The sequence below is a fragment of the Microbacterium kunmingense genome (genome assembly GCF_023155745.1).
Taxonomy (GTDB): Bacteria; Actinomycetota; Actinomycetes; order Actinomycetales; family Microbacteriaceae; genus Microbacterium; species Microbacterium kunmingense.
In genome coordinates, this window is the sequence record NZ_JAKNUS010000010.1 from 1 (window position 1) to 56,909 (window position 56,909).

Annotated in this window: 53 protein-coding genes (1 of these 53 running past the window's edge); 20 read left to right on the forward strand and 33 right to left on the reverse strand. The window is 69.6% G+C overall.

Features of this window, described 5'->3' with window-relative positions; translation table 11 throughout:
- Window positions 1-157: 157 nt before the first annotated feature.
- Window positions 158-880 carry an alpha/beta fold hydrolase gene (locus MA875_RS13675; protein WP_248242819.1) on the forward strand — a complete coding sequence of 241 codons (723 nt, stop codon included), beginning with the start codon at window positions 158-160 and terminating at the stop codon, window positions 878-880.
- Between the two features lie 38 nt (window positions 881-918).
- Here MA875_RS13675 and MA875_RS13680 read toward each other — a convergent pair whose 3' ends face one another.
- Complete coding sequence (locus MA875_RS13680) at window positions 919-1,629, reverse strand: beta-ketoacyl-ACP reductase (protein ID WP_248242820.1); 711 nt, start codon at window positions 1,627-1,629, stop codon at window positions 919-921.
- A gap of 79 nt (window positions 1,630-1,708) precedes the next feature.
- Between MA875_RS13680 and MA875_RS13685 the strand changes: the two genes are divergently transcribed.
- The 3 genes from MA875_RS13685 to MA875_RS13700 all read left to right on the forward strand — a co-directional run bounded on the left by MA875_RS13685 (window position 1,709) and on the right by MA875_RS13700 (window position 3,828).
- Window positions 1,709-2,236, forward strand: coding sequence for a DUF4190 domain-containing protein (locus MA875_RS13685; protein ID WP_248242821.1), 528 nt, complete (start codon window positions 1,709-1,711; stop codon window positions 2,234-2,236).
- A 52-nt stretch (window positions 2,237-2,288) separates the two neighbouring features.
- Window positions 2,289-2,699, forward strand: a complete 411-nt coding sequence (locus tag MA875_RS13690; protein ID WP_282449107.1) for a DUF3099 domain-containing protein — start codon at window positions 2,289-2,291, stop codon at window positions 2,697-2,699.
- Window positions 2,700-2,910: 211 nt separating this feature from the next.
- A complete protein-coding gene (locus MA875_RS13700; protein WP_248242824.1) occupies window positions 2,911-3,828 on the forward strand; it encodes an SURF1 family cytochrome oxidase biogenesis protein in 918 nt (305 codons plus the stop codon).
- A 25-nt stretch (window positions 3,829-3,853) separates the two neighbouring features.
- On the opposite strand, the gene MA875_RS13705 is transcribed toward MA875_RS13700, so the two are convergent.
- Window positions 3,854-5,452, reverse strand: coding sequence for an ABC-F family ATP-binding cassette domain-containing protein (locus tag MA875_RS13705; protein ID WP_248242825.1), 1,599 nt, complete (start codon window positions 5,450-5,452; stop codon window positions 3,854-3,856).
- Window positions 5,453-5,559: 107 nt separating this feature from the next.
- On the opposite strand from MA875_RS13705, the gene MA875_RS13710 reads away from it, so the two are divergent.
- The 6 genes from MA875_RS13710 (at window position 5,560) to MA875_RS13735 (ending at window position 11,209) form a co-directional block, all read left to right on the forward strand.
- Window positions 5,560-6,189: a biotin transporter BioY gene (locus tag MA875_RS13710; protein WP_248242826.1), complete on the forward strand. Its 630-nt coding sequence runs from the start codon at window positions 5,560-5,562 to the stop codon at window positions 6,187-6,189.
- Between the two features lie 139 nt (window positions 6,190-6,328).
- The gene (locus tag MA875_RS13715) at window positions 6,329-7,348 is read left to right on the forward strand and encodes an iron-siderophore ABC transporter substrate-binding protein (protein WP_372492589.1); all 1,020 of its coding nucleotides are present in this window, start codon (window positions 6,329-6,331) and stop codon (window positions 7,346-7,348) included.
- A gap of 21 nt (window positions 7,349-7,369) precedes the next feature.
- On the forward strand, window positions 7,370-8,413 hold the full coding sequence (locus MA875_RS13720; RefSeq protein ID WP_248242828.1) for a FecCD family ABC transporter permease: 1,044 nt from the start codon (window positions 7,370-7,372) through the stop codon (window positions 8,411-8,413).
- Window positions 8,410-9,486 (forward strand): FecCD family ABC transporter permease, encoded by a 1,077-nt coding sequence (locus MA875_RS13725; RefSeq protein WP_372492586.1) that lies wholly within the window; start codon window positions 8,410-8,412, stop codon window positions 9,484-9,486. Before MA875_RS13720 ends, MA875_RS13725 begins: the two co-directional genes overlap by 4 nt.
- Window positions 9,483-10,316 (forward strand): ABC transporter ATP-binding protein, encoded by an 834-nt coding sequence (locus tag MA875_RS13730; RefSeq protein WP_248242829.1) that lies wholly within the window; start codon window positions 9,483-9,485, stop codon window positions 10,314-10,316. The genes MA875_RS13725 and MA875_RS13730 overlap by 4 nt, the downstream gene beginning before the upstream one ends.
- Window positions 10,313-11,209 carry a siderophore-interacting protein gene (locus tag MA875_RS13735; RefSeq protein WP_248242830.1) on the forward strand — a complete coding sequence of 299 codons (897 nt, stop codon included), beginning with the start codon at window positions 10,313-10,315 and terminating at the stop codon, window positions 11,207-11,209. Before MA875_RS13730 ends, MA875_RS13735 begins: the two co-directional genes overlap by 4 nt.
- 11 nt (window positions 11,210-11,220) lie before the next feature.
- On the opposite strand, the gene MA875_RS13740 is transcribed toward MA875_RS13735, so the two are convergent.
- The 7 genes from MA875_RS13740 to sufB are packed head-to-tail and all read right to left on the reverse strand — an operon-like array spanning window position 11,221 to window position 17,818.
- Window positions 11,221-12,609: an MFS transporter gene (locus tag MA875_RS13740; protein WP_248242831.1), complete on the reverse strand. Its 1,389-nt coding sequence runs from the start codon at window positions 12,607-12,609 to the stop codon at window positions 11,221-11,223.
- Window positions 12,606-13,757: a MalY/PatB family protein gene (locus MA875_RS13745; RefSeq protein WP_248242832.1), complete on the reverse strand. Its 1,152-nt coding sequence runs from the start codon at window positions 13,755-13,757 to the stop codon at window positions 12,606-12,608. Before MA875_RS13745 ends, MA875_RS13740 begins: the two co-directional genes overlap by 4 nt.
- 7 nt (window positions 13,758-13,764) lie before the next feature.
- The gene (locus tag MA875_RS13750; RefSeq protein ID WP_248242833.1) at window positions 13,765-14,094 is read right to left on the reverse strand and encodes a metal-sulfur cluster assembly factor; all 330 of its coding nucleotides are present in this window, start codon (window positions 14,092-14,094) and stop codon (window positions 13,765-13,767) included.
- 24 nt (window positions 14,095-14,118) lie between these two features.
- On the reverse strand, window positions 14,119-14,889 hold the full coding sequence (gene sufC, locus MA875_RS13755; protein WP_248242834.1) for a Fe-S cluster assembly ATPase SufC: 771 nt from the start codon (window positions 14,887-14,889) through the stop codon (window positions 14,119-14,121).
- Window positions 14,889-15,215, reverse strand: a complete 327-nt coding sequence (locus MA875_RS13760; protein ID WP_248242835.1) for a non-heme iron oxygenase ferredoxin subunit — start codon at window positions 15,213-15,215, stop codon at window positions 14,889-14,891. The genes sufC and MA875_RS13760 overlap by 1 nt, the downstream gene beginning before the upstream one ends.
- Window positions 15,212-16,399, reverse strand: coding sequence for a Fe-S cluster assembly protein SufD (gene sufD, locus MA875_RS13765; protein WP_248242836.1), 1,188 nt, complete (start codon window positions 16,397-16,399; stop codon window positions 15,212-15,214). Before sufD ends, MA875_RS13760 begins: the two co-directional genes overlap by 4 nt.
- Window positions 16,400-17,818, reverse strand: a complete 1,419-nt coding sequence (gene sufB, locus MA875_RS13770) for a Fe-S cluster assembly protein SufB (RefSeq protein WP_248242837.1) — start codon at window positions 17,816-17,818, stop codon at window positions 16,400-16,402.
- A 242-nt stretch (window positions 17,819-18,060) separates the two neighbouring features.
- Here sufB and MA875_RS13775 point away from each other — a divergent pair, with 242 nt between their 5' ends.
- Window positions 18,061-19,209 carry a COX15/CtaA family protein gene (locus tag MA875_RS13775; RefSeq protein ID WP_248242838.1) on the forward strand — a complete coding sequence of 383 codons (1,149 nt, stop codon included), beginning with the start codon at window positions 18,061-18,063 and terminating at the stop codon, window positions 19,207-19,209.
- A 181-nt stretch (window positions 19,210-19,390) separates the two neighbouring features.
- On the opposite strand, the gene MA875_RS13780 is transcribed toward MA875_RS13775, so the two are convergent.
- Entirely contained in the window at window positions 19,391-20,245 is an 855-nt protein-coding gene (locus tag MA875_RS13780; RefSeq protein WP_248242839.1) for a DUF559 domain-containing protein, read from the reverse strand.
- Between the two features lie 328 nt (window positions 20,246-20,573).
- Window positions 20,574-21,500, reverse strand: a complete 927-nt coding sequence (locus MA875_RS13785) for a heme o synthase (protein ID WP_248242840.1) — start codon at window positions 21,498-21,500, stop codon at window positions 20,574-20,576.
- Window positions 21,501-21,756: 256 nt separating this feature from the next.
- Here MA875_RS13785 and tkt point away from each other — a divergent pair, with 256 nt between their 5' ends.
- From tkt to pgl, 6 genes are read left to right on the forward strand one after another with little or no spacing between them, the layout of a single operon-like run.
- The gene (gene tkt, locus MA875_RS13790; RefSeq protein ID WP_248242841.1) at window positions 21,757-23,862 is read left to right on the forward strand and encodes a transketolase; all 2,106 of its coding nucleotides are present in this window, start codon (window positions 21,757-21,759) and stop codon (window positions 23,860-23,862) included.
- A 50-nt stretch (window positions 23,863-23,912) separates the two neighbouring features.
- Entirely contained in the window at window positions 23,913-25,043 is a 1,131-nt protein-coding gene (tal, locus tag MA875_RS13795) for a transaldolase (protein ID WP_248242842.1), read from the forward strand.
- A complete protein-coding gene (locus tag MA875_RS13800) occupies window positions 25,040-26,662 on the forward strand; it encodes a phosphoglucose isomerase-related protein (protein ID WP_248242843.1) in 1,623 nt (540 codons plus the stop codon). Before tal ends, MA875_RS13800 begins: the two co-directional genes overlap by 4 nt.
- A gap of 7 nt (window positions 26,663-26,669) precedes the next feature.
- Window positions 26,670-28,262 carry a glucose-6-phosphate dehydrogenase gene (gene zwf, locus MA875_RS13805; protein ID WP_248242844.1) on the forward strand — a complete coding sequence of 531 codons (1,593 nt, stop codon included), beginning with the start codon at window positions 26,670-26,672 and terminating at the stop codon, window positions 28,260-28,262.
- Entirely contained in the window at window positions 28,259-29,212 is a 954-nt protein-coding gene (locus MA875_RS13810) for a glucose-6-phosphate dehydrogenase assembly protein OpcA (RefSeq protein ID WP_248242845.1), read from the forward strand. Before zwf ends, MA875_RS13810 begins: the two co-directional genes overlap by 4 nt.
- Window positions 29,205-29,978 carry a 6-phosphogluconolactonase gene (gene pgl / locus MA875_RS13815; RefSeq protein ID WP_248242846.1) on the forward strand — a complete coding sequence of 258 codons (774 nt, stop codon included), beginning with the start codon at window positions 29,205-29,207 and terminating at the stop codon, window positions 29,976-29,978. The genes MA875_RS13810 and pgl overlap by 8 nt, the downstream gene beginning before the upstream one ends.
- 31 nt (window positions 29,979-30,009) lie before the next feature.
- Here the strand turns inward: pgl and MA875_RS13820 are convergent, their stop codons facing one another.
- The 14 genes from MA875_RS13820 to coaE all read right to left on the reverse strand — a co-directional run bounded on the left by MA875_RS13820 (window position 30,010) and on the right by coaE (window position 45,301).
- Window positions 30,010-30,363: an RNA polymerase-binding protein RbpA gene (locus MA875_RS13820; RefSeq protein ID WP_141938228.1), complete on the reverse strand. Its 354-nt coding sequence runs from the start codon at window positions 30,361-30,363 to the stop codon at window positions 30,010-30,012.
- 2 nt (window positions 30,364-30,365) lie between these two features.
- Window positions 30,366-30,614, reverse strand: a complete 249-nt coding sequence (secG, locus tag MA875_RS13825) for a preprotein translocase subunit SecG (RefSeq protein WP_124293074.1) — start codon at window positions 30,612-30,614, stop codon at window positions 30,366-30,368.
- Window positions 30,615-30,687: 73 nt separating this feature from the next.
- Window positions 30,688-31,479, reverse strand: coding sequence for a triose-phosphate isomerase (gene tpiA / locus MA875_RS13830; protein ID WP_308221535.1), 792 nt, complete (start codon window positions 31,477-31,479; stop codon window positions 30,688-30,690).
- 14 nt (window positions 31,480-31,493) lie between these two features.
- Window positions 31,494-32,711 carry a phosphoglycerate kinase gene (locus MA875_RS13835; RefSeq protein WP_248242847.1) on the reverse strand — a complete coding sequence of 406 codons (1,218 nt, stop codon included), beginning with the start codon at window positions 32,709-32,711 and terminating at the stop codon, window positions 31,494-31,496.
- Between the two features lie 8 nt (window positions 32,712-32,719).
- Complete coding sequence (gene gap, locus MA875_RS13840; protein ID WP_248242848.1) at window positions 32,720-33,730, reverse strand: type I glyceraldehyde-3-phosphate dehydrogenase; 1,011 nt, start codon at window positions 33,728-33,730, stop codon at window positions 32,720-32,722.
- A 111-nt stretch (window positions 33,731-33,841) separates the two neighbouring features.
- Window positions 33,842-34,468, reverse strand: a complete 627-nt coding sequence (locus tag MA875_RS13845) for a superoxide dismutase (protein WP_248242849.1) — start codon at window positions 34,466-34,468, stop codon at window positions 33,842-33,844.
- A 118-nt stretch (window positions 34,469-34,586) separates the two neighbouring features.
- On the reverse strand, window positions 34,587-35,564 hold the full coding sequence (gene whiA / locus MA875_RS13850; protein WP_248242850.1) for a DNA-binding protein WhiA: 978 nt from the start codon (window positions 35,562-35,564) through the stop codon (window positions 34,587-34,589).
- A gap of 74 nt (window positions 35,565-35,638) precedes the next feature.
- Window positions 35,639-36,550, reverse strand: coding sequence for an RNase adapter RapZ (rapZ, locus tag MA875_RS13855; RefSeq protein ID WP_372492587.1), 912 nt, complete (start codon window positions 36,548-36,550; stop codon window positions 35,639-35,641).
- Complete coding sequence (gene uvrC, locus MA875_RS13860) at window positions 36,543-38,453, reverse strand: excinuclease ABC subunit UvrC (RefSeq protein WP_248242851.1); 1,911 nt, start codon at window positions 38,451-38,453, stop codon at window positions 36,543-36,545. The genes rapZ and uvrC overlap by 8 nt, the downstream gene beginning before the upstream one ends.
- Before the next feature lie 7 nt (window positions 38,454-38,460).
- Window positions 38,461-41,415 carry an excinuclease ABC subunit UvrA gene (gene uvrA / locus MA875_RS13865; protein ID WP_248242852.1) on the reverse strand — a complete coding sequence of 985 codons (2,955 nt, stop codon included), beginning with the start codon at window positions 41,413-41,415 and terminating at the stop codon, window positions 38,461-38,463.
- Window positions 41,416-41,488: 73 nt separating this feature from the next.
- Window positions 41,489-41,926 carry a VOC family protein gene (locus tag MA875_RS13870; protein WP_248242853.1) on the reverse strand — a complete coding sequence of 146 codons (438 nt, stop codon included), beginning with the start codon at window positions 41,924-41,926 and terminating at the stop codon, window positions 41,489-41,491.
- On the reverse strand, window positions 41,919-43,997 hold the full coding sequence (uvrB, locus tag MA875_RS13875) for an excinuclease ABC subunit UvrB (protein WP_248242854.1): 2,079 nt from the start codon (window positions 43,995-43,997) through the stop codon (window positions 41,919-41,921). The genes MA875_RS13870 and uvrB overlap by 8 nt, the downstream gene beginning before the upstream one ends.
- Window positions 43,998-44,034: 37 nt before the next feature.
- Window positions 44,035-44,634 (reverse strand): hypothetical protein, encoded by a 600-nt coding sequence (locus MA875_RS13880; RefSeq protein ID WP_248242855.1) that lies wholly within the window; start codon window positions 44,632-44,634, stop codon window positions 44,035-44,037.
- 40 nt (window positions 44,635-44,674) lie between these two features.
- Window positions 44,675-45,301: a dephospho-CoA kinase gene (gene coaE, locus MA875_RS13885; RefSeq protein ID WP_248242856.1), complete on the reverse strand. Its 627-nt coding sequence runs from the start codon at window positions 45,299-45,301 to the stop codon at window positions 44,675-44,677.
- 127 nt (window positions 45,302-45,428) lie between these two features.
- Here coaE and MA875_RS13890 point away from each other — a divergent pair, with 127 nt between their 5' ends.
- A complete protein-coding gene (locus tag MA875_RS13890) occupies window positions 45,429-45,782 on the forward strand; it encodes a response regulator transcription factor (RefSeq protein ID WP_248242857.1) in 354 nt (117 codons plus the stop codon).
- Window positions 45,783-45,787: 5 nt separating this feature from the next.
- On the opposite strand, the gene MA875_RS13895 is transcribed toward MA875_RS13890, so the two are convergent.
- The 8 genes from MA875_RS13895 to MA875_RS13930 all read right to left on the reverse strand — a co-directional run bounded on the left by MA875_RS13895 (window position 45,788) and on the right by MA875_RS13930 (window position 54,866).
- A complete protein-coding gene (locus tag MA875_RS13895; protein WP_248242858.1) occupies window positions 45,788-46,966 on the reverse strand; it encodes a hypothetical protein in 1,179 nt (392 codons plus the stop codon).
- Window positions 46,966-48,648: a sensor histidine kinase gene (locus MA875_RS13900; RefSeq protein WP_248242859.1), complete on the reverse strand. Its 1,683-nt coding sequence runs from the start codon at window positions 48,646-48,648 to the stop codon at window positions 46,966-46,968. Before MA875_RS13900 ends, MA875_RS13895 begins: the two co-directional genes overlap by 1 nt.
- Before the next feature lie 4 nt (window positions 48,649-48,652).
- Window positions 48,653-50,254: an MFS transporter gene (locus MA875_RS13905; protein ID WP_248242860.1), complete on the reverse strand. Its 1,602-nt coding sequence runs from the start codon at window positions 50,252-50,254 to the stop codon at window positions 48,653-48,655.
- 9 nt (window positions 50,255-50,263) lie between these two features.
- The gene (locus MA875_RS13910) at window positions 50,264-51,472 is read right to left on the reverse strand and encodes an MFS transporter (RefSeq protein ID WP_248242861.1); all 1,209 of its coding nucleotides are present in this window, start codon (window positions 51,470-51,472) and stop codon (window positions 50,264-50,266) included.
- A gap of 97 nt (window positions 51,473-51,569) precedes the next feature.
- The gene (rpsA, locus tag MA875_RS13915) at window positions 51,570-53,024 is read right to left on the reverse strand and encodes a 30S ribosomal protein S1 (RefSeq protein WP_248242862.1); all 1,455 of its coding nucleotides are present in this window, start codon (window positions 53,022-53,024) and stop codon (window positions 51,570-51,572) included.
- Between the two features lie 205 nt (window positions 53,025-53,229).
- Entirely contained in the window at window positions 53,230-53,619 is a 390-nt protein-coding gene (locus MA875_RS13920; RefSeq protein ID WP_248242863.1) for a hypothetical protein, read from the reverse strand.
- Window positions 53,620-53,660: 41 nt separating this feature from the next.
- A complete protein-coding gene (locus tag MA875_RS13925) occupies window positions 53,661-54,158 on the reverse strand; it encodes a MarR family winged helix-turn-helix transcriptional regulator (RefSeq protein WP_248242864.1) in 498 nt (165 codons plus the stop codon).
- Between the two features lie 48 nt (window positions 54,159-54,206).
- Window positions 54,207-54,866 carry an SDR family oxidoreductase gene (locus tag MA875_RS13930; protein WP_248242865.1) on the reverse strand — a complete coding sequence of 220 codons (660 nt, stop codon included), beginning with the start codon at window positions 54,864-54,866 and terminating at the stop codon, window positions 54,207-54,209.
- An 85-nt stretch (window positions 54,867-54,951) separates the two neighbouring features.
- Here MA875_RS13930 and MA875_RS13935 point away from each other — a divergent pair, with 85 nt between their 5' ends.
- Complete coding sequence (locus tag MA875_RS13935) at window positions 54,952-55,998, forward strand: FUSC family protein (protein WP_248242866.1); 1,047 nt, start codon at window positions 54,952-54,954, stop codon at window positions 55,996-55,998.
- A gap of 88 nt (window positions 55,999-56,086) precedes the next feature.
- Window positions 56,087-56,909, forward strand: the 5' portion of a protein-coding gene (locus MA875_RS13940; protein WP_248242867.1) for a sodium-dependent transporter. Its footprint extends 770 nt past the window's final position; 823 of the gene's 1,593 nt are visible here — the first part of the coding sequence; the start codon lies at window positions 56,087-56,089; the stop codon falls past the right edge of the window.

Below are 56,909 nucleotides of genomic sequence, written 5' to 3' on the forward strand. Positions count from 1 at the left end.
AGCGTTACGGTGGGACACGAGAACCTCCGAGTTCGTGAAGACGTCAGATATCTCCACTAAGCCCGGAGGTTCTCCCCATTCACAATGCCCAAACCCGAACCAACCTCATGGCCCGGTACACCTAGAGGGTGTCGGAGGCCACGAGTACGGTTGCGCCATGGACGTCCTCCTGATTCCCGGACTCTGGCTGACCGCGTCTTCGTGGGACGAGGTGGTGCCGGGGCTGCGCACGGCCGGGCTCGAACCGGTCGCGCTGACCATGCCGGGCGTCCGGCGCGGCGACACGCCCCCCGACCCGGCGATGGCCGAGATCGGCATCGGCGAATGGGTCGACGCCGTCGTCGCCGAGATCGACCGGCGTGAGGAGCCCGTGGCCCTCGTCGGCCACAGCGGAGGCGGGAACGTCGTCTACGGCGCCGCCGACCGGCGACCGGCGAAGGTGTCGCACCTGGTGTTCCTCGACACCTTCCCTCCGGCCCATCGCGGCGCGATCTCCGAGTTCCCCGTCGACGGCGACACGGTGCCCTTCCCGGGGTGGGACTTCTTCGATGACGACGACGTCGCCGATCTCGACGCCGAGACACGGGAGAGGGCGATGGCGCACATCGGCGTCGTGCCCCGCCGCGTCCCCACCGATCCGATCTCGCTCACCGACGACCGACGTCGCGAGATCCCCGCCACGATCCTCACCAACACCGTCTTTCCGGAGCAGATCGAACAGATCCGCCGCGAGCCGCCCGAATGGGCGTCGGGACTCGCCTCGCACGGGCCCCTGCGCACCGTGTCACTGCGCGCGGACGGCGAGGCGAGCGGCCATTGGCCGCAGTTCTCCAAGCCCGACGTGGTCGCACGCGCGATCGCCGACGCCCTCGGCCGGTGACGCGCCCGAGGTCCCACCGGCGACGGTGACGTCGACGCTCAGTGCCCCATTCCGAGGCCCCCGTCGACGGGGATCACGGCGCCGGAGATGTACGCCGCGTCGTCGGATGCGAGCCAGGCGACGACGCCCGCGACCTCCGCGGGATCGCCGAAGCGACCGGCGGGGATGTTCTTCTTGTACTCGGCCTGGGTGTCGGCGGGCAGCTCGGCGGTCATGTCCGTCTCGATGAACCCCGGGGCGACGACGTTGGCCGTGATGCCCCGTCCTCCGAGCTCACGGGTGAGCGACCGGGCGAATCCCACCAGGCCGCTCTTGGAGGCGGCGTAGTTGACCTGTCCGGCGGATCCGTACAGTCCGACGACGCTGGAGATGAGGATGATGCGCCCGAAGCGCGCGCGGATCATGCCCTTGGACGCCCGCTTGACCACCCGGAACGCCCCGCCCAGATTCGTGGCGACGACGCTGTCGAAGTCGTCCTCACTCATCCGCAGCACGAGCATGTCGCGTGTGATGCCGGCGTTGGCCACGACGATCGTCACCGGGCCGAGTGCGTCCTCGACCTCCGTCATGGCGGCGTCCAGCGAGGCCGCGTCGGTGACGTCGGCGCGAACGGTGAGGGCGCCGTCGGGACCCTCGCCCGAACGGGCGGTGACGGCCACGCGGTAGCCGTCCGACACGAAGCGCTCGGCGATGGCCCGCCCGATACCGCGGTTTCCGCCGGTGACCAGGACGACACGTTCGTTGCTCATCCCCCCAGCCTATCCAGGCGGGTTTGACACCCGGGACGACGGCCTGGAACCCTGGAGCCAGACGAGAAAGGGCACACCCGTGAGCACTCCCGACAACCCGCAGGGAACCGATCCGACGACCCCTTCCGTTCCGCCCGCTCCCGCGGCACCACAGGGATCCCCCGCCTACGGCCAGCCCCCGGCGTACGCACAGCCGCCCTCCTACGGACAGGCGCCGTACGGGCAGGCCCCGACCTACGGCCAGCAGCAGCCCGCGCCCGACCCGTACTCCGGACAGGCGCCGTACGGTGCACAGGCCCCCTACGCCCCCGGCCCCTACGGCGCGTATGCGGCTCCGAAGACGAACGTGCTGGCCATCGTGTCGCTGATCGCGTCGCTGGTCGGAATCATCTTCATCCTCCCGTTCGTCGGGTCGCTCGTGGGCGTCATCACGGGCCACATGAGTCTTTCCCAGATCAAGCGCACCGGCGAACAGGGCCGCGGTCTCGCCCTGGCCGGCACGATCGTCGGATACGTCGGTCTCGGGATCATCCTTCTCGTGACGATCTTCTTCCTGTCGTTCCTGCCGCTGATCATCGGCAGCGCGAGTTCGGGCACGCTCTCCTGAGACCCGGTCTCGTGCGTCGCCCGCGAGATCTCTTGCGATCGAGAAAGTGTTGATGCCGGCCGGAGCCGCCCCTCTCCACGCGGCGTACCCTGGACCCATCGTGAACCGCTCGTCGAGGCCCCCGTCCGCCACGTCGCTGCCCCGTGCACCTCGTGACGACTCAGGCGCGCGATCAGCGCGATACCTCGCGATGATGGCCGTCCGCGTCCTGTGCTTCATCCTCATGGTGCTCATCACCCCCTACGGCTGGTACACGTGGGTGTTCGCGCTCGGAGCCGTCTTCCTCCCCTATGTCGCCGTCGTGTTCGCCAACGTGGGTGCGACCGACCGGGTGGCTCGGCCCGAGAACCCCGAGCGTCAGATCGCCGCTTCGGTCGCGACGACTCCTCCTCCCGCTCCCGCGGAGCAGGTCCTCCGCATCCAGGAGTCCGCTCCGCCGCCGTGGCGCGGAGAGGGCGAGTGAACGACGAGGACTCGCGGGCGCAGTGCTCACGCGCGGGATGCCGCGTAGCGGCGTCATGGGTGATCCGCTGGCGCAATCCCCGCATCCACAGCGCCGATCGGTGGAAATCGTGGGCGGCGTGCGATGACCACCGCGAGTATCTGCGCGAGTTCCTCGCGGCACGTTCGTTCCCCCTCGACGTGACCCCCCTGAACCAGGCGGCGTCCGGACCATGAGGGATGCACGCTCCCGTCCCCTCGTCCGCTGGACCGGTTACGCCCTCGTCGCCGTCCTCTTCGCGATCGCGTGCGCTTTCCTGTCGAACTGGCAGTTCTCCCGCAACGCCGAGCGCTCCGAGGAGCTGCGCGTCGTCGAGCAGAACTACGACGCCACGCCCGTTCCGCTGGCTGAGGTCGTGCCGGTCGGGTCGGTTCTCGATCCCGACGACGAGTGGCTCCCTGTGGAAATCGTCGGGACGTATCTTCCCGATCAGCAGCTGCTCGTGCGCAACCGGCCCCACGGCGGCACCGCGGCTTTCGAGGTGCTGGTTCCCTTCCTCACCGACGAGGGCCGGGTCGTCCTGATCAATCGCGGCTGGGTGCCCCCCGGCGCCGATCAGGCCGAGCCCGACGCGGTGCCGGCACCACCGGCCGGCACGGTCACCGTCCAGGCGCGGCTGCGGCCGGAAGAGGCGGCGCCGCGGTCGGGCCGCTCAGCCCCGGACGGCCAGGTGCCCACCATCAACATCGGGCTGGTCGCCGAGCGCCTCCCCGCCGAGACCGCCGACGCCCTGCAGCCGTCTCTCTACGCGTTGATGGCGCAGGAGGACCCGGCCGCCTCTCCGACGCCGTCGGCTCTCGAGGTGCCCTCCGAGGACCCCGGGCCCCACCTGTCCTACGCCATCCAGTGGATCCTGTTCGCCATCATGGGATTCGTCTTCATCGGGTACATCATCCGCACCGAGCGTCGTCACCGGCGGGAGGATCGAGAGGATGACGACGCCGAGGCCGCGTCGCAGGGAAGCGGTGCACCGTCGACCGCTCCCGAGACCCCGCCCGGGAAGGCGCGCCGCAGCGGGCGGCGCCGCGATCCCGATGCGAGCGAAGAGGACGCCCTCCTCGACGCTGCCGGCGCCGAGCGCCGATCCTGAGCGGCTCGCACGCCGACCGGCGCCGTCAGGCCAGCGAGATCAATTCGGCGTAGTCGCGTCCCCAGATGTCCTCCACACCGTCCGGGAGGATGAGCACCCGCTCGGGGTTCAGCGCATGGACGGCGCCCTCATCGTGGGAGACGAGCACGACCGCGCCCTCGTAGTGGGCGAGAGCGTCGAGGATCTCCTCGCGCGAGGCGGGGTCGAGGTTGTTCGTCGGCTCGTCGAGCAGCAGCACGTTGGCGCTGGAGACCACGAGGGTCGCCAGCGACAGCCGGGTCTTCTCCCCGCCCGAGAGCACCCCGGCGGGCTTGAGCACGTCGTCACCGGTGAAGAGGAACGAGCCGAGCACCTTCCGCGCCTCGGTCGCGGTGATGTCCGGGGCCGCCGACATCATGTTGTCCAGCACCGACCGTGAGACATCGAGGTTCTCGTGCTCCTGTGCGTAGTACCCGATCTTCAGGCCGTGGCCCGGGTCCACCTGCCCCGTGTCCGGCGCGTCCACACCGGCGAGGATGCGCAGCAGGGTGGTCTTCCCGGCCCCGTTGAGCCCGAGGACGACCACTTTCGAACCGCGGTCGATCGCCAGATCCACGTCGGTGAAGATCTCCAGCGAACCGTAGGACTTCGACAGGCCGGCGGCGGTCAGCGGCGTCTTGCCGCAGGCGGCGGGCTTGGGGAAGCGGAGCTTGGCGACCCGATCCTCCTGGCGGACCTCCTCGAGGCCGGCGAGCATCTTCTCCGCGCGGGCGACCATCTGGTGGGCCGCGGCCGCCTTCGACGCCTTCGCGCCGAAACGCGCCGCCTGCTGCTGCAGCACGCTCGCCTTCTTCTCGACGTTCGCGCGCTCCTTCTTCCGCCGCTCCTCGTCGGCGACCCGCTGACGCAGGTAGTTCTTCCAGTTCACGTTGTAGACATCGATGACCTGGCGGTTGGCATCGAGATAGAACACGCGGTTCACCGTCTCGCCCACGAGCTCGACGTCGTGGGAGATGACGATGAGCCCGCCCTTGTAGCCCTTGAGGAACTCACGGAGCCAGACCACGCTGTCGGCGTCGAGGTGGTTGGTCGGTTCATCCAGGATCATCGTGTCGGCATCGGAGAAGAGGATGCGGGCGAGCTCGATGCGGCGGCGCTGACCGCCGGAGAGGGTCTTCAGCGGCTGATCGAGGATGCGGTCGGGAAGCGAGAGGTTGTGGGCGATCGATGCGGCCTCGGCCTCGGCGGCGTACCCGCCCAGGGCTTCGAAGCGCTCGGTCAGCTGCGCGTACCGCCGCATCGCGCGCGCCGCGACATCCTCGTCATCCGACGCCATCGCCAGCGTCGACTCCTGCATGCCGATCGCGATCGAGCCGAGTCCCCGGGCGTCGAGGATCCGGGTGCGGGCGAGCATCTCCGGATCACCCGAGCGCGGATCCTGGGGAAGGTATCCGATCTCGCCCGAGCGGTCGACGCGGCCCTGCGAGGGGAGCAGATCGCCGGCGAGCACCTTGGTCAGGGTGGTCTTGCCGGCGCCGTTCCGGCCCACGAGGCCCACCTTGTCGCCCCCGGAAACCCGGAACGACACCTCCGACATCAGCACGCGGGCACCCACACGAATCTCGAGGTCGTGTACGGCGAGCACGGCGAACGTCCGATCAGTCAGCGGGGAAGGAAGGCCGAGAGGCCAGCATCCCAGTATACGGCCGGCCCGGCTTCACCTCCGCGGCCGCTGTCTCCTAGGCTGAGCGCATGTCTTCGATCGCCGTCGCCCCCCGCCCGCACCGCGTCCTCGCCGACGTGGTCGCCCGCCCCTCGACCCGCAGTCGCGCCTTCGCCGTCGACGCCGCGCTGGTGACAGCCGGAGCGCTGTTCGTCGCCGTCCTGGCCCAGGTCTCGATCCCCCTGTGGCCCGTCCCGATCACCGGGCAGACCCTCGGTGTCATCGTGGTCGGCGCCGCCCTCGGCGCTCGCCGCGGTGCCGCCAGCCTCACGGTCTACCTGCTCGCGGGGCTTGCGGGCCTGCCCGTCTTCGCCGACTTCACCGGCACGATCGCCGCCGTCGCCAAGCCGAGCTTCGGCTTCATCATCGGCTTCATCGCCGCCGCCGCCGTCGCGGGATGGTTCGCCGAGCGGTCCTGGGACCGCCGCCCGGTCCTGGCCTTTGTGGGGTTCGCCGCCGCCAGCGTCATCCCGTTCCTCTTCGGCATCCCCTACATGGCGCTCATCCTGAACGCCGTCCTCGGGATGGAGCTGTCCTTCTGGCAGATCCTCGAGGCGGGCCTGTTCCCCTTCATCGTGGGCGGCATCATCAAGGCCGCGATCGCCGCCGCGCTCATCCCCGCAGCCTGGGCCCTGGTCCGCAGACTCGACCGCCGCTGACAGGCTCCGATCTCTCGACATCGAGCGAAACCCCGGTCCGGTGGACCGGGGTTTCGTCGTCGGGTCAGGCGGGCAAGATGAGCTCAGGTAAAGTAAGGCTGTCCTAAGAACCCGGGAGGCCCCCTTGACTCACATCCGCATGGCCGCCACGCTCGGCGCCGGCACTATCCTCGCCCTCACCCTCGCCGGATGCGCGGGTGCGGCCGCGCCCGGCAGCGCAGCAGGTGATGCGCCCGCCGTCGAGGACGGTGCGTTCCCTGTCACCATCACCCACGCGTTCGGCGAGACGACGATCGCCGAGGAGCCCGAGCGCGTGGCCGCCGTCGCCTGGGGGAACCACGAAGTTCCGCTGGCGCTGGGGATCGTCCCCGTCGGGATGAGCAAGGCGACCTGGGGCGACGACGACGGCGACGGGGTCCTGCCCTGGGTGGAGGACCAGCTGGAGGAACTCGGAGCCGAGACGCCGGTCCTCTTCGATGAGACGGACGGGATCGATTTCGAGGCTGTGGCCGACACTCAGCCCGACGTGATCCTCGCCGCGTACTCGGGCCTCACGCAGGAGGACTACGACACGCTGTCGAAGATCGCCCCCGTCGTGGCGTACCCCGACGTGGCCTGGGGCACCTCCTACGAGGAGATGATCGAGATGAACGCCGCCGCACTCGGCCGCGCCGACGAAGGGGCAGCGCTCATCGAGGATCTTCACGCCCAGGTGGATGACGCGCTCGCAGCCCACCCCGACCTCGCCGACGCGAAGGTGCTGTTCTCCTACCTCGACCCTGCGGACCTCAGTCAGATCGGGTTCTACACGGCGCTGGACACCCGGCCCGGGTTCCTCGCCTCGCTGGGGATGCCGCTGCCGTCCACCGTCGAGGAGATGTCGGCCGACACCGAGGAGTTCTACCTGAGTGTGAGCGCCGAGGAAGCCGACCGCTTCGATGACGTCGACGTCTTCGTGACCTACGGCGACCCCGACGGAGAGCTCGTCTCGCAGCTTCAGGCAGACCCGCTCCTCTCGCAGATCCCCGCGATCGCGAACGGGAACATCGCCGTCCTGGAGAACAGCACTCCGCTCGCGGCCTCGGCGAACCCGTCGCCCCTGTCGATCGGGTGGGGTATCGAGGAGTACTTCACCCTGCTGTCCGACGCGCTGAACTGATCCTGCGGCGCACCGATCGTGATGACCTCGCTCGCCCCTGCGCCCCGACAGGACGCCGCTCCCCCGCGGCGTCCTGTCGGGGCGCGGTGGGCGTGGGTGGGCGGATCGATCGTGCTCCTCGTCGTCCTCTGCGCGGCATCGATCGCCTTCGGCGCCCGTGACATCTCGCTCGCGGAACTCCTCGCCGCCGTCTCGGGACGCACCGACACCGTCGGCGAAGCCGCGGTGGTCGCGCGCATCCCGAGGACGGTGCTCGCCGTCCTCGTCGGCGCCGCCCTCGCCCTCGCGGGGGCGACCATGCAGGCGGTCACCCGCAACCCCCTCGCCGACCCGGGGATCCTCGGCGTGTCCGGCGGCGCGGCCCTGGCGGTCGTCATCGGACTGGCGTTCTTCGGGCTGAGCGATCCGTGGGCCACGATGGGCCTCGCCATCGCCGGAGCGGGTGCCGCCGCGGTCTTCGTCTACGCCGTCGGCTCGCTCGGTCGCGGCGGCGCGACCCCGCTGAAGCTCGCGCTCGCCGGCGCGGCGGTCTCGGCGGCGTTCGCGTCGCTGGTCAGTGCCATCCTCCTCCCTCGCGTGGACGTCATGGAGGGCTTCCGCTTCTGGCAGATCGGTGGGGTCGGGGGCGCCACATGGGATCGCCTGATGGCCGTTCTCCCCGTTCTCGCCGTGGGCACGCTCATCTGCCTGCTGACTGCGCGCGGAATGAACTCCCTGGCCCTCGGCGACGACCTCGCCGCCGGCCTCGGCGAGCACGTCGCTCGCACCCGTCTGCTGTCCTCGGCAGGAGCGGTCATCCTCTGCGGCGCGGCGACCGCCGTGGCGGGTCCGATCGGCTTCGTCGGCCTCGTCATCCCGCACCTGTGCCGTCTCCTGATCGGCACCGACCACCGATGGCTCCTTCCCCTGTCCGCGGTCATGGGCGCCGACCTCCTGGTGCTCGCCGATGTCCTCGGCCGGGTGATTGCCCGCCCCGAGGAGATCGAGGTCGGCATCCTCACGGCGCTCGTCGGGGCTCCCTTCTTCATCTGGATCGTCCGTCGCCAGAAGGTGCGTGAACTGTGACGGTCTCCCGCAGCATCCTGTCCGCTCCCCCGCCCTCCGCCCGAGGCACGACGGCATCGGCTGTCGCCCGCGGTCGGCGTTCCCGCGCACGGCGACGCGTGATCGTCGTGGGCCTCCTCTTGTCGGCCATCGCCGGCGTGTTCCTCACGTCGCTCATGGTCGGCAACACGTTCTACACCCCCGACGAGGTCGTTCGTGTGGTCCTCGGAGAGCAGGTGGCGGGTGCATCGTTCACGGTCGGGGAACTGCGACTTCCCCGCGCCCTCCTCGGTCTGCTCGCCGGGGTGTCGTTCGGCATGGCGGGGGTCACGTTCCAATCGCTCCTGCGAAACCCGCTCGCATCCCCCGACATCATCGGCATCAGCTCCGGGGCCAGTGCGGCCGCGGTGACCGGCATCGTGATCCTCTCGCTGTCCGAGACGGCGGTCTCGCTCCTGGCCCTCGGCGGAGCGCTCGTCACCGCGTTCGGCATCTGGCTGCTCTCCCATAAGAGCGGCTTCGCCGGGACGCGCCTGATCCTCATCGGCATCGGTGTGGCCGCGATGCTCGACAGCGTCATCACGTACGTCCTCTCCCGCGCGGCAGCGTGGGATCTGCAGGTGGCGATGCGGTGGCTCACCGGCAGCCTCAACGGCGCCGACTGGCAGAGCCTTGCTCCGGTCGTGATCGCCACAGCGATCCTCGTCCCGGTGATGATCGGTCAGTCCCGCACCCTCGGCGTGCTGCGCCTCGGAGACGACACCGCGGCCGGACTCGGCGTCGCCCTGACCCGCAGCCGACTGCTCCTGATCGTCGCGGCGGTGGCACTGCTTGCGTTCGCCACGGCGGCGACCGGGCCGATCGCGTTCGTGGCGTTCATGGCAGGTCCGATCGCGGCCCGCCTCATCGGCCCGGCCGGCTCGCTCCTGGTAGCCGCGGGCCTCGTGGGTGCCCTGCTCGTCCTCAGCGCCGACCTGATCGGCCAGTTCGCGTTCGAGAATCGCCTCCCCGTGGGTGTCATCACGGGAATCCTCGGCGCTCCCTATCTCGTCTACCTCCTCATCAGGACCAACCGCTCCGGAGGCTCACTATGACCGTCGCCCGCCGCCTGTCCGCCGAGGGACTCACCCTCGCCTACGGGGACCGTACGATCGTCTCCGCCCTCGACCTCGTCGTGCCGTCCGGCCGGATCACCGCGATCATCGGCGCGAACGGCTGCGGCAAGTCCACGCTGCTCCGAGCGCTCTCGCGGCTCATCGCCCCGCGCGCGGGGCAGGTGGTGCTCGACGGCAAGACACTGCACAGTCGCGGGTCCAAAGAGGTGGCGAGGATGCTGGGGCTCCTCCCCCAGGGTCCCGTCGCGCCCGAGGGGATCGCGGTGGCCGACCTCGTCGGCCGGGGTCGCCACCCCCATCAGCGCCCCCTGGCGCCATGGAGCACCCGCGATTACGAGGTCGTCGCCGAGGCACTGGAGGCCACCGGCACCAGCGACCTCGCCGATCGCCCGATGGACGAGCTGTCCGGAGGGCAACGGCAGCGGGTCTGGATCGCGATGGCCCTCGCGCAGGAGACCGACATCCTGCTCCTGGACGAGCCGACCACGTTCCTCGACGTCGCGCACCAGATCGAGGTGCTCGACCTGCTCACCGACCTGAACCGAGAACGCGGCACCACGATCGTGATGGTGCTGCACGACATGAACCTCGCCGCGCGCTACGCCGATCATCTTTTCGCTCTGCGCGACGGCCGTATCGTCGCCGACGGTGCGCCCCGCGACATCCTGACCCGGGAGCTGATCGGCGAGGTGTTCGATCTCGACGCCGTCGTCATCGACGACCCCGTCTCGGGCGCGCCCATCGTCCTCCCGCGCGGTCGGCATCACGCCTCCCGCTCCGCCGCCCACCCCTCGGAGGCCTCCCGATGAGCGCGATGCGCTTCTTCCATGCGCGGGTGTCGCGCATCACCGATCTGACGCCGAGCTTCCGCCGGTTCACCTTCACCGGCGACGACCTCGATCGATACGGCGATCCGGGGTACGACCAGCGTGTGAAGGTCGTCTTCCCCGCATCCGATCTTCCTCTCGAGGCGATGCCCACCGGGGAGGACTGGTATGCCCGGTGGCGCGCTCTTCCCGAGGACGAGCGGCTCCCGTTCCGCACGTACACGACCCGCGCCGTGCGTCACGCCGTCCGCGAGGTCGACATCGACATGGTCGCCCACGAGGTCTCGGGTCCGGCGTCGGCGTGGATCGCCACCGCGAAGGAAGGCGACGAGGTGCTCATCCTCGCCCCGACGACCGCGCACGAGGGCGTCAGCCTCGGCGTCGACTTCGTCCCGCCCCGCCACACCGACCATCTCCTTCTGGCGGGCGATGAGACCGCAGCCCCCGCGATCGCCGTCATCCTGGAGCAGCTCCCCGCCGACGCACGCGGCGTCGTCGCCCTCGAGGTGCCGCACGAGGACGACTGCACCTACCTCCCACAGCACCCCGGCTTCGACTACCGCGTCGCCGCACGCGGAACGGGCCCTCGCCACACCCACCTCGTCGCCGCTGTGGAGGACGCCGTGGAGCGACTCGCGCCCGCGGGGCGCGGCGGCGAGATCGAGGAGATCGACATTGACGAGGGGATCCTCTGGGAGGTCCCTCGCACCGCCAAAGGCGGTGCCGCGCTGAAGCGGGCGCCCCTGTACTCCTGGCTCGCCGGGGAAGCGAGCGCCATCAAGGCCCTCCGGCGTCATCTCGTCGCCGAGCAGGGCGTCGACCGTCGCGCCGTGGCCTTCATGGGTTACTGGCGGCTCGGCCGCGCCGAGAACTGAGGGCGGCGGCTTCAGGAAGGGGTCGGAGGACGCGCTTCGTGCGCGTGACCCAGGCGGAGCCCGGGAACCAGCGCGGTGAGCGCCAGCAGCGTGCCGATCGCGAACACGGCCGGGAACCCGGCATCCGTCCCGATCAGCAGGGTGAAAACCAGTCCCATGATCGCGATGGATGCCGCCGAGCCGACGGCATCCGAGATCGACAGCGCCGAGGAGTTGAAGCCCTGGTTCTGCGGATTCGAGTACGCCAGCGTGAGGACGGTCAACCGGGGGTACATCAACCCCATGCCGGCGCCGGCGAAGCTCCACCCGGCGATGAGGACCGCCGGCGCGAGGCCGAGCAGTGCCGTCGCCACGGCGATGAGGAGCGAGCCGACGAGCAGGGACGAGCCGATGAGGGTGATCCGGGTGTTGCCGAGGCGATCGCCGACGCGACCCTGCACCTCCGCAGCCCCCGCCCAGGCCAGCGCCGCGGCCGTGAGGCCCAGCCCCGCCCAGGTCGGCGAGAAGCCGTAGTCGTCGATGAGCAGGTAGGGGATGTAGATCTCCGCACCGAACAGCGCGCCGGCGATGAGTCCGCGCATCAGGACAACGCTGGGAAGCCCTCGTGCCGCGCGGAGCGCGCCCGCGGGGAGCAGCGGGCGAGCGGCGACGGCCACGACGACGACCGAGGCGAGAACGCCGAGCCACGCCCAGCGACCGAGTTCGCCGGCGAGGCTCAGACCGAGCGCTCCGAGAGCGACCACGAACGCGCAGGCCAGGCGCGGGGCCACCTTCCCCGTCGCCGGCTCGTCGGTGTCGAGCGGAAGCCCGCGCAGCCGAGCCACGACGAGAAGGAAGGCCACGACCGTCAGCACGGCGACACCCAGGAACACCCACCGCCAGTGGAGGAACTCCGCCACGGCGCCCGCGAGGAAGGGACCGATGAGGGAGGGGACGACCCACGCGGCGGAGAACGCCGCGAACACCCGTCCGTGCACCACCGCGGGGTACACCCGCGCGACGACGACGTAGAGCGCGACCGTCTGTCCACCGGTTCCGAGGCCCTGCACGAGGCGACCGGCGACCAGCGCCGGCATGCTGGGGGCGAGCCCGGCGATGAGCAGTCCGACCACGAAGAGGCCGACCGCTGTGGAGAGCGGTGCGAGCACACCTCCGCGATCGCACCACGCGCCGACCGCCACCATGCCGACGACGCTCGTCGCGAGCGTTCCGGCGAAGGCGACGGCGTACAGGCGGTCGCCATCGAGGTCGTCGCTGACGACCGGCATCACCGTAGTGACGGCGAGAGCCTGCGTCGCCGCGAGGAAGATCAGTGCGACGGCGCCGACCGTCACCCAGAGGAACGGCCGCTCCCAGACGGACGGGGCACGCAGTTCGACCGAGCCGCGAGGGGCGCTCATCCGCGTGCGAGCGCGCCGACCCGCGCCACGGCCTCGCGGAGCACCTCGGGGTCGCAGCCGAAGTTGATCCGCACATGACCGCGTCCCTCGGCGCCGAACTGCGGGCCGAAGTGGAAGGCGACCCGCGCATCGCGGAGGATGCGACGGCCGGGGTCATCGCCCCAGCCGTAGGCGCTCAGATCAACCCAGCCGAGGAATCCCGCGGGCGGGATGCGGTAGCGAGCGAACGGGAGATGCTCGGCGAGGAGATCGCCCAGCAACCGGCGATTGAGGTCGAGCCGGATGAGGAGCGCATCGAGCCAGTCGTCGCTGTCGGTGAACGCCGCGACGGCGGCGTGCACCCCGAAGATGCCGGTGCGCCACTCGACCTCGACGGGGAGGGAGCGAAGGGTGGCGAACCGGTCCGGCGTGGCTGCGACCATGATGGCGCACTTCAGCCCGGCGAGGTTGAATGCCTTGCTCGCACTGACGAGCGCGAAGCCCACGGCTGCCGCGGTGTCCGAGGCCGCGAGGAACGGCACGAAGTCGGCGTCCGGCTGCGACAGCGGCGCGTGGATCTCGTCGCTGATGACGACGGCGTCGTGCGCCGCAGCGAGGTCGGCGAGGCGCTGGAGGGCCTTCCGCCCGTGGACGGTGCCCGTGGGATTGTGGGGGTGGCAGAGGAGGACGACCCGCGCGCCGGCGCTCAGCGCGGCGTCCACGCCCGCCAGATCCATCTCGGGCCCGTTCTCGCCGTCGATGAGCGGCACGGGGTCGACCACGAGGCCCGCCTCCGCGACCGCATCGAAGAACGGCGGGTACACCGGGGGCATGACGATCACACGGTCGCCGGGCCGCGCGACCTGGCGGAGGATCTCGACGACACCCATCATCACGTCGCAGGTCGTCCGCATGAGACCAGGGTCGGGATGCCACCCGAAGCGGCGGCCTGCGAACCCGGCGTAGGCCTCGCGGACCCCCGCGCCCGGGGCGGTGTAGCCGGTGTCGCCGATCTCGACGGCCCCCCGGAGCCGGTCGGTGATCGCCGGGGCGAGCGGGAAATCGGTCTCTGCCACGAAGAGTGGCAGCACATCCTCGGGGTAGGCGCGCCATTTGGCGCTGGACCGCTCCCTCAGGGCGCTCAGCGGCAGGGCGTCGAGGGCCTGCACCCCCGCGTCAGATCGCGAAGCCGAGAGCGCGCATCATGTCGCGCCCGTCGTCGGTGATCCGTTCGGGGCCCCACGGCGGCATCCACACCCAATTGATGCGGAACCGCTCCACCACCTCGTCCAATGCCTGCGCCGTCTGCTCCTCGAGCACGTCGGTCAGCGGGCAGCCGGCCGAGGTGAGGGTCATGTGGATGACGAGGGCGTCGTTGTCGTCATCCCACGCGAGGTCGTAGATGAGACCCAGGTCGACGACGTTGATCCCGAGTTCGGGGTCCATCACGTCTTTGAGGGCCTCGGTGACCTCGTCGTACTTCTCCGGGGTGAGCGTCGCGGTCATGGCTGCATCCTACGCGGGGTCATTTCAGGCGTCGACCGGCGTCTCGTCGCCGATGAAGCGGTCGTAACCCTCTTCCTCGAGCCGCTCCGCCAGCTCGGGGCCGCCCTCTTCCGCGATGCGGCCGTTGACCATCACGTGGACGAAGTCGGGACGGATGTAGCGGAGGATGCGGGTGTAGTGCGTGATGAGGAGGACACCCAGGTCGGTCTCCTCCTTGGCACGGTTGACACCCTCCGAGACGATCTTCAGCGCGTCGACATCCAGACCGGAGTCGGTCTCGTCGAGCACGGCGATCTGGGGCTTGAGCAGTTCGAGCTGAAGGATCTCGTGGCGCTTCTTCTCGCCGCCCGAGAATCCCTCGTTGACGTTGCGCTGGGCGAACTTGGGATCGATGCGGAGATTCTTCATCGACGCCTTGACGTCCTTGGTCCAGGTCCGGATCGCGGGTGCCTCACCGTCGATCGCGGTCTTGGCGGTGCGCAGGAAGTTGGTCACCGTGACGCCGGGGATCTCCACCGGGTACTGCATGGCGAGGAAGAGCCCGGCGCGGGCGCGCTCGTCGACCGACATCTCCAGCACGTCCTCCCCGTCGAGGGTGATCGAGCCGCTGGTCACGGTGTACTTCGGGTGCCCGGCGATGGTGTACGCCAGCGTCGACTTGCCGGAGCCGTTGGGCCCCATGATCGCGTGGGTCTCGCCGGTGCGCACGGTCAGGGTCACGCCGTTGAGGATCGGGGTCGTCCCGGCGTCGGTCTCGACCGTGACATGGAGGTCGCGGATCTCGAGCACAGTCATCAGATGTCCTTCTTCACATTCGGGTCGATGAGCACGTCGTCGCCGTCGATGGTCACTTCGAAGACCGGGACGGGTTCGTACGCGGGGAGGTTCAGGGGTTTTCCGGTGCGCAGCGAGAAGGCGGAGCCGTGGGCCCAGCACTCCAGCGTGTCACCGTCGACGAACCCCTCGGCGAGCGAGATGTCGCCGTGCGTGCAGGTGTCGCCGATGGCGTGCACCTCGCCGGCGGCGTCGAGGACGACGGCGATCGCGACGCCGTCCACCTCCACGCGCAGGGCGGTGTCCTGCTCGAGGTCGCTGAGGGCACAGACGCGGGTCGCGCTCACGCCGCCGCTCCTTCCTCGAGCTCGCGCTCGATGGCCTGGATGAGTTCGTCCTCCAGCGCGGGGATGCCGATGCGCTGAACGATCTCACCGAGGAATCCGAGCACGACGAGCCGCCGCGCCTCGGCCTCGGGGATGCCCCGGGCCTGGAGGTAGAACAGCTGCTCGTCGTCGAAGCGTCCGGTGGCGCTGGCGTGGCCGGCCCCCGCGATGTCGCCGGTCTCGATCTCGAGGTTCGGGATCGAATCGGCGCGGGCACCGTCGGTGAGGACCAGGTTGCGGTTGGCCTCGTACGAGTCGGTGCCGACGGCGTCGCGGCCGATGAGCACATCGCCGATCCAGACGCTCCGGGCGCTCTCCCCCTGGAGTGCGCCCTTGTAGAGCACGTCGCCGACGGTGTGCGGGCCCTTGTGGTGCAGGTACACCTGGCTCTCGAGGTGCTGCCCCGAGTCCGAGAACGACACGCCGTAGAGCTGGGCGCGCGAACCCGCACCGGCCAGTTCGACCGAGGGGTTGACCCGCACCACCGAGCCGCCGAGGCTCACCACGACGTGCGTGAGCGACGCGTCGCGATCGACTCGGGCCTGGTGCGACGCCGCGTGCACCGCGTCGTCGTCCCAGCGCTGGACCGACACCACGGTGAGGGCAGCGCCGTCGCGCACGATGATCTCGACGTTCTGCGCGAGGAGCGCCGGCCCGGCGTGACGGAGCAGGACGGTGCCGCGGGCGTTGGCCTCCGCCTCGATGACGAGGTGGGCGTACGCGGCCGACCCGTCAGCGGCGACATCGACCACCACCGGCTCGGACAGCTCGACATCGGAGCGGAGTCGGATGCGCGTCGCGTCGGGTGTGCGCTCCCATGCCAGCGCCGCCGGGTAGTCCTCGGGGGTGAACACCTCGCCGCGCGGAGCGGTGCCGACGGCGAGCGTGTCGACACTCGCGTCGCCGCCTTCGACGGTGACGTCCGCCGACCGAGCACCGGCGGCATCCGTCTCCCACAGCGGCGCGAGACGGTCGATCGGCGTGTGCTTCCAGTTGACCTCCCGCCCCGTGGGGACGCCGAAGTCGGCGGACCGGTAGGACTGGGGGCGCTCGGACCGGGTCTGGATGGGAACGAGGCCCCATCCCCCGTCCGTGTGCGCTGTGGATCCCGGCACCACGGCGGGTGCCTGCGTGGTGGAGCTCATTCAGCCGACGCTGCCTTCCATGCCCATCTCGATGAGCTTGTTCAGTTCCATCGCGTACTCCATCGGCAGCTCGCGCGCGATCGGCTCGATGAAGCCGCGCACGATCATGGCCATCGCCTCGTCCTCGGGGAGCCCGCGGCTCATGAGGTAGAACAGCTGCTCCTCGCTGACCTTGGACACCGTCGCCTCGTGACCGAGCTGGACGTCGTCGACGCGGATGTCGATCGCCGGGTAGGTGTCCGACCGCGAGATCGTGTCGACCAGCAGCGCATCGCAGCGCACCGTGTTGGCGGAGTGGTGCGCGTTGGCGTCCACCCGCACTTCGCCGCGGTACCCGGCACGGCCGCCGCCGCGTGCGATCGACTTCGACACGATCGACGACTGGGTGTAGGGCGCCATGTGGATCATCTTCGCGCCGGCGTCCTGGTGCTGGCCGGGGCCGGCGAAGGCGACCGAGAGCGTCTCGCCCTTGGCGTGCTCGCCGACGAGGAAGATCGACGGGTACTTCATCGTCACCTTCGAGCCGATGTTGCCGTCGACCCATTCCATCGTCGCGCCCTCGTGGGCGACCGCCCGCTTGGTGACGAGGTTGTAGACGTTGTTCGACCAGTTCTGGATCGTGGTGTAGCGCACGCGGGCGTTCTTCTTCACGATGATCTCGACCACGGCCGAGTGCAGCGAGTCGCTCTTGTAGATCGGCGCGGTGCAGCCCTCGATGTAGTGGACGTACGAGCCCTCGTCGGCGATGATGAGCGTCCGCTCGAACTGGCCCATGTTCTCGGTGTTGATGCGGAAGTAGGCCTGGAGCGGGATGTCGACGTGCACGCCCTTGGGGACGTAGACGAACGATCCGCCCGACCACACCGCCGTGTTCAGCGCCGCGAACTTGTTGTCACCGGCGGGGATGACCGTGCCGAAGTACTCCTCGAAGAACTCGGGGTGCTCCTTGAGCGCGGTGTCGGTGTCCATGAAGATGACGCCCTGCCGCTCCAGATCCTCCTGGATCTGGTGGTAGACGACCTCGGACTCGTACTGCGCCGCGACACCGGCGACCAGACGCGCACGCTCCGCCTCCGGGATGCCCAGCCGCTCGTAGGTGTTCTTGATGTCCTCGGGGAGGTCCTCCCAGGACTGCGCCTGCTTCTCGGTGGAGCGGACGAAGTACTTGATGTTGTCGAAATCGATCTCCGACAGGTCGGCGCCCCACGTGGGCATCGGCTTGCGTCCGAACAGCTGGAACCCCTTCAGACGGTTCTTCAGCATCCATTCGGGTTCGCTCTTCATCGCGGAGATGTCGCGCACCACCGCCTCGCTGATTCCACGCTTCGCGCTGGCTCCGGCAGCGTCGGTGTCGTGCCATCCGAATTCGTACACCCCCAGGCCTTCGAGCTCCGGGCGATCGATCAGTACATCTGACATCGTCACACTCTCCTCTAGGGGCCCCAACGGATGTCTCCGCTCCGGCATTCCCGCTCCCTCGGGGAGAAAACGGGAGGGGATGCCGCGGGTCGGGCCCGCTCCGGGCGCCGCGTCGGACGCCTAAACTGTTCAGAAGGGGTTGCGCCCGAAGGCGCGCGACCGAACCCCTCGATTCTACAGGTTCCGCCTTCCCTCCGGCCCGCGCCGGCAGCCCGGGCGGCATCCGACCCAGGAGGTCCGCCATGTCCGCGCCCGCGCCCGAGTCGATTCGTCCGCGCCGGCTGCCGGGTCGGATCAGCCGTCCGCTGCGCGTGTTCGCGTGGCTGTCCTTCATCGCCGAAGTCCTCATCATCGGCACCGGCGGGGCCGTCCGGCTGACCGGGTCGGGCCTCGGTTGCCCCACCTGGCCCCGGTGCACCGCCGAATCGATCGTCCCGACCCCCGAGATGGGGATCCACGGCGTGATCGAGTTCGGGAACCGGACGCTGACGGGTGTGGTGGGGATCCTCGCGCTGGCCGTCGTGATCCTCATCGTGCTCCACACGGGCGGTCGCCGGGCTCTGGTGCCGACCCTGTGGTTCGCTGCCGGCGGAATCGCGGGAGCGGGAGCCGCCGTCGCGCTCGGCATCGCTCTCGACATCCCGGCAGGCCCTCTCGCCAACGGCGTCCTGCTCGCGGCGGTGATCACCGCCGCGGTCCGATCCGTCCGCACGACGCCCGCGCGCCGCGACCTCGTGCTCCTCGCCTGGCTGGTGCTGATCGGGGTGGTCGCCCAGGCGCTCGTCGGAGGCATCACCGTGCTCACCGGCTTGAACCCGTTCATCGTGGGATTCCACTACGTCGTCTCGGTCGTGCTGGTGTGCGTCACCGCCGCCTTCCTCGTGCGGATGAACCGCCCCGAGCACCCCCGCGAGTCCGCGGTGCCCTCGGGGTTGCGGTGGACGGCTCGGGGCGCCGTCGCCGCCCTCGTCGTGACGATCGTCTTCGGCATCCTGACCACCGGGGCGGGGCCGCACTCGGGCGACGCCGACGCCGGCCGGAGCGGGTTCGACGCCGAGCTGCTCGAGCACATCCACGCCTGGCCGAGCTACGCGCTGTTCGCTCTCACCGTGGCCCTCGTCATCGGCGCGTGGCGGCAGCGCGACCGCACCCCGCTGCTCGCACGGTGGAGCATCGTCCTGCTCGCGGCGGAACTGGTCCAGATCGCGGTCGGTTTGTTCCAGGCCCGCAACGGTCTGCCGATCCTGGCGGTGGGCATCCACATGGTCCTCGCGGCGCTCACCGCGGCGGCCATGACCGCCGTCGTGCTGCACCTGTCCCGGCCCGCGGCCGGCCCCGTGCCGGCCGACGCGCGTGACGTGTCCGACGACCGCGCCGGCGTCGGCGCCTGAGGCACGCTCCCGCTTGCTCGCGGGTTCGAGGGCGCAGCGCTGTCAGCCGAGCGCCGCGCGTCGCCGGTGGTGCGCCGCTCCGCGGCATCCTTCTCACTAGCGACCCCCTGCGGTGCACGGAGATCGGTCTTGACACGGTCGGATGCGTGTCAAAACTCCGTCGGAGAATCGAATTTCCGTGTCAGCGAGCGAGATGCAGTCCCTGGGCGACCGCATCGAGAATTCGTCGCTGAACAGCGGGCCATTCCTCGACGACTTCAACGTAGCCCACCCGGATGACGTGGTAACCGAGGAGCATCAGCTCGGCGTCGTGAGCGTTGTCCCGAGCGCGTTGCGCGCCGACGTGGTGACCGCCGTCGATCTGGACGACGAGGCGGTCGCCGATGAGGAAATCGACGGGCTTGCCCGCCAGCCAGACCTGTGGGGTGATCGCGACCGGGAGCCAGCGCAACCGCACGATGAAGATCGTCTCCAAGCCCGAGTCGGAGAAGGGCCGAGCGAGGGCGAGCAGGCCTCGCGCGGCGGGTGGAAGGTTCATCCGGCCCAGAACCGTCGCATCGATCATCCCCTTCCGGAAGGCGGACTCCCATATGGCGAGCGCCTCCTCGCGGGGAAGACATGACGCAGCGAGGACGAGGGCGTTCGGAACGGGGTCCACGAGGTCGTCCGGGTGCCGCGGAACCAGCGGCTTCGCCCAGTGCACCGTGACGCGATCGGGCCGTGCGCCCGTGGCATGGGGCGGGCACGCGACATGCGCGCGTTCCTCGGCGAGGACCCAGAGGCCGTGGCGTCGCGCCGACGTCACGCAAGTCAGAACGACGCCCCATCGGGCTGCGGCGGTCAGCTCCGCGTCGGCGCCGGGCGTCGCGACCCATCCTCGACGAAGGGGAAGCAGCAGACCCGATTCCCGCGCCGTGACCAGTGTGTGCCGGCTCACCCCCTCCTGTATCAGCCGCGCGGTCCGCACGACGCCGCCGTGGGCGAGGGCTGTCCGCTTGAGCTGATCGAGCTGCTGCGCCGTCTTCGATGTGATCACGCGTCGATCCTCGCTGCCGACCCACGGTTGCACGGATGCGGGCGGCAGATCTGGGGAGGACTTCACGAGGTCGGCGGCTGGGGAGGAGAGGTTGACGACCTCGCAGACTCGGCGATCGGCCCACGCACGGTCCGAGAATCGCGAAGAGACCGCGGCAAGACGGATTCTCCGCGCGGAGCGTCCTGAGGACGGGGAGCTGGAGCCGGGCCGGGCGGGGCTGGAGCGGGAGCGGGCGCGCCGGACCGCGGCACGGACAACCCCGCGCGAGCGCGCCACTCAGCGGCGGCGACGCGAGCCCGGACTCACAGGAGGTGAGGCGTCCGCGGACTCAGAAGGGAAGCAGCGGGTCGACCGCGATGGCGACGAACAGGAGCGTCAAGTATGAGATCGAGGCGTGGAAGACCCGCATCGGGCGCGGCTCGGTGCCGCGCACCGCGCGGTTGTACAGACGGTGCGACTCGTAGATGAACCAGCCGCCGAACACCACGGCCGAGACGGTGTAGACCAGCCCCATGCCGGCGACGGGGATGAGCAGCAGCGAGCAGGCCACGGTCGCCCAGGCGTAGAGGATGACCTGGAGTCCGACCTGCGAGCCGGTGCGGGTGGCACCGAGCATCGGCACATCGACCTCGGCGTAGTCGCCCCGGTACTTCATCGACAGCGGCCAGTAGTGGGGCGGGGTCCACAGGAACACCAGGAGAAACAGCACGAACGGCGTCCACGACAGCGACCCGGTCACCGCGGTCCAGCCGATCAGCACCGGGAAGCACCCGGCGATGCCGCCCCAGACGATGTTCTGCTCGGTGCGGCGCTTGAGGATCATCGTGTAGATCACGACGTAGAAGAAGATCGCGCCCGCCGACAGCCCCGCGGCGAGCGGGTTGGTGGTCAGCAGGAGCCAGAGAGTGGATGCCACGGCGAGCGTCCAGGCGAACACCAGCGCGCCGCGCGGGGTGACCTCGCCCGTCACGAGGGGGCGGTTCTCGGTGCGCTGCATGTGCGCGTCGATGTCGCGGTCGAGGTACATGTTGAACGCCGCGGCCGATCCGGCGCTCAGGGATCCGCCGATCACGGTCGCCAGCACCAGCCAGAGATTCGGCAGACCGTTCTGCGCGAGGATCATCACGGGCACCGTGGTCACCAGCAGCAGCTCGAGCACCCGCGGCTTGGTCAGCGCGATGTACGCGCGGACGGTACGACCCGGAGACGGGCGGTGGCGCGCGATCGCGCCACCGGCGGCCGTTGAGATGTCCATCGTCCCCCGTTGCGAGCCTCGAGAAAGTCCCCCTCGAGTCTAGGTCATGGTGCGCGGGCTCCGTCCTGCGCGACGCGGTAGCGCGAACAACCGCGGATGTCAACGCCTCGTCACGACCTGTCACAGTCGCTCGCCCGGATCTGCCGCTTCGCTATGCTGAAGCCACACGCGCGCCCCGCGCCCAATCCCCTGAACCTCACCGGTCTCCGCCGTGGATTGCCTGGCGTCGGGACGCACCCTCGAGAAAGGCGGCCCGGTGTCCGAACTGCGGTGGGAAGAGATCGATCGACGCGCGGTGGACACCGCCCGAGTCCTGGCAGCGGACGCCGTGGAGAAGGTCGGCAACGGTCATCCCGGAACCGCCATGAGCCTGGCACCGGCGGCGTACCTGCTCTACCAGCGGGTGATGAACCACGATCCGGCCGACACGCACTGGCCGGGCCGGGATCGCTTCATCCTCTCCGCCGGCCACAGCTCGCTGACGCAGTACGTGCAGCTGTACCTGGGTGGCTTCGGCCTCGAGCTGGATGATCTCAAGGCGCTGCGCACCTGGGGGTCCAAGACTCCCGGCCACCCCGAGTTCGGTCACACGGACGGCGTGGAGATCACCACCGGCCCCCTCGGGCAGGGCCTTGCGTCCTCGGTCGGGTTCGCGTACGCGCAGCGCTTCGAGCGCGGGCTGTTCGACCCCGAGACCCCCGCGGGCGAGTCCCCCTTCGACCACCACATCTATGTGATCGCCTCCGACGGTGACCTGCAGGAGGGCGTCACGTCCGAGGCCTCGTCGCTGGCGGGGCACCAGAACCTCGGCAATCTCGTCGTAATCTACGACTCCAACCAGATCTCGATCGAGGACGACACCAACGTCGCCTTCACCGAAGATGTCGCGCGGCGCTACGAGTCGTACGGATGGCACGTGCAGACCGTGGACTGGAAGAAGACCGGCGAGTACGTCGAGGATGCCGCCGAGCTCCACGATGCGATCGAGAAGGCCAAGGGCGAGACCGAGCGCCCCTCGATCATCATCCTGAAGACGATCATCGGCTGGCCCTCCCCCGGCAAGCAGAACACCGGCAAGATCCACGGGTCCGCCCTGGGCGCCGACGAGCTGCGCGCCACCAAGGAGGTCCTCGGCTGGAACCCCGACGAGACCTTCGTCGTGCCCGACGACGTCCTCGCCCACACGCGCTCGCTCCGCGACCGCGGCGCCGCGGCGCACGCGGCCTGGCAGGAGAAGTTCGACGCATGGGCCGCAGCGAACCCCGAGCGCAAGGCCCTCTGGGACCGGGTGCAGACACGAGAGCTCCCCGCCGACATCCGCGAGGCGCTTCCGGTCTTCGCCGCGGGCAAGGACGTCTCGACGCGCGCCGCGTCTGGTCAGGTCATCAATGCCCTCGCCGGACGACTGCCCGAGCTGTGGGGCGGCTCGGCTGACCTCGCCGAATCGAATCTGACGACGATCAAGGACGCCAAGTCCTTCATCCCCGAGGTGTGGTCCACACACGAATGGTCGGGGGACCCGTACGGCCGCGTGCTGCACTTCGGCATCCGCGAGCATGCCATGGGCGCGATCATCAACGGCATCGTGCTGCACGGTCCGACCCGCGCCTTCGGCGGCACGTTCCTCATCTTCAGCGACTACATGCGCCCGTCGGTGCGGCTGGCGGCGCTGATGAACATCCCGTCGCTGTTCGTGTGGACCCACGACTCGGTCGCGCTCGGCGAGGACGGCCCCACGCACCAGCCGATCGAGCAGCTGGCCGCGCTTCGCGCCATCCCGAACTTCACCCTGGTGCGTCCGGCCGACGCCAACGAGACCGCGGTGGTGTGGCTGGAGCTCCTGCGCCGTCACGCCGGTCCCGCCGGGCTCGCGCTCACCCGTCAGAACATCCCGGTGTTCGAGCGCGGTGAGGGCGAGGCCTCCGGTGACACCCTGGCCTCCGCCGACGGCGCTGCGCGCGGCGCCTACGTCCTCGCCGACGCTCCCGACGGCCGGCCCGACGTCATCCTCATCGCCACCGGGTCCGAAGTGCAGCTGGCCGTCGCCGCGCGCGAGACGCTGAAGGGCGAGGGCGTGAACGCCCGTGTCGTGTCCGCGCCGTCGCTGGAATGGTTCGCCGAGCAGGACGAGGCCTACCGCGAGTCCGTCCTCCCCTCCGCCGTGACCGCCCGGGTCTCGGTCGAGGCGGGGATCGCGCTGTCGTGGCGCGGCATCGTCGGCGACCACGGGCGCTCGGTGTCGATCGAGCACTTCGGCGCGTCCGCCGACTACAAGACGCTGTTCGAGAAGTTCGGCATCACCGCCGAGGCCGTCGTCGAGGCGGCCCACGAGACCATCGCCGCCACCACGGCCGGCAACTGACGACACCGAGCCACCGCGCTCTTGAGCCACCGAGGCACTGAGGAGATCCGATGACCACCCCCACCGCACGTCTTGTCGAAGAGGGCGTCAGCATCTGGCTGGACGACCTGTCCCGTCAGCGCATCGAGTCCGGCAACCTGGCCGGCCTGATCGAGAGCCGCAACATCAGCGGCGTCACCACCAATCCGACGATCTTCGCCGGTGCCCTGGCCAAGGGCGAGGACTACGAGGCCCAGGTCACCACCCTGTCGGCGGAGGGTGCCGACGTCGACCGCACGATCTTCGAGATCACCACCGATGACGTCCGGTCGGCCGCCGACATCCTGCGGCCCGTCTTCGACGCCACCGACGGGGTCGACGGGCGTGTCTCGATCGAGGTCTCCCCCGACCTCGCGCACGACACCGCCGCGACGGTCGCCGAGGCCAAGAAGCTGTGGACGCGCGTCGACCGTCCGAACGTCCACATCAAGATCCCGGCGACGCTGGCAGGTCTTCCCGCGATCACCGAGGTGCTCGCGGAGGGGATTTCGGTCAACGTGACGCTGATCTTCAGCCTGGAGCGGTACGCGGCGGTCATCGACGCGTACCTCACGGGCATCGAGAGGGCGCGGGAAGCCGGGCATGACATCTCGGCGATCCACTCGGTGGCGTCGTTCTTCGTCTCCCGCGTGGACACCGAGGTCGACAAGCGCCTCGAGGCCACCGGCACCGACGAGGCTCGGGCCCTGAAGTCCCGCGCCGGCGTGGCCAACGCGCGGCTCGCCTACGAGCTGTACGAGCGGGAGTTCGCCACCGATCGCGCCAAGGCGCTGGTCGACGCCGGAGCCCGCGTCCAGCGTCCGCTGTGGGCGTCCACGGGTGTCAAGGACCCGGCGCTTCCCGACACGCTCTACGTGACCGAGCTCGTCGCGCCCGGCACCGTCAACACGATGCCGGAGAAGACGCTCGAGGCGACGTTCGACCACGGCGAGGTGACCGGCGACACCGTCACCGGCAACTACGCCGACGCGCACGCCGTCTTCGACCAGCTGAAGGCGGTCGGAGTCGACTTCGACGACGTCACCGACGTGCTTGAGAAGGAGGGTGTGGAGAAGTTCATCGCCTCGTGGCACGAGCTGCAGGCGACGGTCGCCGCGGCGCTGGAAGCAGCCCCCGCCAGCGTCGAGGAGGCGGCCCAGTGAGCTTCGACATCCACGTCTCGGGGCGGGTGAAGTCCGTCGTCGACGAGACGCTCCCGGGCCTCGTCGCCAGCCTCGTGGCGTCGGGGATCACCGCCGGGGATGCGTCGCTGTGGGGTCCGGATGCCGAGTCCGAGGCCTCCAAGCGCCTCGGCTGGGTGCAGGCCGTATCGGTCTCGCGTCCGCTCGTCGGCGAGATCGTGGCGCTCCACGACGAGCTGCGCGCGCGAGGTGTCACCCGGGTCGTCCTCGCCGGGATGGGCGGATCTTCCCTTGCACCCGAGGTGATCGCGCAGACCGCGGGCGTGCCCCTGGTGATCCTCGACTCCACCGCTCCCGGGCAGGTTCTCGCCGCGATCGACGGCGACAGCGAGGCCGGAGGTCTCGCTCAGACCGTGCTGGTGGTGTCATCGAAGTCGGGATCGACCGTGGAGACCGACTCCGCCAAGCGCACCTTCGAAGCGGCCTTCCGCGATCTCGGGATCGACCCGACCGAGCGGATCGTCATCGTCACCGACCCCGGCTCGCCCCTGGATCAGTCCGGCCGCGCCGACGGCTACCGCGTCTTCAACGCCGACCCCGAGGTCGGCGGTCGGTATTCTGCGCTCACCGCTTTCGGGCTGGTGCCCGCCGGGCTCGCCGGCGTCGACATCGGCGAGCTGCTCGACGAGGCCGAAGCCACCCTCCTCGAAGTCGCCGTCGACAGTCCGGAGAACCCGGCGCTGGTTCTCGCGGCTGCCATCGCCGGCGGCACCCCGCGGCGGGACAAGCTGGGCCTCGTCACCGACGGCACGCACATCGTCGGGCTTCCCGACTGGATCGAGCAGCTGATCGCCGAGTCGACCGGGAAGCAGGGCACGGGCATCCTGCCCGTCGTCCTCCTCCCGGTCTCCCCCGAGCTCGACTCGCGGCCGGACGACCTCCAGATCGTGCGCCTCGTGGACGAAGCCGCTGCGTTCCACCTCCGGGAACGTCACGAGGGCGAGATCCTCGTTAGCGGGTCTCTGGGCGCGCAGTTCATGGTGTGGGAGTACGCCACGGCGATCGCGGGCCGGATGCTCGGGATCAACCCTTTCGACCAGCCCGACGTGGAGTCGGCCAAGACTGCCGCCCGCGGGCTGCTGGATGCTCGGCCCGAGCCCTCCGAGCCGGCGTTCACCGTCGACGGAGTGGAGGTGCGGGTCTCCGATCCCGCCCTCGCGACCTCCGGAACCGTCGCCGGCGTGCTCGATGCCCTGTGGGCACAGCTGCCGGCCGACGGCTACGTCTCCATCCAGGCATACGTCAATCGGCTCGACCTGCCGCAGCTCCAGGGCCTGCGCGAGCTCGTCGCCGCCGACTCGGGTCGCCCCACCACCTTCGGGTGGGGCCCGCGGTTCCTGCACTCCACGGGTCAGTACCACAAGGGCGGCCCGGCCACGGGCGTGTACCTGCAGATCCTCGAGCAGACCGACGTCGACCTCGAGATCCCCGGTCGCCCCTTCACGTTCGGCCAGCTGATCCAGGCTCAGGCCGCCGGTGACGCGAGCGTTCTGGCGGATGGCCACGGCCGCCCGGTCGTGACGCTGACCTTGACCGATCCGCAGGCCGAGGTCCTCTCCCTGTTCGAAGCCGCTCAGTAGGACGTTCATGACCGACGAGATCCACGGATCGAGCAGCGGCGCCTCGGCGCCGGGTGTGGAGATCTCCCGCGGACGCAATCCGCTCCGTGACCCCGAGGATCGGCGACTGAACCGCATCGCGGGCCCCAGCGCGCTGGTCATCTTCGGGGTCACCGGCGACCTGTCGCGCAAGAAGCTGATGCCCGCGGTGTACGACCTGGCCAATCGCGGTCTCCTGCCGCCTGGATTCGCCCTCGTCGGCTTCGCGCGCCGTGACTGGGAGGACCAGGATTTCGCGAAAGTCGTCTACGAGGCCGTCCGCGCTCACGCGCGCACCGAGTTCCGCGAGGAGACCTGGGCGCAGCTGCTGGAGGGCATCCGGTTCGTCTCGGGCGAATTCGGCGACGCCGACGCTTTCCGGCGCCTGCGCGAGACCGTCGACCAGCTCGACGCCGAGCGCGGGACGATGGGAAACCACGCCTTCTACCTGTCGATCCCGCCGAAGGACTTCCCCGTTGTGGCGGAGCAGCTGAAAGCCTCCGGACTGGTCGATGACACCGCTGACCGTCCGGAGCGGTGGCGGCGTGTGGTCATCGAGAAGCCGTTCGGTCACGACCTCGCCTCGGCTCAGGCTCTGAACGATGCGCTGCGAAGCGCCTTCCCGACCGATTCGATCTTCCGCATCGACCACTATCTCGGCAAGGAGACCGTTCAGAACATCCTCGCGCTGCGATTCGCCAACGAGCTCTACGAGCCGATCTGGAACCGGAACTACGTCGACCACGTGCAGATCACGATGGCCGAGGACATCGGCGTCGGCGGCCGAGCGGGCTACTACGACGGGATCGGCGCGGCGCGCGACGTCATCCAGAATCACCTCCTGCAGCTCCTCGCCCTCACCGCGATGGAGGAGCCGATCTCCTTCGACGCGCAGCACCTGCGCGCGGAGAAGGAGAAGGTGCTCGCCGCGGTGACCCTGCCCGAGGACCTCAGCCGCTCCACCGCACGCGGGCAGTACGCCGGAGGCTGGCAGGGAGGCGAGCGGGTTCTGGGTTTCCTCGAGGAAGAGGGGATGAATCCCGAATCCACGACGGAGACCTACGCGGCGATCACGCTCGAAGTCAATACCCGCCGCTGGGCAGGTGTGCCCTTCTACCTCCGGACCGGCAAGCGACTGGGGCGCCGCGTCACCGAGATCGCGGTGGTGTTCAAGCGCGCACCGGAATTGCTCTTCTCCCGGAATCAGACCTCCGGGCTCGGTCAGAATGCGCTCGTGATCCGCGTCCAGCCCGACGAGGGAGTGACCATCCGCTTCGGATCGAAAGTACCGGGGGCGGGCCTGCAGGTCCGCGACGTCACGATGGACTTCGGCTACGGCCACGCCTTCACCGAGGCCAGCCCCGAAGCCTACGAGCGTCTCATCCTCGACGTCCTCCTGGGCGACCCGCCGCTGTTCCCCCGTCACGAGGAGGTCGAGCTCTCCTGGCGGATCCTCGATCCGATCGAAGAGTTCTGGGCCGCGCAGGGCGGTCCGCTGGAGCAGTATGCACCGGGATCCTGGGGTCCGGAATCCGCGGAGGCGATGCTCGCCCGCGACGGCCGCACCTGGAGGCGTCCATGATCGTCGATCTGCCCGACACGACCGTCAGCAAGATCTCGCGGGCGCTCGTCAGCGTCCGTGAGGAGGGCGGTGCCGTCGCCCTCGGGCGCGTGCTGACCCTCATCATCGTCACCCACCAAGGCGCGCAGGAAGACGTCATCGACGTCGCCAACGCGGCCTCGCGCGAGCATCCGATGCGCGTCATCGTCGTGATGACCAACGGCGAGGACTCCCCCCCGCGGCTGGACGCGCAGATCCGCGTCGGCGGGGATGCCGGAGCCAGCGAGGTGGTCACCCTCCACGCCCTCGGCGAAGCCGGCTCGACGAACCTCGAGAGCCTGGTGACGGGCCTGCTGCTGCCCGACGCTCCGGTGGTCGTGTGGTGGCCGGACGACACCCCCGACATCCCCTCGCAGACCTCCATCGGCAAGATCGCACAGCGCCGGATCACCGATGCCGCGACGAAGCCCGATCCCTCGGCATGGGTCGCCTCCCTCGGGTCGAAGTACCGGCCGGGCGACACCGATCTGGCCTGGACACGACTGACGCGCTGGCGCGAACAGCTCGCGGCGATCCTCGACCAGCCGCCGTTCGAGCGAATCACGCGCGTCCGAGTGCGCGGTGCGTCCGACTCTCCGTCCACGGCACTGCTGGCCGCGTGGCTGCGCCTCGCGCTGGATGTGCCGGTCGACTGGGGTTACCTGCCCACCGAGGAGTGGCCGCACGGAATCAAGTCGGTGACACTGGTGCGCGAGAGCGGCGAGGTCGTCCTCGAGAGGCCGAGCCCCGCGGTCGCCCTCCTGACCCAACCGGGCCAACCTCAGCACCACCTGGCCTTCCCGCGGCGGAGCCTGCGGGAATGCCTCGCCGAGGAGCTGCGACGCCTCGACCCCGACGTCCTGTACGGTCGAGTGATCACCGAGGGCTGGGCACTGCTCGACCCGCCCACGACGCAGGAGACACATGGCTGACTCGACCGGCGAGAAGCGCGTCGTCATCACCGCCGACGCCGCCGCGCTGGCCGACTCCGTCGCCGAACGATTCCTCACCAGGGTGGCCAAGAAGTCGGCGTCCCGCGACGTCCACGTCGCCCTCACGGGGGGCGTCAGTGGCACCGCTGTCCTGAGGGCGGCGGCGGCGCAGGCTCCCCGACACTCGATCGACTGGACGCGCGTGCACTTCTGGTGGAGCGATGAGCGTTTCGTGCGGCGCCTCCATCCCGAGCGCAACGAGCGTCAGAGCCGCGAGGCCCTTCTCGACGCCCTCCCCGGGGCGCATGTGCATGCCGCGCCCGCGAGCGACGAGGGCGTGGATCTCGACGATGCCGCCGCGGCGTACGCCGCCGAGCTCGCTCGCTACGGCACACCCGACCAGCCCCTGTGGCCGGTCTTCGACATCAGCTTCCTCGGTGTCGGCCCCGACGGCCACATCGCCTCGCTCTTCCCCGACCGCCCCGAGATCCTCGTCACCGACGCCTCGGTGGTGGCAGTCCGGGATTCCCCCAAGCCGCCGTCGCAGCGACTGACCTTCACCCGGCCGGTCATCAACTCCTCCCGCCGGGTCTGGCTGGTGCTCTCGGGCCCCGACAAAGCCTCGGCCCTCGGTCTCGCTCTCGCGGGCGCCAGCTACGCCAGCGTCCCCGCGGCGGGGGCGAAGGGCACGAAGCGCACGATCTTCTTCGTCGACCAGGACGCCGCCGCCCAGGTACCGCCCGAGCTGATCGACCGCGACTACTGACCCGCTCTTGATGCGGGCGGCGAAGAGCGGCTTACTGCCCCCGGCGCTCCCGCAGCTGGTTCAGCGCGTCTTCGAGGAGGGCGTCAGCCTCCTCCTCGGTGCGACGCTCCTTCACATAGGCCAGGTGCGTCTTGTACGGCTCGGTCTTCGCGACCGCAGGCGGATTCTCCCGGTCTCGACCGGCCGGCAGGCCGGAGTGCGGCGAATCGATGGTCTCGGGGATCTCCTCGTCCGGGATCCCCGCGGCGAAATACCGCACGGTCTCGTTCCCCAGCGCGTCCCAGTACGAAACCGCGATGCGCTCAGCGTGATAGCCGTGATCCTGCTCGCCCATGGGGCCGGCGCCCACTCGGGTGCCGCGGATCGCGTTTCCTCCGGTTGCCATGTTTAGAGTCCCTGGAACTTGGTGATGAGGCCGAGAGCCACGATGGAGGCGAACCACGCCAGAGCGAGGACCACCGTGAAGCGGTTGAGATTCCGCTCGGCGAGCCCCGACGACCCCAGCGCAGACGTCATCCCCCCTCCGAACATGTCGGAGAGCCCTCCACCACGGCCTTTGTGGAGGAGGATGAGGAGGGTCAGCAGGAGACTCGTGATGCCGAGGAGCACCTGCAGGACGAACTCGAGGATCTGCACAGTCGTAGTGGCCTTTCAGCGCGATCCGGGCGAACCACACAGGGGTCAAGTATAGGTCGCGTTCCCGCCGGGGTCAGACCCCGACGTGCTTCTGGTAGCGGATGATGGCGGCGAACTCGTCCACGACGAGACTCGCACCGCCCACCAGCGCACCGTCGACGTCGGGTTCGCGCATGAAGCGCGCGATGTTGCCGGATTTCACCGACCCGCCGTAGAGCACCCGCGTGCGTGCGGCCGCCTCCTCGCCGAGAGAGGATGCGACGACCCCCCGAAGCGTGGCGCACACCTCCTGAGCCTGGTCGGCGGTTGCCGCCTGGCCGGAGCCGATCGCCCAGACCGGCTCGTAGGCGACGACGATCTCGCTGCCGGAGGCGAGACCAGCGAGGGCGGTCTCCAGCTGTGCGACGGGAACGGCGCTGGCGCCGTGGGTCTCGAGATCCTCCGCGGTCTCACCGACGCAGATCACCGGAACCAGTCCGTGGCGGATGGCCGCTGCGACCTTCGAGGCCACGACCTCGTCCGTTTCGCCGTGGTACTGCCGGCGCTCGGAGTGTCCGATGATCACGTACCGGCACTCGAGCTTGGCGAGGAAGGCGCCGGAGATCTCGCCCGTGTAGGCGCCCGCGTCATGGGCGGAGAGATCCTGCGCACCCAGGGCGAACGGGATCTTGTCCGCGTCGACGAGCGTCTGCACGGTCCGCAGGGCGGTGAACGGGGGGAACAGCCCGACCTCCACGCTGTCGGTCTCATGACCGGCATCCTTCAGGGTCCAGTGCAGCTTCTGCACGAACGCGACCGCCTGCAGGTGATCGAGGTTCATCTTCCAGTTGCCGGCGATGAACGGGGTGCGTGTGGTCTGCGACACAGCCGAGTCGGTGCTCACGCCTGCCATCCGAGGACCTCCAGTCCGGGGAGTTTCTTGCCTTCGAGGAATTCCAGGCTCGCGCCGCCGCCGGTCGAGATGTGGCCGAAGCGGTCGTCGGCGAAGCCCAGCTGGCGCACCGCCGCAGCGGAATCGCCGCCGCCGACCACGCTCAGTCCGGAGACCTTCGTCAGTGCCTCGGCGACGCGGCGGGTCCCCGCGGCGAAAGCGGGCATCTCGAACACACCCATGGGTCCGTTCCAGAAGACCGTGCGGCTGTCGGCGACGAGATCGGCGAAGAGGGCGGCGGTGTCGGGCCCGATGTCGAGCCCGAGCCCCTCGGGACCGAACGGGGTCTCCTCCAGAGCCGACACCGGAGCGACGACGTGATCTGCGTCCGCGGCGAACGAGGCCGCCACCACGGCGTCGACGGGAAGGACGAGTTCCACCCCGCGTGCCCGAGCGTCCTCGACGTACCGGCGGACGGTGTCGAGCTGGTCCTCCTCGAGGAGACTCTTGCCCACCGGGTGCCCCTCCGCGGCGAGGAAGGTGAACATCATCCCTCCACCGACGAGCAGACGATCCACACGCGGCAGAAGGTGCTCGATCACGCCCAGCTTGTCACTGACCTTCGATCCGCCGAGCACCACCGTGTAGGGCCGTTCGGGGTTCTCGGTCAGGCGGTCGAGGACGTCGAGTTCCTTCTCGATCAGCAGACCCGCTGCCGAGGGCAGCAGGTCGGCGACATCGAAGACGCTCGCCTGCTTCCGGTGGACCACGCCGAAGCCGTCCGAGACGAAGGCGTCCGCGAGCCCCGCGAGCTCGGTCGCGAAGGCGCGGCGCTCCGCGTCATCCTTGCTCGTCTCCCCGGGCTGGAAACGCAGGTTCTCCAGCACAGCGACGTCGCCGTCCTCCAGCGCGGCAACCGCCTCGTGAGCGGACTCTCCCACCGTGTCGCGCGCGAAAGCGACCGGCTTGCCGAGCAGCTCCGACAGGCGCTGCGCCACCGGCGCCAGGCTGTACTTCTCGTCGGGCGCACCGTCGGGTCGACCGAGGTGCGAGCAGACCACCACGCGCGCGCCCTGGTCGATCAGGGCGTTCAGGGTCGGAAGCGAGGCGCGGACGCGACCGTCGTCGGTGATCCGTCCGTCCCTCACGGGGACGTTCAGATCACAGCGGACGAGGACGCGCTTGCCGGCCAGCGGGCCGAGGGACCCGAGGGTACGCAGTGCCATCTGTCGACTCAGAGACGCTCGGCCACGTACTCGGTGAGGTCCACCAGACGGTTGGAGTACCCCCACTCGTTGTCGTACCAGGCCGAGACCTTCACCAGGTTGCCGCTGACGTTGGTCAGCTCCGCGTCGAAGATCGACGAGTGCGGGTTGCCCTGGATGTCGCTGGAGACGATCGGGTCCTCGGTGTACTCGAGGATGCCGGCGAGGCGCCCCTCGGCCGCGGCGGCCTTGTACGCGGCGTTGATCTGGTCGACGGTGAGTCCCTCGGTCGGGGTCACGATCGTGAGGTCGACGATCGAGCCCGTGGGAACGGGAACACGGTAGGACGACCCGCTGAGCTTGCCGTTGAGCTCGGGCAGCACCAGGCCGATCGCCTTGGCGGCCCCGGTCGACGCCGGAACGATGTTGATCGCCGCGCCGCGCGCCCGGCGCAGGTCGCCGTGAGGACCGTCCTGCAGGTTCTGGTCGGCGGTGTAGGCGTGCGCCGTCATCATGAAGCCGCGCTCGATGCCGAAGGCGTCGTTGAAGACCTTGGCCAGCGGCGCGAGGCAGTTGGTGGTGCACGAGGCGTTGGAGATGATGACGTCCGACGCGGGGTCGTAGGTCTCCTCGTTCACGCCCATGACGATCGTGGCGTCGTCGCCCGTGGCGGGTGCGGAGATCAGGACCTTCTTGGCGCCGCCCGCGATGTGCTTCTTGGCGTCGTCGGCCTTGGTGAAGCGGCCGGTGGACTCGATGACGATGTCCACGCCCAGCTCGCCCCAGGGGAGGTTCGCGGGGTCGCGCTCCTCGAAGACCTTGATGGTCTTGTCGCCGACGGTGATGGAATCCTCGGTGTAGGACACCTCGGCGTCGAGCACGCCGCCGACCGAGTCGTACTTCAGCAGGTGCGCGAGGGTCTTGTTGTCGGTGAGGTCGTTGACCGCGACGATGTCGATGTCAGCGCCCTGCGCGAGGGCCGCGCGAAGGTAGTTGCGTCCGATGCGGCCGAAGCCGTTGATTCCGATCTTGACAGCCACGAGAGAGGACTCCTGATGTGTCGAGCGCGCGAGCGCGAGGGGTTGTGAAGGTGGGGAAAGGAAAGGAACAACGGCGTCCCAGCGGGCGATCCCGCTGGGACGCCGCGCTTGCTATGACAGTACCAGCAGGCCCGAGGTCTTCTCACGGGCGGCGTCAAGGCGCTGGGCGACGTTCTGCCAGTTGGCGATGTTCCACACGGCCTTGACGTAGTCGGCCTTGACGTTGAGGTAGTCGAGGTAGAAGGCGTGCTCCCACATGTCCAGCTGGAAGATGGGCACCGTCCCCTGGGCGGTGTTCGCCTGCTGGTCGAACAGCTGCTGGATGATCAGCTGCTCACCGATCGGGTCCCAGCTGAGCACGGCCCAGCCCGATCCCTGGATGCCGGTCGCCGCCGCGGTGAAGTGCGCCTGGAACTTCTCGAAGGATCCGAAGAACTCGCTGATCGCGGCAGCGAGCTCGCCCTCGGGCTGACCGCCGCCCTCGGGCGAGAGGTTCGTCCAGAAGATCGAGTGGTTGACGTGACCGCCCAGGTTGAACGCGAGGTCCTTCTCAAGCTTGTTCACGTTCGCGAGGTTGCCGCTCTCGCGCGCCTCGGCGAGCTGCTCGAGCGCGGTGTTCGCGCCGGTGACGTACGCCTGGTGGTGCTTGTCATGGTGCAGCTGCATGATCTTGCCGCTGATGTGCGGCTCCAGCGCGGAGTAGTCGTAGGGGAGGTCGGGCAAGGTGTACTTCGCCATATTCTCTTCTTCCTATCGGCGCGCGCCGAGGCTCCTCGGCGCAGCGAGGGTGACGGATTCATCCTACTGAGAGCGAACAATCCGTCTCCGGGGTTGTTCCCCGGTCGGAGAGGCGGTATCAGTCGTCGACGCCGACCGGAACGGCCGACTCGGTGCCGGGGATGCCGTCGGTCTCGGCCTTCTTGTCCGCCATCGCAAGGAGGCGCCGGATGCGCCCGGCGACGGCGTCCTTCGTGAGGGGCGGATCGGCGTGGTGACCCAGCTCGTCGAGACTGGCGTCCCGGTGGGCGAGACGCAGCTCGCCTGCCTGACGCAGATGCTCGGGCACCTCGTCCCCGAGGATCTCGAGGGCGCGCTCGACGCGCGCGCACGCGGCGACCGCCGCCTGCGCCGAACGGCGCAGATTGGCGTCGTCGAAGTTCACCAGCCTGTTCACGCCCGCGCGCACCTCGCGGCGCTGACGAAGCTGATCCCACTGCGCCGCCGCTCGGGCCGCTCCCATCTCGGCCAGCGCGACGCGGATGCCCTCCCCCTCGCGGACGACCACCCGCGGAATGCCCCGGACCTCTCGCGCCTTCGCCGGGATCCCCAGCCGGTGCGCGGCACCCACCAGCGCCATCGCGGCCTCCGAGGCCGGGCAGCTGATCTCCAGCGCGGCCGATCGTCCGGGTTCGCTGAGCGCGCCGGCGCCGAGGAACGCGCCGCGCCAGATCGCCGCGAGGTCGGGTCGATTGCCGGTGGTCAGACGGTTCGGCAGACCACGGACGGGGCGGCGGCGCTGGTCGAGCAGCCCGGTCTGGCGCGCGAGGGTCTCGCCGCCCTCGATGACCCGCACCGCGTAGTGACTGCCGTTGCGTGCGCCGGAGCCGTGTACGTGCACGAGTTCGGGGCGGACGCCGTACAGTTCGACGAGGTCGCGCGCGACGCGGCGCGCAAGCGCCTCGGTGTCGACCTCGGCTTCGACCGCGACTCGGTTGGCGATCGAATGCAGGCCACCGGCGAATCGCAGCAGCGACGTCAGTTCGGCCACTCGCGCCGTCGGCCGCGGATCGCGGACAGCGGTCAATTCGGCCTTCACCTCAGCGGTCAGCGACACGGAACTCCTCGGGGTGGGTCAGATCGACGCTCCAGCCTACTCGGGCGCCTCGCCGCTCACGACCACGGCACCGGCTACTCGCGTCCGAGGTCGCGATCCTTCACCCGGACCGCCACGCCCGCCACCTCGGGAAGTCGAGCCGCGAGCTCGCGGGCCATGACGACCGATCGGTGCTTGCCGCCGGTGCACCCGATGGCCACGACCGAGTGCCGCTTGTTCTCACGCTGATAGCCCTCCAGGACCGGGCGGAGGGCGGCCGCGTAGGCGTCGATGAACGCCACCGCCCCCTCCTGCTCGAGCACATAATCCCGCACGTCCTCGTCGACACCGGTGAGCGGTCGCAGCTGCTCGTTCCAGTAGGGGTTGGGGAGGAAGCGCATGTCGGCGACGAGATCCGCATCGGGGGGAAGACCGTACTTGAAACCGAAGCTCATGACGGTCACCACGTGGCGCGCCGCGCCCTCTTCGGAGAAGAGGTCGACCATGTGCGTCGCCAGCTGGTGGACGTTGAAGCGGGAGGTGTCGACGATGAGGTCGGCGTTCTCGCGGATCGCGGCCAGGCGCTGCCGCTCCCGACGGATCCCGTCGAGGATGGTGCCCTCGCCCTGCAGGGGGTGTGGTCTGCGCACCGCCTCGAAGCGGCGCACGAGCACCTCATCGGATGCGTCGAGGAAGAGCACCCTCAGCTGGCGGCGATCGCGCAGCTCTCGCAGAGCCTGGGGAAGTTCCGCGAAGAGGTTGCGGCCGCGCACATCGACCACCACCGCCACCTTGGGCAGCGCATGGGCGGCGAGCTCGGTCAGATCGAGCAGCGGCTTCAGCATCTGCGGCGGAAGGTTGTCGACGACGTACCACTCGAGGTCTTCGAGGGCGTTCGCCGCGGTGGAGCGCCCCGCTCCCGACATCCCCGAGACGATGAGCATCTCGCCGGGTGTCGTCTGTTCGTCGGCCATGCCCTCCCCCGTCCTCCGCTCCAGGTTACCCATCGGCGAGATGGTCGACGATCGCCGCGGCGAGCTTCGGTCCGACGCCGGGGAGCTCGGTGATCTCCTCGGGCGTGGCTTTCTTCAGGGCCGACACCGACCCGAAATGACGCAGCAGCGCGCGGATGCGCGCCTCCCCGAGGCCGGGCACCTCCGTCAGCACCGTCTGGATGTCACGACGCCGCCGGCTGCGCTGATGTCTGATGGCGAACCGGTGGGCCTCGTCGCGCAGCCGCTGCAGGAGATAGAGGGCCTCGCTCGTGCGGGGCAGGATGACGGGGAAGTCGTCGCCGGGAAGCCACACCTCCTCCAGCCGCTTGGCGATGCCCGCGAGCGCGATCTCCTGGTGGCCGGCGTCGGCGAGGGCCCGGGCCGCGGCGGCGACCTGCGGTGCGCCGCCATCGACGAGGAGAAGCTGAGGCGGATAGGCGAAGCGAGGTCGCTTGCGCGGGGCGGCACCCTCCTCCGCCGCGTCGTCCTGCTCCTCGGGTCGGTCGAGGTAAGCCAGTCGACGGGTGAGCACCTGGTACAGCGAGTCGGTGTCATCCGTGGTGTTCTCGACCTTGAAGGAGCGGTACTGATCCTTGCGCGGCAGCCCGTCCTCGAAGACGACCATCGACGCGACGACGTTCGTTCCGCCGAGGTGGGAGACGTCGTAGCACTCGATGCGCAGGGGCGCTTCCTCGAGTCCGAGAGCTTCCTGGAGGTCGGTCAGCGCTTGCGTCCGCGCGACGTAGTCGCTCGTGCGTCGGGTCTTGTGGAGCATCAGCGCCTGCTGCGCGTTCAGCGTCGCCGTCTTCATCAGCTCCGCCTTCTGCCCCCGCTGCGCGACACCGAGCGAGACGCGCTTGCCACGCCTGGCCCGCAGCCACTCCTCCAACTCGTCCGCGTCGTCAGGGAGCTCGGGGACGAGCACCTGACGAGGGATGTCGGCCGCCGACGCATCTCCGTACGTGCGCTGAAGCACCTGATCGACCAGGTCTGCGCCGGAGATGTCGATCTCCTTCTCGATCGTCGTGGCGCGGACGCCGCGCACCCGCCCGCCGCGGACGACGAAGTGCTGCACGGCGGCGGCGAGCTCATCCTCGGCGATCCCGAAGAGGTCGGCGTCGGTGTCGGCGGGCAGGACCAGCGCACTGCGCTTGAGCACCGCATCGATCGCCTGCAGCTTGTCGCGGTACATCGCGGCGGATTCGTAGTCCATCGCCGCGGACGCCTCGTTCATCCGCGCGGTCATCTCGCGCGTGAAGCGCTGGTCGCCCCCGGCCATGAACGCGACGAAGTCATCGACGATGGCGCGATGCTCGTCGATCGTCACCTTCATCGAGCACGGCCCGCCGCACCGGCCGATCTGACCGGGGAAGCATGGGCGTCCCGAGGCCATCGCCTTCTTGTAGGACGCATCGCTGCAGGTGCGGATCGGGAAGACCTTGATGAGCAGGTCGATGGTGTCGTGCACGGCCCACACCTTGGGATAGGGCCCGAAGTACTTCGCCCCCGCGATCCGGTGGTTGCGCGTGACCATGACCCTGGGTGCCTCATCCCCCAACGTCACCGCCATGAAGGGGTAGGACTTGTCGTCGCGGTAGCGGACGTTGAACGGGGGGTCGAACTCCTTGATCCACTGGTACTCCAGCTGGAGCGAATCGACATCGGTCGCGACGACGGTCCACTCGACTGAGGTGGCCGTGGTCACCATCCGCCGCGTGCGCTCGTGGAGCGTATGGAGGGGAGCGAAGTAGTTCGACAGGCGGGCGCGGAGGTTCTTCGCCTTCCCGACGTAGAGCACCCGCCCCTGCGCATCCCGGAATCGGTAGACCCCCGGGTTGGTGGGGATTTCGCCGGGTTTGGGGCGATAGGACAGCTGGGGGCGGCTGCGCCGCGGAGCGCGTTCGGTGGTCGTCATGGCCGACTCAGCCGGCCTTGCGGACCGCCGACTCGCCGAGCACCTCGGCGAGGAACGCGCCGGTGTGGCTCTCCTCGACGCGCGCCACCTGCTCCGGCGTGCCCGTGGCGATCACCTGGCCCCCACCCGATCCCCCCTCGGGTCCGAGGTCGATCACCCAGTCCGCGGACTTGATGACGTCGAGGTTGTGCTCGATGACGATGACCGAGTTGCCCTTGTCGACCAGCCCGTTCAGCACCTCGAGCAATCGCCGCACGTCTTCGAAGTGCAGACCGGTCGTCGGCTCGTCGAGGACGTAGATGCTGCGTCCGTTCGAGCGGCGCTGCAGCTCGGTCGCGAGCTTGACACGCTGGGCTTCTCCGCCGGAGAGCGTCGTCGCCGACTGTCCCAGCCTCACGTATCCGAGCCCGACGTCGACGAGCGTCTTCAGGTAGCGGTGGATCGCCTGGATGGGCTCGAAGAATTCGGCGGCCTCCGAGATCGGCATTTCGAGCACTTCGGCGATGTTCTTGCCCTTGTAGTGGACCGAGAGGGTGTCGCGGTTGTACCGCTTGCCGTGGCAGACCTCGCAGTCGACGTAGACGTCGGGGAGGAAGTTCATCTCGATCTTGATCGTGCCGTCGCCCGAGCAGGCCTCGCACCGGCCGCCCTTGACGTTGAAGCTGAATCGGCCCGGCTGGTACCCCCGGGCCTTGGCTTCGGGAGTCTCGCTGAAGAGGGTGCGGATGCGGTCGAACACGCCCGTGTAGGTCGCGGGGTTGGAGCGGGGCGTGCGGCCGATGGGCGCCTGGTCGACGTGGACGACCTTGTCGAGGTTGTCCAGGCCCGTGACCCGGGTGTGCTTGCCGGGAACCGTCCGGGCGCCGTTGAGCCGGGAGGCGAGCACCTGATACAGGATGTCGTTCACCAGGGACGACTTCCCCGACCCGCTCACCCCGGTCACCGCCGTGAGGACTCCGAGGGGGAAGTCGACAGTGACGTTGCGCAGGTTGTTCGCCCGGGCACCCACCACGCTGATCTTGCGCGAGCGATCGATGCGACGGCGCTTCTTCGGCGTCGGGATCGCGCGACGACCGGACAGGTAGTCGCCGGTGATGGAGTCCGGATCGGCGAGGAGCGCGTCGAGGGGACCGGAGTGGACCACCTCACCGCCGTCCACGCCCGCGCGGGGACCGATGTCGACGATCCAGTCGGCCGCGTGGATGGTCTCTTCATCGTGCTCGACGACGATGAGGGTGTTGCCCAGATCGCGAAGCTTGACCAGCGTCTCGATGAGACGCCGGTTGTCGCGCTGGTGCAGACCGATCGACGGCTCGTCGAGGACGTACAGCACGCCCGTCAGGCCGGAGCCGATCTGCGTCGCCAGGCGGATGCGCTGCGCCTCGCCGCCCGACAGCGATCCGGCCGAACGGCTGAGGTTGAGGTAGTTCAGTCCCACCTGGATGAGGAAGTCCAGACGGAGGCGGATCTCGCGCAGCACCTGCGCGGCGATCTTCGCCTCGCGCGGGGTCAGCTCGAGATCGGCGAAGAACGCGTGGGCGTCGCCGAGGCTCAGCCGGGAGGCGTCCGCGATGGAGTGCCCGTGCACCTGCACGGCGAGCACCTCGGGCTTCAGCCGCGCACCGTCGCAGACAGGGCAGGGAACCTCGCGCAGGAACTCCGCCCACCGCTGTCGCTGCGTGTCGGACTCGGCCTGCAGGTACTGGCGCTCGATGTACGGCACCACGCCCTCGAACCCCGACGAGTACCGCATCTCGCGCCCGTAACGGTTCTTCCACCGCACGGTCACCTTGTAGTTCTCGCCCCGCAGAACCGCGTCCTTGATGTCTGCCGGGAGCTTCCTCCACGGAGTGTCGAGCGAGAAATCCAGATCGCGGGCGAGACCCTCGAGAAGCCGTTCGTAGTACTGGAAGAGCCCCTTGCCCTGAGTGGTCCACGGGATGAGCACGCCGTCGCGGATCGACAGGTCCTCATCGCCGATCATGAGCTCGACATCCACCGACATCCGGGTTCCGAGGCCGGAGCAAGCCGGGCACGCGCCGAACGGCGCGTTGAAGGAGAAGGTGCGGGGCTCGATCTCGGTGAGCTGAAGCGGGTGACCGTTCGGGCACGCCAGCTTCTCGGAGAACGACTGCCACGCCTCATCGCCCTCGCGGTCGACGAAGTTCACCTGCATGACGCCTCCGGCCAGGCCCAGGGCCGTCTCGACCGAGTCGGTCACCCGCGACAGGATGTCGGGACCGGCGACCAGGCGGTCCACGACCACCGCGATGTCGTGCTTGTAGCTCTTCTTCAGCGCGGGCGCGTCGGCGAGCTGGACCATCTCGCCGTCGACGATCGCGCGCGAGTACCCCTTCGCACTCAGCTCCTTGAACAGGTCGACGAACTCGCCCTTCTTCTGCGAGACGACGGGCGCGACGATCTGGTAGCGGGTGCGCTCGGGCAGCTCCATGAGCTGATCGGCGATCTGCTGCACGGTCTGGCGTTGGATGACCTCGCCGCACTCGGGGCAGTGAGGGATGCCGATGCGAGCCCACAGCAGCCGCATGTAGTCGTGGATCTCGGTGATCGTGCCGACCGTGGACCGCGGGTTGCGGTTGGTCGATTTCTGGTCGATCGAGACGGCGGGACTCAGGCCCTCGATGAAGTCGACATCGGGCCGGTCGACCTGCCCCAGGAATTGGCGGGCGTACGCGCTGAGCGACTCGACGTAGCGGCGCTGACCCTCGGCGAAGATCGTGTCGAAGGCGAGGCTGGACTTTCCCGACCCCGACAGGCCGGTGAAGACGACGAGGGAATCACGGGGGATGTCGAGGTCGACGTCCTTGAGATTGTGGACGCGGGCGCCCCGGACGCTGAGTTTCCCCGAGGGCGCGAAGGGGTGATTTCCGCCGGATGCGGAGCCGGTCGAGAGGCTTGACGGCGCGGCGGAACCGGGGAGGGCGACGGGAACGATGGGCACCCGTCAAGTGTAGGTGGGGCCTCCGACATGGGGCCGGGCGTTCGCGTCGAGCGAGACTCGGCGCACGATCGGCTCAGCCGAGGGACACCCGTCCGGCAGCGTCGAGGTGCAATCCCGGGTTGTGCGCCACCTCCCACGGATGCCCGTCGGGATCGACGAAGACGCCCGAGTAGCCGCCCCACGGGGTCGGCCCGGCGCGCCGGCTGATCCGGGCTCCCGCCTCCCCCGCCGCATCCAGGATCGCGTCGACGACCTCCGGGGAGGTCACGTTGTGCGCCAGCGTCACCCCACCCCATCCGCCGAGGTCGTCGACACCGGAATCCTCAGCGAGCTCCGACCTCCCCCACAGGGCGAGCACGAACCCGTCGAGCGCGAAGAAGGCGACGACGCCGTCCACCGACTGCTCGTGCGGCCTCCAGCCCAGCTCTCGATAGAAGGCCAGAGCCCTGTCGAGGTCGGTCACACCCAGCGTGATGAGACTGACTCGCTGAGCCATCGCGCCCTCAGGCATGGCCCGCCCTCTCCATCGCACGCAGCTCCTTCTTGAGGTCCTGCACCTCGTCACGCAGACGCGCTGCGAGTTCGAACTTCAATTCCCCCGCCGCCGCGAGCATCTGGCTCGAGAGGTCGGCGATCGTCGCCTCCAGCTGCTCGGCGCCCTCGGCCGCGATCCCCTCGCGACGCAGCTGCGGCGTGGGCGATTTGCCCTTCCCCGACTTCACCCGCGAGTCCTTGCGGTTCAGCAGGGCCTTGGTGTCGTCCGCCTCGCGGGCGAGGACCTCGGTGATGTCGGCGATGCGCTTGCGCAGCGGCTGCGGATCGATGCCGTGCTCGAGGTTGTAGGCGATCTGCTTGTCGCGTCGGCGATTGGTCTCGTCGATGGCGTTGCGCATGGAATCGGTGATGGTGTCGGCGTACATGTGGACTTCGCCCGAGACGTTGCGCGCCGCGCGACCGATGGTCTGGATGAGAGACGTCCCGGATCGGAGGAAGCCCTCCTTGTCGGCATCCAGGATCGACACCAGCGAGACCTCCGGAAGGTCCAGGCCCTCACGCAGCAGGTTGATGCCGACCAGGACGTCGTAGACGCCGGCCCGGAGCTCGGTCAGCAGCTCCACCCGACGCAGGGTGTCGACATCGGAGTGGAGGTAGCGCACCCGCACGCCGTGCTCGCCGAGGAAGTCGGTGAGCTCCTCCGCCATCTTCTTCGTCAGCGTCGTCACCAGCACGCGCTCGTCGCGCTCCACCCGCAGTCGGATCTCTTCGAGCAGGTCGTCGATCTGCCCCTTGGAGGGCTTCACCACGATCTGCGGGTCGATCAGTCCCGTCGGCCGGATGATCTGCTCGACCACCCCGTCGGCGATGCCCATCTCGTACCGCCCGGGCGTCGCCGAGAGGTAGACGGTCTGGCCGATCCGCTCCTTGAACTCGTCCCAGCGCAGCGGCCGGTTGTCCAGGGCGCTGGGCAGACGGAACCCGTGCTCCACCAGGGTGCGCTTGCGCGACGCGTCGCCCTCGTACATCGCGCCGATCTGCGGAACGGTCACGTGGGATTCGTCGATGACCATCAGGAAGTCGTCGGGGAAGAAGTCCAGCAGCGTGTGCGGGGGCTCACCGGGCATGCGGCCGTCGAGATGGCGCGAGTAGTTCTCGATTCCCGAGCAGAAGCCGAGCTGCTGCAGCATCTCGAGATCGAAGGTCGTCCGCATCCGCAAGCGCTGCGCCTCGAGCAGCTTGTTCTGCGACTCCAGCTCCTTCAGCCGCTCGGCCAGCTCGTGCTCGATGGTCCCGATCGCCCGCTGCACCGTCTCGGTGCCGGCGACGTAATGCGAGGCCGGGAAGATCGGGACGGAGTCCATGCGCTGGACGACGTCGCCGGTGAGGGGATGGAGCATGTAGAGCGCTTCGATCTCGTCGCCGAACATCTCGATCCGGATGGCGTACTCCTCGTACACCGGGATGATCTCGATCGTGTCGCCGCGAACCCGGAAATTGCCGCGCGAGAAGTCCACGTCGTTCCGGTTGTACTGCATCGAGATGAACTTGCGGATGAGGGCGTCGCGGTCGTAGACCTCCCCCACCTGCAGCGCCACCATCGCGCGCAGGTACTCCTCGGGAGCGCCCAGACCGTAGATGCACGAGACGGTCGAGACCACCACGACGTCGCGACGGGACAGCAGCGAGTTGGTGGTGGAGTGCCGGAGCCGCTCGACCTCGGCGTTGATGGAGGAGTCCTTCTCGATGAAGGTGTCCGTCTGCGGCACGTAGGCCTCGGGCTGGTAGTAGTCGTAGTACGACACGAAGTACTCGACGGCGTTGTGCGGCATGAGCTCGCGGAACTCGTTCGCGAGCTGCGCGGCGAGGGTCTTGTTGTGCGCGAGCACCAGCGTCGGCCGCTGGACGGCTTCGATCAGCCATGCGGTGGTGGCGGACTTGCCCGTTCCGGTCGCCCCCAGAAGCACGACATCGGTCTCGCCGGCGTTGATGCGAGCGGCGAGGTCGGCGATGGCCTGCGGCTGATCACCGGAGGGCTCGTATTCGCTGACGACCTCGAAGGGTCTGACGGATCGTGTGGTCTGCACCGTTCCAGGGTAGGCGTGCCCTCCGACATCCGGCCCGTCAGCCGAATCCGCCGCCGAATCCTCCCGCATCCATTCCGCCGAAGCCCCCGTCGCCGAATCCGCCGCCGAGGCCCCCGTCGCCGGCGAACCCGCCGGCGTCGGCGGTCGCGCCCGGGTCGACGGTGTCGACGAGCCATCCCGGCTGCTCGGCGAGCATGAGGGAACCGGCGCCGACGGTGAAGTAGGCCGTCACCGCCTGGGTGAGGAGGAACTGCTGCGCGACGACGGTCATCACGCCGGCGCTCATGAGGACCGAGCGCGGGTCGGCGGCATCCCGGGGGTCGCCGGTCTCCGGCGTCAGCCGTCCCTCGGATCGCTCGGCGCGGTATCGCTCGGCGCGCCGAAGGAGCTGGGCCAGCAGACCCGGCTCCGCCGTGGCATCCCGACGCTCGTCATCGCGGAGGAACGGGCGCAGCTCCTCGAGCATCTGCCGCCGCCGCTCGACGGGGAGGTCTCGGAAGGCGGCGGCGTGCGCGCTCTCGATGACCGACGCGGGGAGCGTGTTGAGCAGATACACGTACCGCGAGATCTGCTCCTCTTCGGTGACCGCGCGATACGGGGTCTTCCGTCCCCGACGGAATCTCGAGAGCACACCCATGACGGCTCCTTCTGATCGATAGCCACAGGGTACGCCGAACTCAGCCCTGGGCGGCCTTCTTCCGGGCGATCAACCCCGGCAGCTCCTGCCAGAGACGGTCCACCTGGGAGAGCGTCTCGGCCAGCGGCGCCGCCGTATCGACCACCACGTCGGCGAGCGCGAGTCGCACGTCGTCGGGCACCTGTGCGGCAATCCGGGCGCTCGCGTCGGACTCGGTGAAACCGCGGAGGTCGATGAGCCGCCGACGTCGGACATCGGCGGGGGCGTGGGCGACCACGATGAGATCCCACGGATCGTCGCTCCGCGCCTCGGCGAGCAGGGGCACGTCGTACACCACGACCGCCCGGGGGTCGGCGGCGAACGCCTCGGCGAAGCGGCGTGCCGACTCGGCGCGGACAGCGGGGTGCACGACGGCGTTCAAGCGTGCGACCGCGGCGGGATCGCCGAAGGTGCGACCGGCGAGCGCCGCCCGATCGAGGGTGCCGTCGGCGCGGAGGATGTCGCCCCCGAATTCGGCGGCGAGGGCCTGAAGGACCGGGGATCCCTCCCGCTGGACGTCACGGACGATCGCGTCGGCGTCCACGACGACCGCGCCATGGTCGCCGAGTCGACGCGCGATGGTCGATTTCCCCGAGGCGATCCCGCCGGTGAGCGCGAGCAGAGGCATGCCTCCACCATGCCACGTCGATGTCATACGGCGCGGCGCGCCCGCGCACTCTAGACTGGGCCGATCGGACGCAATCCCGAACGCGGCCGGAAGCGAGCGAGGCAGCGCGGTGCCACAGTCAGCCGTCGTGATCGAAGATGAGGCCGACATCCGGTCGCTCATCTCCCTCGTGCTGGAGTCGGCAGGCTACGCCGTGCACGCCGCCGACAACGGGGTGGACGGTGTCGAGCTGGTGCGCCGCGTGTCGCCGGAGGTCGTCACCCTCGACATCAGCATGCCCGGCATCGACGGATACGAGACCGCCCGGCGCATCCGCCGATTCAGCGCCACGCACATCATCATGATCACGGCGTTCGTGCAGGAGTCCGATGCGCAGGAGGGTCTGGACGCCGGCGCCGACGAGTATCTGCGCAAGCCCTTCCGTCCTCGCGAGCTGCGCGCGCGCATCGAGGCGCTCGCGACGTCCCGCCGGCCCGAATAGGCGGCTCAGCCCTCGGCGCTGCGCGCGACCACCACCGCCGAGTCCGCGCTGGAGAAGCCGTTCACGGCGCTCGCTCGCGCGACCCGGAGAAGCGTGTCGGCGTCGTAGCCCACGACCTCCGTCAACGCCACACCCACCCCGACGACGGGCAGGCCCACGCCGGAGAGCTGCCCCAGCGCATCGAAGCTGCCCCGGTACAGGGTCATCGCCTCCCGGCGTGCGGCACTCGGCGAGGACGCCGTCGTGACCAGCGCGATGCCGCCCTCGTCGTCCTCCCCCATCACCGAGAAGAGCGGTGCGTGGGTTCGGACCGCCTCGCGCCACACCGTGATCGCCTCCCGGCGCGCCTCCTCGCCGAACGCGGTGGCGATGTGCGCCAGATCGTCGAGCCTGACCTCGATGACGGCGAGCGCGGTACCCCGGGTCATGGCCCGGGCCGCGAGCGACTCCAGCGCCGCCCGCATGCGCCCGGCGGTGAGAATGCCCGTTACGGCATCCTCGGCCCCGGCCAGCGCCCGCTGGTGGCGCAGCTCGGCGCGCCCGGCGCGGAGCACGGAGGTGACGATGACCGCGACGACGATCAGCAGGATCGTCAGCATCCCGACCACGACGCTGCCGAACCAGGTCTGGAAGGTGGGGTCATCGGGGCCCAGCAGCAGGAACGCGACCAAGCGGAGGAGGAAGAAGACGCTCTCCACCAGGAACACCGCGCCCAGCACCCAGGCCGTGCGCGCTCTGCCGAGCGACCCGCGAAAGCACTCGACTCCCGCGGTTGCGGCGACCACGACGAGTGCGGCGAAGGTCCAGGCGGCGCCGGCCCAATCGCCCCGGGTCGGCGCATCGACGACGGTCGCGATCGCCGTGATGATGCTCAGCGCCGCGATGATGACGAGCGCGACGCCGTTCCGACGCTCGTTGTAGAGGCGACAGCCGACCCACATCGCCCCGGTCCCCGCGACGAAGGTCACGTTCCCCGCGACGACCGCCCAGAGGGCCGTGGGGTCGGCGGCCCATGCCAGATAGAGCAGCGACGTCAGAATGGCGCCGAGGAACCCGAGCGACCATGCGCGACCCGCTGCCTCGTCGCGGCGCAGCACCGTCTCCAGGAGGAACACCGTGCCGGCGACGAAGACGACGAGCGCGGTCATCGCGGCCGTGGTGACGAGGTCGAGCTCGCTGAGCATCAGGCCTCCCCCGCCCCGGGCCGGGTCGCCGGGAGCGTCACGGTGAACGTCGACCCCACACCCAGCACACTGCTCACGGTGATGTCGCCCCCGTGGCCGCGCACGATGTCGCGGCTGATGGCGAGGCCCAGTCCCGTGCCCGAGACCGCCGACGATCTGACGGCCACGCCGCGGTAGTACCGCTGGAAGAGCGCCTCGGTGTCTTCCTCCGTCATCCCCACCCCGGTGTCTTCGACGACGATCGCCGTCCATCGACCCGTCGTCGCGGACTGCAGCGAAACCCGTCCGCCCTCCCGGTTGTACTTGACCGCATTGGACAGCAGGTTGTCGACGACCTGCGCGAGGCGGCGGGGGTCGACGTACGCGTGGGCGGGGCGCAGCCGTGCGGTGTCGATCGTCACCCCGCGCTCCCCCGCGCGCAGCACGAGGGACTCCACCGCGGCCCGGACGACCTCGGAGACCTCGACGAGCTCGGGCTGCATGACGAGTTCCACGCGATCGTCGGCGGCTGAGGATGCGGTGAGGACATCGGAGACCAGTTCGAGCAGCTGCTCGGCGTTGCGGTCCGCGATCTGCAGGTTGGATCGGATCCGCGGCGGAGTCGCCGGGTCGTCGATGGCCAGTTCGATGTACCCGAGGATCGAGGTCAGCGGTGTGCGCAGCTCGTGAGACACCGAGGAGATGACCTCATCGCGGGCGCGCGCCGCGAGCATCTCCACCGTGACGTCGCGCGAGACCACGACGGCGCCGTTGTCGCGGCCGTCGGCGTCGAGCAGGCGGCGGGCGGTGAAGCTCAACGCTCGCTGAGGGCCGCCCGGGGTCCCGAACCACGCGCGCTCGTCCTGGAAGACCGCGCCGCGGCGCGCTCGTTCGAGCGGCAGCTCGTCCCGTGGCAGCGGTGTCGTGCGGTCAACCCGATAGGCCTCCGGGCGGTCCTTCCCTTCGACATCGGCCAGAACCTGCTGCAGGCGCGCGTGGGCATCGTTGGTCACAGTGATGGCGCCGGTCTCGTCGATGCGGATGATGCCGAAGTCGACCGCGTCGAGCACCTCGGTGACGATCTGCTCCTGTCGCCGCGCCCGCTCGGCGGATTGCCGCAGAAGCGCCGCCTGTTTGTCCAGCAGCATCCGTTGCGCAGCCGCCCGCCGCGCGGCGATGAAGGAGGTCAGCCCGACGGCGACGAGCACGACCGGCAGCAGGATCGTGCTGAGGATCGCGGGGTTGGGTGGCCCGATCGCCACGGTGATCCAGTAGGTGACGGTGGCGGTGGTGACCCCCGAGATGAGGCCGATCATGCCGAAGCCGGTCGCCAGCCACATCACGGGGAAGATGAACAGCAGCCCCGTCCCCAGCGCCGGCGCACCGCCGCGCATGACGCCGACGGCGACGATGTCGGCGAGAGGGATGCCGATCAGCCACCACGAGGACATCCGTCCCCAGGGGATGATCAGGGCGAGTCCGGTGAGGACGAAGACCCCCGTCACCCCGACGAAGAACACCAGCATGCTCTCGACCAGATCGGTCGCGAGGACGGCGATCGCGACCACGAGGACGAGGGCACCGAGGAGCAGCTGCGTGAGCGCCGGGGAGCGTCCTCGTGTGCGGTCGGCGAGGACCACGTCGACCCAGCGGCGCGCGTCGGGGGCGACGGCGGGAACGGATGCGGTGGGGGTGACGTCCATCCGATCAGGCCCGCCCTGCCGCCGAGTCGGCATCTTCTCGCGCATAGCCGGCGACGAGTTCCTGCTCGCGTGCGAATCCGGGGAGGAAGATCGCGACGACGGTCGCGCCCACGACGATCGCGACGGCACCGATGAGGTAGGCGAAGAACGCACCGTCGAGCAGGGACTGCGTGGCTCCCTGCGTGATCTGCGTGGCGTACTGGGGATACTGCTCGGCGACGCGCAGCGCCGAGGCGTAGGACGCCTGGAGCGCCTGGGTCACTTCCGCGCCGACCGACTGCGCTTCCGCCGACGCCGCGATCTGCCGCGCGAACGAGGCGGCGAAGCCGGCGGCGAGCACCGCACCGAGGAGCGCCTGCATGATGGAACCGCCGAGGTCGCGCTGCAGGTCGGACGTCGCCGATGCCATGCCCACCCGTCGGATCGGCGTGCTCTCGGTGAGCGCACGCGACGCGGGCGTCATGGCGAAGGCGGCACCGCTGCCGATGAAGAGGAAGCCGGCACCCACGAGCACGTAGGGGGTCGACTCCCCCCACAGCAGCGTCGTGAGAAAGCCCAGCAGGACCAGGCCGTATCCCGCGAGCATGGTCGTGCGGGACCCGCGGGAGGTCAGCAGCCGCGCCGACAGCGGCGCGCACAGCAGCAGACCGACGGCGGCCGGGACGACCGCGAGCCCCGCTTCCAGGGTGGAGTAGCCGAGGATGTTCTGCAGGAACTGCTGCCCGACGAACATCGCGCCCATGAGCGATCCGAAGACGATCGTGCCACCGGTGGCCGGCACCCAGAACATGCGCCGGCGGGCGACCTTCAGTTCGTAGATCGGATGCCGCGACGCGACCTGCCGCCAGGCGAAGAGCCCGAGGAGCACCACCGCGGCGCCGAGGAGAACCAGCCCGAGCACCGTCCGGCCGGGGGCGAAGACCAGGCTCACCCCCAGCACGAGCGCGGCGATCGCGAGCGTCGCGAGGACGCCGCCCAGGTGATCGACGGGGTCATCGGACTCCTTCACGTGCGAGGGCACGACGAGCGCCACCAGCACGAGGGCCGTCGCGGCGATCGGCGCCGCCAGCAGGAAGGCCGACCCCCACCACCAGATCGTCAGGAGCAGGCCGGCGAGCACCGAGCCGATCACCGCGGCGGTCGCACTCACCCCCGACCACAGGGCGATCGCGACGGTTCGCCGGGGGCCCTGCGCCCAGAGGGCGGTGATGAGCGAAAGGGTGGTGGGGAAGGCCATGCCCGCCGCGACGCCGGTGAAGATCCGCGCGGCGATGAGCACCTCGACGGACGGGGAGAAGGCGGACAGGAAGCTCGCCACCACGGTGAGTGCCAGTCCCAGCATGAGCAGCTGCTTGCGCCCGTACCGATCGGCGAGCGCTCCGAGGTACAGCACCGACATCGCAAGGCCCAGCCCGCAGCCGACCGCCACGAGGTTCAGTGCGGTCTGGGTGGCGCCGAAGGCGTCTCCGACGTCGGGGAGGGCGACGTTGGCCGCAGCGAGGTTGATGTTGCACACCAGCGCGGCGAGGATCAGGGCGGTCAGCACGAGGGGCGCCCGCGGGGGGACGGTGCCGAGGCCTGCGTCATCCGCTTGCGTCTGGGTCACGCGCTCACTTTAGCGAGGCGCGAGACCCGCGGTGCGCAGCACCGCGACGGCGATGACCCCGGCGGTGGTGCAGAGGATCGCGAGCGCCGCGATGAAGGCGGTCCACCCGGCACCGGCATACACGAAGCCGAGGCACCAGCCGAACAGGCTCGATCCGCCGTAGTAGGCGAGGTAGTACAGCGACGACGCCTGCGCGCGGGTGTCGACCGAGGCGGCCACCGGCGCCCATCCGGAGGCCACCGCGTGCGCGGCGAAGAACCCCGCGGTGAAGACCAGCAGGCCGAGGAGGACGACGACGGTCGTGGGCGCCATCAGCGCCCCGAGCGCCGCGATCATCGCGGCGATCCCCCCGAGGAGGACGGGGAGCCGACCGTGACGCGCCGCCAGGGTGCCGGCCCACGGCGAGGAGACGGTGCCGGCGAGGTAGGAGAGGAAGAGCAGCGTCGCGAGCCATCCCGGCAGGGCGAACGGGGGCTCGGCGAGGTGGAAGCCGAGGTAGTTGAACACCGCGACGAAAGCGCCCATGAGGAGGAATCCCTGCGCGTCGATCGCGAGCTGGGTCGGCGAGCGGAGGACGGCTGCGAGGCGCTCGGCGAGTCCTCGTCCCGGCCGATGGCGGTGGGGCGCGAACCCCCGCGCGCGGGGAACCAGTCGCAGGAAGATCACGGCCGACACCGCGCACAGCAGGGCCACCGCCCACATGCCGGCCCGCCACTCGGCGAGGTCGGCGACGGGGCCCGACACGAGCCGGCCGGTGAGGCCGCCGACGGTCGTCCCCGCGATGTAGCTGCCGGCGGCAGCGGCGGTGTGGCGCGCATCGACCTCCTCGCTGAGATAGGCCAGGGCGATGGCCGGTATGGCCCCGAGGGCCACCCCCTCCGCCAGGCGGATCGCGAGCAGCACGCCGATGTCGCCGGCCAGTGGTGCGAGGAGCCCCAGAAGCGTCGCCGCGCAGATGCCGATCGTCATCGCGGGCACGCGACCGAAGCGATCGGCGACGATCGACCACGGGATGACGGCGGCAGCGAGCCCCAGGGTGGTCACCGAGACCGCGAGGGAGGCGGTCGGCGGTGAGACGTCGAGGTCGGCGGCGATGAGCGGCAGCACCGCCTGCGGGGAGTAGAGCTGCGCGAAGGTGGCGATGCCGGCGAAGAACAGGGCGACGAGGAGGCGCCGGTAGGCGCGACTGCGCGGCAGGTGCCCGGTCGCGTCGCTCACCGGTCCGAGGTTACGCGACGCATCCGTCACCTGCGCCGGAACGGCGGAGGGCCGGAACCCTGAACGGATTCCGGCCCTCTGCGCGGGTGGCGCGGGATCAGCGACCCGACAGCTTCTCCCGGAGCGCGGCGAGCGCCTCGTCGTCGGCCAGCGTTCCGCCGACCGAGGAGTCGGAGGTGAACGAGGACGATCCCGTCGACTCGGCCGCGGGCGCGTTCGCCTCGGCCTCGAGGGCCTTGATGACGGCGGCCTTGTGGGCTTCCCAGCGCGCCTGCGCGGCGGCGTAGTCCTGCTCCCAGGCCTCGCGCTGCTCGTCGAAGCCTTCCTTCCACTGGTTGGTCTCCGGGTCGAAGCCCTCGGGGTACTTGTACTCCCCGTTCTCGTCGTACTCGGTGACCATGCCGTAGAGCGCGGGGTCGAACTCGGTGCCGTAGGGGTCGACCGACTCGTTGGCCTGCTTCAGCGACAGCGAGATGCGGCGACGCTCGAGGTCGATGTCGATGATCTTGACGAAGACCTCTTCGCCGACCGACACGACCTGCTCGGCGAGCTCGACGTGCTTGCCCGAGAGCTCGGAGATGTGCACGAGGCCTTCGATGCCGTCCGCGACGCGCACGAACGCACCGAACGGAACGAGCTTGGTGACCTTGCCCGGAGCGATCTGGCCGATCGCGTGCGTGCGGGCGAAGACCTGCCACGGGTCCTCCTGCGTCGCCTTGAGCGACAGGGAGACGCGCTCGCGGTCGAGATCGACCTCGAGGATCTCGACGGTGACCTCCTGGCCCACCTCGACGACCTCGGAGGCGTGCTCGATGTGCTTCCACGACAGCTCGGAGACGTGCACGAGACCGTCGACGCCGCCGAGGTCGACGAACGCACCGAAGTTGACGATCGACGAGACGGTGCCCTTGCGGACCTGGCCCTTGTGCAGGTTGTTGAGGAACGTGGTGCGCGACTCGGACTGCGTCTGCTCGAGGAGGGCGCGGCGCGAGAGCACGACGTTGTTGCGGTTCTTGTCGAGCTCGAGGATCTTCGCCTCGATCTCCTGACCCAGGTACGGGGTGAGGTCGCGGACGCGGCGCAGCTCGATGAGCGAAGCGGGGAGGAACCCGCGCAGGCCGATGTCGACGATGAGGCCACCCTTGACGACCTCGATGACCTGGCCGGTGACGACACCGTCGGTCTCCTTGATCTTCTCCACGTCGCCCCACGCGCGCTCGTACTGCGCACGCTTCTTGGACAGGATCAGGCGGCCTTCCTTGTCCTCCTTCTGGAGGACGAGAGCCTCGACGTGATCGCCGACACCGACGACCTCGTTGGGGTCGACGTCGTGCTTGATCGAGAGCTCGCGCGAGGGGATGACACCCTCGGTCTTGTAACCGACGTCGAGGAGCACCTCGTCGCGGTCGATCTTCACGACGGTGCCTTCGATGAGGTCTCCGTCGTTGAAGAACTTCAGGGTCTTTTCGACCGCGGCCAGGAAGTCCTCGGCAGATCCGATGTCGTTGATCGCGACCTGCTTGGTGGCCGGGGCGGTCGTTGCGGTAGTCATGTAGTGGGTTGTCCTTGGTGGTGTGGTGTTCGGGCCTCGGCTGCCGGATCCGCACGCGAACGCGGACGAATCCCGGCCCCGAGGCGGAGCGGATTGTGGTCGTACGGTGTCACGTGTGGCGCACAGGCCCACGCGTCACCCCGAGGTGAAAACCCGGGCATGGTGGAACCGTCACACGCGTGACACTTCAGGTTATCAGAGTGCGTCAGCCCGCGGAGACCTCGACGGTGAACTCGAGCGGCTGGATCCCGCCGTCCTGGTTGGTCATCGTCACCGTCGTCGTGCCTTCGGCCAGAGCGCGCACGCCGGGGTTGAAGGTCGCGCTGCCGTCATCCCCGCCCTGGACGAACTCCGCCACGGCGGGGTCGGCGACCTCTCCCTCGTAGCTGTCGACGGCGAGGTCGCCGGTATCGATGTTGAGCGCCTGCCCGACGACGAGTTCGACGGTGGCGCCCTGCAGATCGTCCGCCGACTCGGTGACGGGGGCGATCACGGAGGTGTTCTCCGGATCCGCCGCGCCCGGCGCGCAACCGGTGAGTGCCAGCGCGAACGCGGCGGTGCAGACGGCGGCGAGGACGAGCTTCGGGCTGCGCATGATCTCACCATGCCAGGACGCGGTGCCGGAGGGGAAGTATGTCAGACCAGCAGTCGGCCGAGGAGACGCGTGAGGATCCCCTGCTCCTCGCGCGAGAGCCCTGCCAGCTCCTGCGCCTCCCGGCGTACGAGCTCGGTCATCGCAGCGTCGACCCGCTCGGTGCCCTCGGCGCTCAGTCGCACCAGTACGCCGCGTCCGTCGCGCGGGTTCGGTCGGCGTTCGACGAGCCCGCGCGCGGCGAGCTTCTCCAGGCGGTTCGTCATCGCCGCGCTGCCGATCATGGTGGACCCGATCAGCTGAGCGGGACTGAGCTCGTGGGGATCCTCCGCGCGGCGCAGAGCGGCCAGGACGTCGAACTCCCACACCGACAGGCCTGCACTGAAGAAGGCCTCGGCCCGGAGCCGAGCCAGACGCAGCGCGACCCGCCGCAGCCGCGACATGACGTCGAGGGGCGTGAGATCGACGTCGGGGAGCCGACGAGACCACGCGTCGATCAGCAGATCGACGTCGTCATCCCTCTCCCGGGCCTCCCCGCTCATACTCCGACCGTAGCGGACGTCATGGGGGGTGAGCCGCGTCGGTGGTCGCTATCGCGCGTCGGAGGCCGCGGCGAGAGCCTCGGCGATGGGCTGCGCTCCCCCGCCGAAGCGCAGCGTGCGCCGAATGGTGGCGGGTTCGACCAGAGCCGCGGCGACAGTTGCGGCGACATCCGCGCGCGGAACGGCGCCGCGACCGTCCGGATCCAGCGTGATGCGTCCCGTACCCGGCTCGTCGCGCAGCGCGCCGGGTCCGAGCACCGTCCACTCCAGAGCGGTGGCGCGCAGGTGCTCGTCGGCGGCGAGCTTGGCGTCGGCGTAGGGAAAGAAGTCGTCGTCCTCGGGAACACCGTGGTCGGGCGCCGACCCCAGCCACGACACCATGACGTAGCGCGCGATCCCGGCGCGGACGGCGGCATCCATCGAGCGGATCGCCGCGTCGCGGTCGACCGCATACGTGCGCGCCGCATCGCCACCGCCGGCGCCGGCCGACCAGATGATCGCGTCGTGCCCCGCCACCAGCTCGACGAGCGCCTCGGTGTCGAGCCGCTCGACATCGGCCACTCGCGCCGTCGCACCCGTGGCCTCGACCTCGCCGACGTGATCGGGGTTCCGGATGACCGCGGTCACCTCGTCGCCCCGCGCCACCAGCAGCGGCGCCAGGAGCCGCGCGACCTTGCCGTGTCCACCGAAAACCAGCACCCGTGACATCCGCTCTCCTTCTCTCAGGCGACACCTCAGCCCATCGGGCGTCGCCGACGCTGTCAACCCCGCCCGACGTGGCTAGCGTTGAGGTATGCGACTGACCTCGGCGATCCGCGCCCCGCGTCGCGCGCCGCTGCTTCAGGTGGCCAAATCCGCGATCGCGACCGTGGCTGCCTGGCTCGTCGCGGGCTGGCTCATCCAGGGGCCTCCCCCGGTGTTCGCTGCGATCGCCGCTCTTCTCGTCGTGCAGCCGAGCCTCAACCAGTCCTTCGCCAAAGCGATAGAGCGCAGCGTCGGGGTCATCGTCGGCGTGGCCATCGCCTCGGGTCTGGGGGTGCTCTTCGGCGATGCCACCTGGGTGGTCCTGGTCGCGATCATCGTGGCTCTCATCGTCGCGTGGGCGGCCCGGGTCACGGCGGGGACGGCCAACCAGGTCGCGATCAGCGCGGTGCTCGTGCTGGCCCTTGGCGCCACCACCCCCGACTACGCCGTCGATCGCATCCTCGAGACGATCATCGGGGCGATCATCGGCACGGTGGTGCACATCGTCATGGTGCCGCCGGTGGCGGTGACGCCCGCCCACGAGGCCGTCGACCGGGTCGGAGAAGAGCTCGCCCGATCGCTCGAACGCCTCGCCGACGCACTGACGGCGCAGCAGACCCGCGCGCAGATCGAAGAGCTCATGCTCACGGCACGGCTGCTGCGTCCCATGGTCGTGGACGCCGACGAGGCCATCGTGACCGCGCGGGACTCCCTCTCCCTGAACCCGCGGGCGCGTCGGTACCGCCGCGAACTGGACGAGGTCGCCCAGCTCCTCGCCATCTTCGGACCCATCGTGACCCAGACGATCGGGATGACGCGCGCGGTGTACGACCACTACGACGCGAGTCTGGCGACCGAGCCCGCGGTGCAGGCGATCGCCGACCAGCTGCGCCGGGCGGCGCACGACATCCGGCTCGACCTTCGCCGCACCCCGCGTGCCGGAGACGTCGAGCCGACGGCGACGACCACGATCCCCGCGCTCACCGCGCCCCTGCAGCTGACCGCGCCGTCGGCGACGAACTGGATCGTCGTGGGCTCGCTGATGGAGGATCTGCGACGCATCCACGATCAGCTCAGCGACGAGCGCTCACCGTGAGCGCGTCGCGGGACTGTGTCGCGGCCGCCGGGGACTGGTAGCGTGCGGGGACCCGAGGTGACGCACGACAGCCTGACGGAGGACGACAGTGACGAAGAACGCGCCCGCCCCTTCGGGAGCGACCCGGCCCCGCGAGCAGTGGACAGGACAGGTCGGCTTCATCCTCTCGGCCATCGGCTCCGCCGTCGGTCTCGGGAACATCTGGCGCTTCCCGGGAGTCGCGTACGAGAACGGCGGCGGCGCGTTCCTCATCCCCTATCTGGTGGCGCTTCTCACCGCCGGAATCCCGATCCTCTTCCTCGACTACGCCCTGGGGCACCGGTTCCGCGGCGCCGCTCCCACCGCGTTCCGCCGGATCGGCCGATCCCTCGGCCGGTTCACCGAGTCGCTCGGATGGTTCCAGGTGGCGATCGCGTTCGTCATCGGCCTCTACTACACAGCCGTGATCGCGTGGGCGCTGAGCTACTTCGTCTTCTCGTTCGACCTGCGCTGGGGTGACGATCCCGCGACCTTCTTCCAGGCGGACTACCTGCAGGTCGGCGACCCGGGTCTGAGTCTGGAGTTCGTGCCCGGGGTGCTCATTCCGCTTGCGCTGGTGTGGATCGCCGCGATCCTCGTCCTCGCCGCGGGCGTGGCCAAGGGTCTGCAGCGGGCGAACGTCATCTTCCTGCCGATCCTCGTCATCGCCTTCCTGGTGCTCGTCGTCCGCGCCCTCTTCCTCGATGGTGCCGCCGAGGGGCTGAACGCCCTGTTCACCCCGAACTGGGCGGCCCTCGGCGATCCGAACGTGTGGATCGCCGCATACAGCCAGATCTTCTTCTCGCTGTCGGTCGCCTTCGGCATCATGATCACCTACGCCTCCTACCGGCGTCGGCGGTCGAACCTCACCTCCCCGGGCCTGGTCGTGGCTT

What these genes read in the sequence shown, in the direction of transcription:
- MA875_RS13750 (WP_248242833.1), bottom strand. Translation starts at nt 14,094, where the DNA reads ATGACCGCGACGCTCACCCCGGAGAAGTACGACGAGGTCACCGAGGCC.
- sufD (WP_248242836.1), bottom strand. Translation starts at nt 16,399, where the DNA reads ATGAGCTCCACCACGCAGGCACCCGCCGTGGTGCCGGGATCCACAGCG.
- uvrC (WP_248242851.1), bottom strand. Translation starts at nt 38,453, where the DNA reads ATGACGACCACCGAACGCGCTCCGCGGCGCAGCCGCCCCCAGCTGTCC.
- rapZ (WP_372492587.1), bottom strand. Translation starts at nt 36,550, where the DNA reads ATGGGTAACCTGGAGCGGAGGACGGGGGAGGGCATGGCCGACGAACAG.
- MA875_RS13715 (WP_372492589.1), top strand. Translation starts at nt 6,329, where the DNA reads ATGGCCGCCACGCTCGGCGCCGGCACTATCCTCGCCCTCACCCTCGCC.
- MA875_RS13820 (WP_141938228.1), bottom strand. Translation starts at nt 30,363, where the DNA reads ATGGCAACCGGAGGAAACGCGATCCGCGGCACCCGAGTGGGCGCCGGC.
- MA875_RS13835 (WP_248242847.1), bottom strand. Translation starts at nt 32,711, where the DNA reads ATGGCACTGCGTACCCTCGGGTCCCTCGGCCCGCTGGCCGGCAAGCGC.
- rpsA (WP_248242862.1), bottom strand. Translation starts at nt 53,024, where the DNA reads ATGACTACCGCAACGACCGCCCCGGCCACCAAGCAGGTCGCGATCAAC.
- MA875_RS13690 (WP_282449107.1), top strand. Translation starts at nt 2,289, where the DNA reads ATGCCGGCCGGAGCCGCCCCTCTCCACGCGGCGTACCCTGGACCCATC.
- tal (WP_248242842.1), top strand. Translation starts at nt 23,913, where the DNA reads ATGACCACCCCCACCGCACGTCTTGTCGAAGAGGGCGTCAGCATCTGG.
- sufB (WP_248242837.1), bottom strand. Translation starts at nt 17,818, where the DNA reads ATGTCAGATGTACTGATCGATCGCCCGGAGCTCGAAGGCCTGGGGGTG.
- MA875_RS13710 (WP_248242826.1), top strand. Translation starts at nt 5,560, where the DNA reads ATGTCTTCGATCGCCGTCGCCCCCCGCCCGCACCGCGTCCTCGCCGAC.
- MA875_RS13925 (WP_248242864.1), bottom strand. Translation starts at nt 54,158, where the DNA reads ATGAGCGGGGAGGCCCGGGAGAGGGATGACGACGTCGATCTGCTGATC.
- coaE (WP_248242856.1), bottom strand. Translation starts at nt 45,301, where the DNA reads ATGCCTCTGCTCGCGCTCACCGGCGGGATCGCCTCGGGGAAATCGACC.
- MA875_RS13785 (WP_248242840.1), bottom strand. Translation starts at nt 21,500, where the DNA reads ATGGACATCTCAACGGCCGCCGGTGGCGCGATCGCGCGCCACCGCCCG.
- MA875_RS13700 (WP_248242824.1), top strand. Translation starts at nt 2,911, where the DNA reads ATGAGGGATGCACGCTCCCGTCCCCTCGTCCGCTGGACCGGTTACGCC.
- MA875_RS13675 (WP_248242819.1), top strand. Translation starts at nt 158, where the DNA reads ATGGACGTCCTCCTGATTCCCGGACTCTGGCTGACCGCGTCTTCGTGG.
- pgl (WP_248242846.1), top strand. Translation starts at nt 29,205, where the DNA reads ATGGCTGACTCGACCGGCGAGAAGCGCGTCGTCATCACCGCCGACGCC.
- MA875_RS13930 (WP_248242865.1), bottom strand. Translation starts at nt 54,866, where the DNA reads ATGTCACGGGTGCTGGTTTTCGGTGGACACGGCAAGGTCGCGCGGCTC.
- MA875_RS13720 (WP_248242828.1), top strand. Translation starts at nt 7,370, where the DNA reads ATGACCTCGCTCGCCCCTGCGCCCCGACAGGACGCCGCTCCCCCGCGG.
- MA875_RS13870 (WP_248242853.1), bottom strand. Translation starts at nt 41,926, where the DNA reads ATGCCTGAGGGCGCGATGGCTCAGCGAGTCAGTCTCATCACGCTGGGT.
- MA875_RS13680 (WP_248242820.1), bottom strand. Translation starts at nt 1,629, where the DNA reads ATGAGCAACGAACGTGTCGTCCTGGTCACCGGCGGAAACCGCGGTATC.
- MA875_RS13895 (WP_248242858.1), bottom strand. Translation starts at nt 46,966, where the DNA reads ATGCTCAGCGAGCTCGACCTCGTCACCACGGCCGCGATGACCGCGCTC.
- MA875_RS13935 (WP_248242866.1), top strand. Translation starts at nt 54,952, where the DNA reads ATGCGACTGACCTCGGCGATCCGCGCCCCGCGTCGCGCGCCGCTGCTT.
- MA875_RS13735 (WP_248242830.1), top strand. Translation starts at nt 10,313, where the DNA reads ATGAGCGCGATGCGCTTCTTCCATGCGCGGGTGTCGCGCATCACCGAT.
- MA875_RS13880 (WP_248242855.1), bottom strand. Translation starts at nt 44,634, where the DNA reads ATGGGTGTGCTCTCGAGATTCCGTCGGGGACGGAAGACCCCGTATCGC.
- sufC (WP_248242834.1), bottom strand. Translation starts at nt 14,889, where the DNA reads ATGACTGTGCTCGAGATCCGCGACCTCCATGTCACGGTCGAGACCGAC.
- MA875_RS13920 (WP_248242863.1), bottom strand. Translation starts at nt 53,619, where the DNA reads ATGCGCAGCCCGAAGCTCGTCCTCGCCGCCGTCTGCACCGCCGCGTTC.
- MA875_RS13810 (WP_248242845.1), top strand. Translation starts at nt 28,259, where the DNA reads ATGATCGTCGATCTGCCCGACACGACCGTCAGCAAGATCTCGCGGGCG.
- MA875_RS13740 (WP_248242831.1), bottom strand. Translation starts at nt 12,609, where the DNA reads ATGAGCGCCCCTCGCGGCTCGGTCGAACTGCGTGCCCCGTCCGTCTGG.
- MA875_RS13730 (WP_248242829.1), top strand. Translation starts at nt 9,483, where the DNA reads ATGACCGTCGCCCGCCGCCTGTCCGCCGAGGGACTCACCCTCGCCTAC.
- zwf (WP_248242844.1), top strand. Translation starts at nt 26,670, where the DNA reads ATGACCGACGAGATCCACGGATCGAGCAGCGGCGCCTCGGCGCCGGGT.
- MA875_RS13845 (WP_248242849.1), bottom strand. Translation starts at nt 34,468, where the DNA reads ATGGCGAAGTACACCTTGCCCGACCTCCCCTACGACTACTCCGCGCTG.
- MA875_RS13900 (WP_248242859.1), bottom strand. Translation starts at nt 48,648, where the DNA reads ATGGACGTCACCCCCACCGCATCCGTTCCCGCCGTCGCCCCCGACGCG.
- MA875_RS13775 (WP_248242838.1), top strand. Translation starts at nt 18,061, where the DNA reads ATGTCCGCGCCCGCGCCCGAGTCGATTCGTCCGCGCCGGCTGCCGGGT.